The sequence below is a fragment of the Rhizobium sp. AC44/96 genome (assembly GCF_001692185.1).
Taxonomy (GTDB): Bacteria; Pseudomonadota; Alphaproteobacteria; order Rhizobiales; family Rhizobiaceae; genus Rhizobium.
In genome coordinates, this window is the sequence record NZ_LXKO01000039.1 from 110,802 (window position 1) to 166,952 (window position 56,151).

Annotated in this window: 53 protein-coding genes, 2 tRNA genes and 1 pseudogene (1 of these 56 cut by a window edge); 36 read left to right on the forward strand and 20 right to left on the reverse strand. The window is 59.8% G+C overall.

All coding sequences use genetic code 11. The features are described from left to right. The 3 genes in view from sseA to A6U87_RS25980 are tightly spaced (at most 17 nt apart) and all read right to left on the reverse strand, a layout consistent with a single transcriptional unit that may run on beyond the window. Positions 1-48: the 5' portion of a 3-mercaptopyruvate sulfurtransferase gene (gene sseA, locus A6U87_RS25970; protein ID WP_065694207.1), read on the reverse strand. It extends 822 nt beyond the left edge of the window; only the first 48 of its 870 coding nucleotides appear in the window; it begins with the start codon at positions 46-48; the stop codon falls past the left edge of the window. A 17-nt stretch (positions 49-65) separates the two neighbouring features. Beyond that, a complete protein-coding gene (locus tag A6U87_RS25975; RefSeq protein WP_065694208.1) occupies positions 66-803 on the reverse strand; it encodes an alanyl-tRNA editing protein in 738 nt (245 codons plus the stop codon). 6 nt (positions 804-809) lie between these two features. Then, on the reverse strand, positions 810-1,850 hold the full coding sequence (locus tag A6U87_RS25980) for a cysteine synthase A (protein WP_065694209.1): 1,041 nt from the start codon (positions 1,848-1,850) through the stop codon (positions 810-812). A 232-nt stretch (positions 1,851-2,082) separates the two neighbouring features. Here A6U87_RS25980 and A6U87_RS25985 point away from each other — a divergent pair, with 232 nt between their 5' ends. Together A6U87_RS25985 and A6U87_RS25990 are read left to right on the forward strand one after the other, a co-directional pair. After that, positions 2,083-2,721: a ChrR family anti-sigma-E factor gene (locus A6U87_RS25985; protein ID WP_065694210.1), complete on the forward strand. Its 639-nt coding sequence runs from the start codon at positions 2,083-2,085 to the stop codon at positions 2,719-2,721. A gap of 99 nt (positions 2,722-2,820) precedes the next feature. Next, complete coding sequence (locus tag A6U87_RS25990; RefSeq protein ID WP_065694211.1) at positions 2,821-3,654, forward strand: SDR family NAD(P)-dependent oxidoreductase; 834 nt, start codon at positions 2,821-2,823, stop codon at positions 3,652-3,654. Positions 3,655-3,813: 159 nt separating this feature from the next. Here the strand turns inward: A6U87_RS25990 and A6U87_RS25995 are convergent, their stop codons facing one another. The 4 genes from A6U87_RS25995 to A6U87_RS26010 all read right to left on the reverse strand — a co-directional run bounded on the left by A6U87_RS25995 (position 3,814) and on the right by A6U87_RS26010 (position 8,784). Beyond that, complete coding sequence (locus A6U87_RS25995) at positions 3,814-5,073, reverse strand: cyclopropane-fatty-acyl-phospholipid synthase family protein (RefSeq protein ID WP_065694212.1); 1,260 nt, start codon at positions 5,071-5,073, stop codon at positions 3,814-3,816. 92 nt (positions 5,074-5,165) lie between these two features. After that, positions 5,166-6,008, reverse strand: a complete 843-nt coding sequence (locus A6U87_RS26000; RefSeq protein ID WP_065694213.1) for a DUF1365 domain-containing protein — start codon at positions 6,006-6,008, stop codon at positions 5,166-5,168. Then, a complete protein-coding gene (locus tag A6U87_RS26005; protein WP_065694214.1) occupies positions 6,005-7,342 on the reverse strand; it encodes an NAD(P)/FAD-dependent oxidoreductase in 1,338 nt (445 codons plus the stop codon). Before A6U87_RS26005 ends, A6U87_RS26000 begins: the two co-directional genes overlap by 4 nt. Next, positions 7,339-8,784 (reverse strand): deoxyribodipyrimidine photo-lyase, encoded by a 1,446-nt coding sequence (locus A6U87_RS26010; protein WP_065694370.1) that lies wholly within the window; start codon positions 8,782-8,784, stop codon positions 7,339-7,341. Before A6U87_RS26010 ends, A6U87_RS26005 begins: the two co-directional genes overlap by 4 nt. Positions 8,785-9,061: 277 nt before the next feature. Between A6U87_RS26010 and A6U87_RS30545 the strand changes: the two genes are divergently transcribed. Then, complete coding sequence (locus A6U87_RS30545) at positions 9,062-9,262, forward strand: hypothetical protein (protein ID WP_083199680.1); 201 nt, start codon at positions 9,062-9,064, stop codon at positions 9,260-9,262. Positions 9,263-9,271: 9 nt separating this feature from the next. Next, positions 9,272-9,829: an alpha/beta hydrolase gene (locus A6U87_RS26020; RefSeq protein ID WP_065694216.1), complete on the forward strand. Its 558-nt coding sequence runs from the start codon at positions 9,272-9,274 to the stop codon at positions 9,827-9,829. A 43-nt stretch (positions 9,830-9,872) separates the two neighbouring features. Here the strand turns inward: A6U87_RS26020 and A6U87_RS26025 are convergent, their stop codons facing one another. After that, positions 9,873-10,070, reverse strand: a complete 198-nt coding sequence (locus tag A6U87_RS26025; protein ID WP_065694217.1) for a hypothetical protein — start codon at positions 10,068-10,070, stop codon at positions 9,873-9,875. A 206-nt stretch (positions 10,071-10,276) separates the two neighbouring features. Between A6U87_RS26025 and A6U87_RS26030 the strand changes: the two genes are divergently transcribed. The 3 genes from A6U87_RS26030 to A6U87_RS26040 all read left to right on the forward strand — a co-directional run bounded on the left by A6U87_RS26030 (position 10,277) and on the right by A6U87_RS26040 (position 14,236). Further along, positions 10,277-10,750, forward strand: a complete 474-nt coding sequence (locus A6U87_RS26030; RefSeq protein ID WP_083199681.1) for an NUDIX hydrolase — start codon at positions 10,277-10,279, stop codon at positions 10,748-10,750. Between the two features lie 188 nt (positions 10,751-10,938). Beyond that, the gene (locus tag A6U87_RS26035) at positions 10,939-12,162 is read left to right on the forward strand and encodes an MFS transporter (protein ID WP_065694218.1); all 1,224 of its coding nucleotides are present in this window, start codon (positions 10,939-10,941) and stop codon (positions 12,160-12,162) included. Between the two features lie 124 nt (positions 12,163-12,286). Continuing rightward, complete coding sequence (locus A6U87_RS26040) at positions 12,287-14,236, forward strand: PAS domain-containing sensor histidine kinase (RefSeq protein ID WP_065694219.1); 1,950 nt, start codon at positions 12,287-12,289, stop codon at positions 14,234-14,236. A 92-nt stretch (positions 14,237-14,328) separates the two neighbouring features. On the opposite strand, the gene A6U87_RS26045 is transcribed toward A6U87_RS26040, so the two are convergent. Next, positions 14,329-14,403 (reverse strand) — tRNA-Asn (locus A6U87_RS26045). A gap of 117 nt (positions 14,404-14,520) precedes the next feature. Between A6U87_RS26045 and A6U87_RS26050 the strand changes: the two genes are divergently transcribed. Further along, positions 14,521-14,817 carry a hypothetical protein gene (locus A6U87_RS26050; protein ID WP_065694372.1) on the forward strand — a complete coding sequence of 99 codons (297 nt, stop codon included), beginning with the start codon at positions 14,521-14,523 and terminating at the stop codon, positions 14,815-14,817. On the opposite strand, the gene A6U87_RS26055 is transcribed toward A6U87_RS26050, so the two are convergent. Together A6U87_RS26055 and A6U87_RS26060 are read right to left on the reverse strand one after the other, a co-directional pair. Beyond that, positions 14,818-15,822: an inorganic phosphate transporter gene (locus A6U87_RS26055; RefSeq protein ID WP_065694220.1), complete on the reverse strand. Its 1,005-nt coding sequence runs from the start codon at positions 15,820-15,822 to the stop codon at positions 14,818-14,820. Next, a complete protein-coding gene (locus A6U87_RS26060; protein ID WP_065694221.1) occupies positions 15,822-16,463 on the reverse strand; it encodes a DUF47 family protein in 642 nt (213 codons plus the stop codon). Before A6U87_RS26060 ends, A6U87_RS26055 begins: the two co-directional genes overlap by 1 nt. A 218-nt stretch (positions 16,464-16,681) precedes the next feature. On the opposite strand from A6U87_RS26060, the gene A6U87_RS26065 reads away from it, so the two are divergent. Continuing rightward, positions 16,682-17,137, forward strand: coding sequence for a BA14K family protein (locus A6U87_RS26065; protein ID WP_065694222.1), 456 nt, complete (start codon positions 16,682-16,684; stop codon positions 17,135-17,137). Positions 17,138-17,189: 52 nt separating this feature from the next. Here A6U87_RS26065 and A6U87_RS26070 read toward each other — a convergent pair whose 3' ends face one another. The 4 genes from A6U87_RS26070 to A6U87_RS26085 all read right to left on the reverse strand — a co-directional run bounded on the left by A6U87_RS26070 (position 17,190) and on the right by A6U87_RS26085 (position 19,207). After that, the gene (locus tag A6U87_RS26070) at positions 17,190-17,915 is read right to left on the reverse strand and encodes an MgtC/SapB family protein (protein ID WP_244499571.1); all 726 of its coding nucleotides are present in this window, start codon (positions 17,913-17,915) and stop codon (positions 17,190-17,192) included. 327 nt (positions 17,916-18,242) lie between these two features. Next, positions 18,243-18,452, reverse strand: a complete 210-nt coding sequence (locus tag A6U87_RS29465) for a hypothetical protein (protein ID WP_083199682.1) — start codon at positions 18,450-18,452, stop codon at positions 18,243-18,245. A gap of 240 nt (positions 18,453-18,692) precedes the next feature. Next, complete coding sequence (locus A6U87_RS26080) at positions 18,693-18,980, reverse strand: hypothetical protein (RefSeq protein WP_065694224.1); 288 nt, start codon at positions 18,978-18,980, stop codon at positions 18,693-18,695. Positions 18,981-19,133: 153 nt separating this feature from the next. Beyond that, positions 19,134-19,207 (reverse strand) — tRNA-Cys (locus A6U87_RS26085). Positions 19,208-19,969: 762 nt separating this feature from the next. Here A6U87_RS26085 and A6U87_RS26090 point away from each other — a divergent pair. The 6 genes from A6U87_RS26090 to exoR all read left to right on the forward strand — a co-directional run bounded on the left by A6U87_RS26090 (position 19,970) and on the right by exoR (position 27,843). Next, entirely contained in the window at positions 19,970-20,635 is a 666-nt protein-coding gene (locus A6U87_RS26090; RefSeq protein ID WP_065694225.1) for a protein-L-isoaspartate O-methyltransferase, read from the forward strand. A gap of 219 nt (positions 20,636-20,854) precedes the next feature. After that, entirely contained in the window at positions 20,855-21,697 is an 843-nt protein-coding gene (locus A6U87_RS26095; RefSeq protein ID WP_065694226.1) for a DUF2497 domain-containing protein, read from the forward strand. Positions 21,698-21,816: 119 nt separating this feature from the next. Continuing rightward, on the forward strand, positions 21,817-24,660 hold the full coding sequence (locus A6U87_RS26100; RefSeq protein ID WP_065694227.1) for a valine--tRNA ligase: 2,844 nt from the start codon (positions 21,817-21,819) through the stop codon (positions 24,658-24,660). Positions 24,661-25,063: 403 nt separating this feature from the next. After that, positions 25,064-26,338 carry an OmpP1/FadL family transporter gene (locus tag A6U87_RS26105; protein WP_065694228.1) on the forward strand — a complete coding sequence of 425 codons (1,275 nt, stop codon included), beginning with the start codon at positions 25,064-25,066 and terminating at the stop codon, positions 26,336-26,338. Between the two features lie 9 nt (positions 26,339-26,347). Beyond that, complete coding sequence (locus A6U87_RS30000; RefSeq protein ID WP_158007301.1) at positions 26,348-27,049, forward strand: hypothetical protein; 702 nt, start codon at positions 26,348-26,350, stop codon at positions 27,047-27,049. Further along, positions 27,043-27,843, forward strand: a complete 801-nt coding sequence (gene exoR / locus A6U87_RS26110; protein WP_065694229.1) for an exopolysaccharide production regulator ExoR — start codon at positions 27,043-27,045, stop codon at positions 27,841-27,843. The genes A6U87_RS30000 and exoR overlap by 7 nt, the downstream gene beginning before the upstream one ends. Positions 27,844-27,877: 34 nt before the next feature. Here the strand turns inward: exoR and xth are convergent, their stop codons facing one another. Together xth and erpA are read right to left on the reverse strand one after the other, a co-directional pair. After that, entirely contained in the window at positions 27,878-28,669 is a 792-nt protein-coding gene (xth, locus tag A6U87_RS26115) for an exodeoxyribonuclease III (RefSeq protein WP_065694230.1), read from the reverse strand. Positions 28,670-28,785: 116 nt separating this feature from the next. Beyond that, on the reverse strand, positions 28,786-29,118 hold the full coding sequence (gene erpA, locus A6U87_RS26120; protein ID WP_065694231.1) for an iron-sulfur cluster insertion protein ErpA: 333 nt from the start codon (positions 29,116-29,118) through the stop codon (positions 28,786-28,788). A gap of 218 nt (positions 29,119-29,336) precedes the next feature. Here erpA and A6U87_RS26125 point away from each other — a divergent pair, with 218 nt between their 5' ends. The 13 genes from A6U87_RS26125 (at position 29,337) to A6U87_RS26185 (ending at position 44,583) form a co-directional block, all read left to right on the forward strand. Next, complete coding sequence (locus tag A6U87_RS26125; RefSeq protein WP_065694232.1) at positions 29,337-30,554, forward strand: deoxyguanosinetriphosphate triphosphohydrolase; 1,218 nt, start codon at positions 29,337-29,339, stop codon at positions 30,552-30,554. Positions 30,555-30,619: 65 nt separating this feature from the next. Then, entirely contained in the window at positions 30,620-32,377 is a 1,758-nt protein-coding gene (argS, locus tag A6U87_RS26130; protein ID WP_065694233.1) for an arginine--tRNA ligase, read from the forward strand. A 59-nt stretch (positions 32,378-32,436) separates the two neighbouring features. Further along, a complete protein-coding gene (locus A6U87_RS26135; protein ID WP_065694234.1) occupies positions 32,437-35,406 on the forward strand; it encodes an SPOR domain-containing protein in 2,970 nt (989 codons plus the stop codon). Between the two features lie 107 nt (positions 35,407-35,513). After that, entirely contained in the window at positions 35,514-36,527 is a 1,014-nt protein-coding gene (nagZ, locus tag A6U87_RS26140; RefSeq protein ID WP_065694374.1) for a beta-N-acetylhexosaminidase, read from the forward strand. A gap of 21 nt (positions 36,528-36,548) precedes the next feature. Further along, entirely contained in the window at positions 36,549-37,409 is an 861-nt protein-coding gene (locus A6U87_RS26145) for a ScpA family protein (protein WP_141684051.1), read from the forward strand. Then, positions 37,406-38,122 carry an SMC-Scp complex subunit ScpB gene (gene scpB / locus A6U87_RS26150; RefSeq protein WP_065694236.1) on the forward strand — a complete coding sequence of 239 codons (717 nt, stop codon included), beginning with the start codon at positions 37,406-37,408 and terminating at the stop codon, positions 38,120-38,122. Before A6U87_RS26145 ends, scpB begins: the two co-directional genes overlap by 4 nt. 184 nt (positions 38,123-38,306) lie before the next feature. Continuing rightward, positions 38,307-38,501: a twin-arginine translocase TatA/TatE family subunit gene (locus tag A6U87_RS26155; protein WP_065694237.1), complete on the forward strand. Its 195-nt coding sequence runs from the start codon at positions 38,307-38,309 to the stop codon at positions 38,499-38,501. Between the two features lie 49 nt (positions 38,502-38,550). After that, the gene (tatB, locus tag A6U87_RS26160) at positions 38,551-39,243 is read left to right on the forward strand and encodes a Sec-independent protein translocase protein TatB (protein ID WP_065694238.1); all 693 of its coding nucleotides are present in this window, start codon (positions 38,551-38,553) and stop codon (positions 39,241-39,243) included. Next, the gene (tatC, locus tag A6U87_RS26165; protein ID WP_065694239.1) at positions 39,240-40,067 is read left to right on the forward strand and encodes a twin-arginine translocase subunit TatC; all 828 of its coding nucleotides are present in this window, start codon (positions 39,240-39,242) and stop codon (positions 40,065-40,067) included. The genes tatB and tatC overlap by 4 nt, the downstream gene beginning before the upstream one ends. Positions 40,068-40,166: 99 nt before the next feature. Beyond that, entirely contained in the window at positions 40,167-41,450 is a 1,284-nt protein-coding gene (gene serS / locus A6U87_RS26170; RefSeq protein WP_065694240.1) for a serine--tRNA ligase, read from the forward strand. A gap of 4 nt (positions 41,451-41,454) precedes the next feature. Then, positions 41,455-42,222 (forward strand): 5'/3'-nucleotidase SurE, encoded by a 768-nt coding sequence (gene surE / locus A6U87_RS26175; protein WP_065694241.1) that lies wholly within the window; start codon positions 41,455-41,457, stop codon positions 42,220-42,222. Positions 42,223-42,228: 6 nt separating this feature from the next. Next, positions 42,229-42,882, forward strand: a complete 654-nt coding sequence (locus A6U87_RS26180) for a protein-L-isoaspartate(D-aspartate) O-methyltransferase (protein WP_065694242.1) — start codon at positions 42,229-42,231, stop codon at positions 42,880-42,882. A gap of 132 nt (positions 42,883-43,014) precedes the next feature. Then, on the forward strand, positions 43,015-44,583 hold the full coding sequence (locus tag A6U87_RS26185) for a LysM peptidoglycan-binding domain-containing M23 family metallopeptidase (protein ID WP_083199683.1): 1,569 nt from the start codon (positions 43,015-43,017) through the stop codon (positions 44,581-44,583). Positions 44,584-44,654: 71 nt separating this feature from the next. Here A6U87_RS26185 and A6U87_RS26190 read toward each other — a convergent pair whose 3' ends face one another. Beyond that, the gene (locus A6U87_RS26190; RefSeq protein ID WP_065694244.1) at positions 44,655-45,530 is read right to left on the reverse strand and encodes an ATP-binding protein; all 876 of its coding nucleotides are present in this window, start codon (positions 45,528-45,530) and stop codon (positions 44,655-44,657) included. Positions 45,531-45,739: 209 nt separating this feature from the next. Between A6U87_RS26190 and yajC the strand changes: the two genes are divergently transcribed. The 6 genes from yajC (at position 45,740) to A6U87_RS26220 (ending at position 51,296) form a co-directional block, all read left to right on the forward strand. Continuing rightward, positions 45,740-46,087, forward strand: coding sequence for a preprotein translocase subunit YajC (gene yajC / locus A6U87_RS26195; RefSeq protein ID WP_065694245.1), 348 nt, complete (start codon positions 45,740-45,742; stop codon positions 46,085-46,087). Positions 46,088-46,140: 53 nt separating this feature from the next. Then, a complete protein-coding gene (gene secDF, locus A6U87_RS26200) occupies positions 46,141-48,702 on the forward strand; it encodes a protein translocase subunit SecDF (protein ID WP_065694246.1) in 2,562 nt (853 codons plus the stop codon). Positions 48,703-48,706: 4 nt separating this feature from the next. Continuing rightward, entirely contained in the window at positions 48,707-49,093 is a 387-nt protein-coding gene (locus A6U87_RS26205; RefSeq protein ID WP_065694247.1) for an Mth938-like domain-containing protein, read from the forward strand. Positions 49,094-49,095: 2 nt separating this feature from the next. After that, positions 49,096-49,947, forward strand: a complete 852-nt coding sequence (locus tag A6U87_RS26210; protein ID WP_065694248.1) for a phytoene/squalene synthase family protein — start codon at positions 49,096-49,098, stop codon at positions 49,945-49,947. A gap of 70 nt (positions 49,948-50,017) precedes the next feature. Further along, a complete protein-coding gene (locus tag A6U87_RS26215) occupies positions 50,018-50,485 on the forward strand; it encodes a hypothetical protein (RefSeq protein ID WP_065694249.1) in 468 nt (155 codons plus the stop codon). Between the two features lie 148 nt (positions 50,486-50,633). After that, positions 50,634-51,296, forward strand: a complete 663-nt coding sequence (locus A6U87_RS26220) for a peroxiredoxin (RefSeq protein ID WP_065694250.1) — start codon at positions 50,634-50,636, stop codon at positions 51,294-51,296. Between the two features lie 46 nt (positions 51,297-51,342). Here A6U87_RS26220 and trmFO read toward each other — a convergent pair whose 3' ends face one another. Further along, complete coding sequence (gene trmFO, locus A6U87_RS26225) at positions 51,343-52,776, reverse strand: methylenetetrahydrofolate--tRNA-(uracil(54)-C(5))-methyltransferase (FADH(2)-oxidizing) TrmFO (protein WP_065694251.1); 1,434 nt, start codon at positions 52,774-52,776, stop codon at positions 51,343-51,345. 235 nt (positions 52,777-53,011) lie between these two features. On the opposite strand from trmFO, the gene A6U87_RS26235 reads away from it, so the two are divergent. Beyond that, the gene (locus A6U87_RS26235; protein WP_065694253.1) at positions 53,012-53,218 is read left to right on the forward strand and encodes a hypothetical protein; all 207 of its coding nucleotides are present in this window, start codon (positions 53,012-53,014) and stop codon (positions 53,216-53,218) included. 266 nt (positions 53,219-53,484) lie between these two features. Here A6U87_RS26235 and A6U87_RS26240 read toward each other — a convergent pair. After that, positions 53,485-53,742 (reverse strand): annotated as a pseudogene (locus A6U87_RS26240) (DUF2934 domain-containing protein); the annotation flags it as partial. An 824-nt stretch (positions 53,743-54,566) separates the two neighbouring features. Here A6U87_RS26240 and A6U87_RS26250 point away from each other — a divergent pair. Next, entirely contained in the window at positions 54,567-56,150 is a 1,584-nt protein-coding gene (locus A6U87_RS26250) for a GMC oxidoreductase (protein ID WP_065694256.1), read from the forward strand. Position 56,151: the final 1 nt, after the last annotated feature.

The window sequence follows — 56,151 nt, forward strand, 5'->3', positions numbered from 1 at the left end:
CTGCAGCCAGTCGGCGGACACGACAAAACGGCTCTTCTCTTCGCTCATTCCACTCTCCCTTATAATCAGGCTTCGTCACCGGGGGCGCCGAAGCGGATGCGAAAGCGCCGGTTCTCCTTGCCTTTTTTCTCGATCTTGGCGATGTGAATCTGGCCGACTTCCTGCGTTTCCGACACATGTGTGCCGCCGCACGGCTGGCTGTCAATCGCCGAGTTTTCGCCGATGCAGACGAGACTGACCCGCCCGAGGCCCATCGGCGGGCGCACGTTCTTGGACTTCACGATGCCGGGGTTGGCCGCCAACTCCTCATCGGTGATCCACTGCAGATAGACAGGATGGTTCTGGCCGACGAGTTCCATCAGCTTGGCGGTCACCTCGTCCTTGTCGATGGTGTCGGTCATGTCGAAATCGACGCGGCTTTCCTCTTCGCCAACAGCCGCACCGGTGATCGGGTAGGAGCAGACGACCGAAAGCAGATGGCAGGCCGTATGCATCCGCATCAGCTTGTAGCGCCGCGGCCAGTCGACATGCAGGACCAGGGCCTCGCCGACGCTCGGTCGCGCTTCTCCTTCGAGCGGGACATGGACGATGATATCCTTGCTCGCTCCGTGACGCGTCTGGCCAAGGGTGATCTTGCTGCCGTCTGTGCGTTCGAGAAAGCCGGTGTCCCCCGGCTGCCCGCCTGATGTGGCATAAAAGCAGGTCTGATCCAGCTCAATGCCCCCGTCTTCGTGAATGGCGGTTACGACCGCCTCGCATGTCGAAAGATAGAAGTCGTCACGATAGAGGGCATTGACGGGCATGGGGTCTCACGCTGCTGGTTCGTAGGGGATCTTCAGATCCGCCGACGCCGTCAGCCATGCCGGAACAGGCAAGCCCTTCGACGTCAGGAAATCAGGATTGAAAAGCTTGGATTGGTAGCGGTTGCCGTAGTCGCAAAGGATCGTCACGACGGTGTGGCCGGGGCCGAGGTCCTTGGCAAGGCGAACGGCGCCAGCGATGTTGATTGCCGTCGAGCCGCCAAGGCAAAGTCCCTCATGCTCGACGAGGTCGAACACGAAGGGCAGGGCTTCTGCGTCCGAGATGCTGTAGGCAAAGTCAGGCGTAAAGCCTTCGAGGTTGGCCGTGATGCGGCCTTGACCGATGCCTTCCGTGATCGAGGAGCCCGCGGACTTCAATTCGCCATTCTTGTAGAACTCGTAGAGGGCAGCGCCATCAGGGTCGGCGATGCCGATCTTGACGTCCTTGCTGAAACCTCGGAGACCAGCTGCGACGCCGGCAAGCGTGCCACCGGAGCCGACAGAGCAGATAAAGCCGTCGACCTTGCCGTTCGTGTCGTTCCAGATCTCTTTCGCCGTTGTTTCGATGTGAGCCTGGCGATTGGCGACGTTGTCGAACTGGTTCGCCCAGATCGCGCCGTTCGGCTCGCTCTTGGCGAGTTGTTCCGCAAGACGCCCGGAAACCTTCACGTAGTTGTTGGGGTTTTTGTAGGGAACGGCCGGCACTTCGACGAGTTCGGCGCCGAGCAGTTTCAGCGCATCCTTCTTTTCCTGGCTCTGGGTTTCGGGAATGACGATGACCGTGCGATAGCCGAGCGCCTTGGCGACAAGCGTCAGGCCAATTCCTGTATTGCCCGCCGTTCCCTCGACGATGACGCCGCCGGGTCTCAGCAGTCCCTTTTTCTCGGCATCGCGGATGATGTAGAGCGCCGCGCGATCCTTGACCGACTGGCCCGGATTGAGGAATTCGGCCTTCCCGAGAATGGTGCAGCCTGTTGCATCCGATGCGCCCTTGAGCTTGATCAGGGGGGTATTGCCGATTGCTTCGAGCACGGAGGGATGGAAGGTCATGGAATCTGCCTCTTTGGGACTCTTAGTTTAAGAACGGTCTTTTCCCTTCACAAGGCTAGGTTGGCAAGAAATGCTATTCCACGCCTGCGGCAAGCGCGATAAAATTACTCCTTATGACCCGCTGGCGTGGTGGATCCCGGATCGAGCGGTCCGGTTGTGATCCGCAGATTGACTTTCGGCGTATGGATGACGACAAAGCAGTCACTGAAAAGCGGAAACGACCGAAACGGTCATGGTTCACGAGCATATAGACACGATCGATGCACTGATGGCGCACTATGTGGCCGGTTCTCTTCCTGAACCTGCGCGCGTGCTGGTGGAATCACATCTGGAAATGAAGCCTGACAATCGCGGCCTGGTGACGGGTCTCGAGCTTCTTGCGGGCGAGGCGCTGGAGGATATTTCCGCGTCCCCGATCGGTGACAGGGATGCGCAGCTATCCTCGATCTTTGCCTCCGCCGCTCCGCGCGGCAGCCGTGGCGACAGAGCCGACAAGAGTTTTTTCCCCACATCGTTGCGCAACCTCGTCGGCTTCGACGTCGATAAGGTTCCGTGGAAGCGGAAGCTTCCCGGTTTCAGGGAGTATTCGGTCGATATCGACGGATGCGAGGTGAGCCTGATGTGGATCCGTGCCGGTCGCGCGCTGCCGGCCCACACGCACAAGGGAATGGAGCTCATCCTCATATTGGATGGCGCGTTCACCGACAGCCGGGGACGGTTCGGTCCCGGTGACATCTCGGTTGCCGACGAGACGGTCGATCATCGGCCGATTGCCGAAACGGATCGCCCCTGCATTGCTTTTTCCGTTTTGGATGCGCCGGTGAAGTTGACCGGATCGTTCCGTCAGCTGATCGGCGACCTCATCGGCTGAAAGCAGCCACAATGCCATGATAAAGGCATGAATCCGGGGGCACCACGGAACTCCCGGACCTGCTTCTGCGTTTCGCAATGCAGCCCGGAGGAGATTGCCATGCAAGATTTCGTCGCCCGCCCCGAACACGGAATTGTCTGGATTTCCGGTGCGAGTTCCGGGATTGGACGGGCGTTGGCGTTGAAGCTTGCGGGCGAGGGGTACAAGGTCGCTGTAACCGCTCGCGATCATGAAAAGCTGGTCGAGCTCCAGACGGAAGCAGGTCCGCTATCCGGCAGCATTGTCGTTCTCGATGGTGATGTCACCAATGCCGAAGACATGGAGCATGTGCTCGCTTCCATCGAATATGAGCATGGCGCGATGGCGCTGGCGATCTTCAACGCGGGCGTCTACCTGCCCGTCAGGGCCGAGGAACTGCGCCGGGATGATTTCGAGCGCAGCTTTGCCGTCAACCTGAATGGAGTGGTGAACTGCCTCGTGCCGGCGGTACGACACATGAAGGCGAAGGGACAGGGGCAGATCGCCATCGTCTCGTCGGTCACAGGCTATGGCGGCCTTCCGACAAGTGCTGCCTATGGCGCAACGAAAGCCGCCTTGATCAACATGGCCGAAAGCCTGAAGTTCGATCTCGATAAAATGGGAATCCGGATTCAGCTCATCAATCCGGGCTTCGTCGACACGCCGGCGACCAGGAAGAACGAATTTCCCATGCCCTCGCTGGTATCGGCCGACGAGGCTGCACATCAGATCTCGGCAGGCCTGAAGTCGCAGGCGTTCGAGATCACCTTCCCGAAGCGCTTCACCCTGATGATGAAGCTGTTAAGGCTCTTGCCCTACGGCCTCTATTTTCGGCTGGTCAATCGCTTCACCGGCTGGGATGAACGGTCACCCACCAAGCGTCACAGGCCGGTGATGACGCATCCCGCCGAATAGCCATCCAGCCCAACCGGCCGCCAGACGGCCAAGACAGACCGCTTCCGCAGCGAGGCGATCATCGAATTTCCGTGCGATTTGATTTCGGAGTGAAGCATAAACGAGGCGGATGGGGGCCAGACAGGAGGTCATCTGCCGACGGCCCACCATCCGCTCTCGTCAGCTCCGCGAAAAGACGACCTGACGGACGTCTATGTTTCGGGCGCGGAAGCCTGCTTCGCAATAAAACAAATAAAATTCCCAGAGCCGTTTGAAACGCTCATCGAAACCCAACGGACGAACGCGCTCCCAAACCGACCAGAAGCGCTCCCGCCATTCGGCAAGAGTTCGAGCGTAGTCTAACCCGAAACCAAAGTCCCTTACCAGTGACAAATTCACTTTCCGACCAAGTTCTGCAAGGTGATCGCGGGTCGGAAGCATGCCCCCGGGGAAGACATATTTCTGGATGAAATCCGGATTGCTGCGGTACTGCTCAAACGATTCCTGGCGGATCGTGATGATCTGCAGGCCGGCCTTGCCACCGGGTCTCAGGCATTGCTGCAACTTCGAGAAATAGGCCGGCCAGTATTTCTCTCCGACGGCCTCGAACATCTCGATGGAGACGATGCGGTCGTAAAGGCCGGTCTCATCCCGATAGTCCTGAAAGCGAAACTCCACCCTGTCGCTGAGCCCGGCCTTGCGGATCCGGTCTTCGGCAAAGGCAAGCTGCTCACGGCTGATGGTGAGCCCCGTCACCCGGCAGTTCAGTTCCGTTGCTGCGAACTCCGCGAAGCCGCCCCAGCCGCAGCCGATCTCCAGGACGTGGTCGCCTGGCCGAATGCCGGTTGCTTCCGCCAATGCCCTATATTTTGCATGCTGGGCGGATTGCAGATCGTTCGCGCCGGTCGAGTAGAGCGCGGACGAATAGGTCATCGTCGGATCAAGCCACTGCTTGTAGAAATCGTTGCCCAGATCGTAGTGAGCCGAAATGTTTCGCTTCGAACCGGCCTTGGTGTTCGCGTTCATCCAATGACGTACCCGCTCTGCGAACCGGACGATGCCACCCTTGCCGTTCGCGTAGTTTTGAGCGGTGTCCTCGTTAATCAGGAAAAGCTCAAGGAAAGCCGAGATATCGGGGCTGTCCCAGTCGCCGTCCATATAGGTTTCCGCGATGCCGATCGTGCCGCTTGCCAGCGCACGATAGGCAAGCTTCCAGTTCGCGAGACGGATGGCCGCGTCCGGTCCCGCTGCGCTCCCCTTGATGAGCACGGTGCGACCGTCCGGAAAGGTAATTGTCAGCGAGCCGTGCTTCAGCTGCAAGAGTGCACGCAACGCAAGCTTGCCCCTTAGCGGTACGCCTCTCGAAGCTCTTGCGATGTTTGCGGGCGACAGCAATATCGCGTCCCGCGCGAAAGAATCCCGATCCTGTGCATCCGTCATAATTTTCTCCTCCGGCATTATTCTTTTTGCCGGCTAAGGACGACGATCCGTTGGAATACCCCGCCCCCCGGCGATATATCAGAACGCTAATGTCATTCTGCTGCCTTCGCAACCTCATAAAAAGGCGTGATGCTGACCGGCGGTGGCGGTGGGGGACGTGAAATGTAGCGCGCTCCCCTCAACCAGAGCTTCAACGCTTCCCAATGAATGCCACCGAGGATCTTGAATGTCTGGAAGGGAATGCGCACCACAAGCCTTCCCAGCGTATGTGTCGTGAGCGGAAACTGGCGGCCCGAGAATGTCGCCGCAAGCAAGGGTCCGTCCGAGTCCGTTTCCAGAATACGCCAGCGGATCTCCTTGCCAGGCGGCAACATGCGGAAATGATACCGCATATCCATGCCGATGAAGGGTGAGACGTGGAAAAGCTTGTCACAGCTCTGGCGTACGCCTGCTTCGGACAGCTGTGTCTCACCGACAGGGCACAGATAGGTGTGACGCTCGCCGAAGGTATTGCGCACCTCGTAGATCATGGCCGTTAGTACGTCGCGATCGTCGTAAGCGTAGTAGACCGACAATGGGTTGAAGACGTGCCCGACAATGCGGGGGTAGCAGACCAGGAATATACGCTTGGCGCGCAAGCCGACCCTTGCAAGAAGTTCGTCCGCGTAGGCCCCTATCGGCTGCTCGCCGGAATGGTCGCTTTCATGAAACGAAACGAGATTTCGACCATTGACGGAGAAGAGGCGCGATACGCGATCTGCCTCTACGAGGCGGTCTAGGTCGATGCAGAGGGAAAAGACCCTGTAGCGGAATCGGTGACCAAAGGGCTTCATCCGCTGGTGCATGACATCGCCGACATAAAGGCATGCAGGGGCAGCCGGCGGTGGACCGTTACCCTCCATGCATACCCCAAGGCTTGCCGTTCTAGCAGTCATACGACGTCGTCCAGTTGCGTCTGGAGCGAATGTTGATCGCTCGCTTTCCACGGCGCCGTTGCCCCCAGTGCGGCGGCTGCCGCCAGCCCGGAGACAAGGCCGTCTTCGTGAAATCCGTGGCCGGTCCAGGCGCCGGCAAAATAGCTGTGGTTCTTTCCCTGGATGCCGGCAAGGGCTTTTTGCGCGGCAATGCTGTCCGCCGAGAATTGCGGATGCTCATAGCTGAACTCCGCGAACACCTTTCGGGAATCCGGCTCACGCTCGGGATTGAGCGTTACGAACAACGGGTACCTCGGGTCGATTCCCTGTAGCCTGTTCATCCAGTAGGTGACGGCAACGCCTGCTTCCCCGCTCGCCTTGCTTGAGCGCAGATAATTCCAGGACGCCCACACTTTCTGGCGTTGAGGCATCAGGCCGATATCCCGATGCAGCACCACCCTGTTCGGTTGATAGGGGATCGCAGCCAGCAATTTTCTTTCCTGGTCGTTGGCGTCGATCAGCATCCGGCTCGTTTGATCGCTGTGGGTGGCGAAGATGACCTTGTCGAACCTCTCCTCCGCGCCGCTTTCGTCGATGACAGTCACGCCCGCCTGATCGCGCATGACGCCATGGACGCCCACGCCGAGCCGCAGTTTGTCACCGAGCGGTGTCAGTAATTTTTCCAGATAGTTGCGGCTGCCACCGGTAACGGTACGCCATTGGTGCTGCTTGCTGTAGATGAGCCTGTGATTGTCGAAGAAGTTGACGAATTGCTCCGCGGGAAACTGCAGCATCTTTTCCGCAGGGCTCGACCAGATGGCGGCCGCCATCGGGACGAGATAGTTGTTCGTGAAACCCGGCGAAAAACCGCGCCAGTCGAGATAGTCGCCGAGAGACCGGGCAGCAAGGTGCCCGTCGGCGCGATCCCGAAGGCACATCCGGTTGAACCGGAGAATTTCGCGGATCATCAAGAGGAAGGTCGGCCGCAACAGATTGCGTTTCTGCGCGAAGATCGATGAGAGGCCGCCGCCGCTCCACTCGAGCTTGCCGTGATCGAGCGAGAGCGAAAAGCTCATGTCGCTGGCATGGGTGTGCACGCCAAGCCAGGCAAACAGCGCTGTCAGGTTCGGATAGTTGGGTTCGTTGTAGACGATAAACCCCGTATCGACCGGGATGCGCACGCCATCATAGTCCACGTCGACCGTGGCCGTGTGACCACCTGCGCGCGGGCTCTTCTCATAGAGCGTGACTTCGTGCAGCGGATTGAGAGCCCAGGCAGCGGACGCGCCTGAGATGCCGGAGCCGATCACGGCGATCCTCAGGCGTCGCTCAGGTTGCTGAAAATGTGCGTTCATGCGGCAGCCTTAGTGGCGTTGTACGCCTTCAGCGCTCCTTCTCGGGCGGTGGCGTGGTCAACCATGGGTTCCGGATATGTCTCGCCGAGTCTAACGCCAGCCTTCTCCAGCACGCTTGCCGGCGCTTCGAATGGCCGGTGAATGTATTTGCTCTCGAGTTTTGCCAGTTCCGGCACGAATTCGCGCACGTAGGCGCCGTCGGGATCGAATTTTTCGCCCTGGAGAACGGGATTGAAGATCCGGAAGAATGGCGCGGCATCTGCCCCTGAACCCGCTACCCACTGCCAGCTCGCCGCATTGCTTGCAGGATCGGCATCGATCAAGGTATCGCGAAACCACCCTTCGCCGCGGCGCCAGTCTATCAGCAGATCCTTGACGAGAAAGGACGCCACGATCATGCGCACCCGATTGTGCATGAAGCCATGCCGCCAAAGCTGGCGCATGCCGGCGTCGACGATCGGGTAACCGGTCTGACCACGCGTCCAGAGCCTGAATTGCTTCGCATCGTTCTGCCAGCTGAATCCATCGAAGCGATCATTCCAGTTGCAGTAGGGAAGCTTCGGGAAGTGATAGAGCAGGTGGTAGGAAAACTCTCTCCAAACCAGTTCCTTGCGGAAATGGATGATGTCGTCCGGCGATAGCGGCAGACCGCGCGTCGCCTCCCATATACGAGCAGGCGAGATGAGCCCCAGCGCAAGGTATGGGGAGAGCATCGATGTTGCCTGCTTTGCAGGAAAGTCCCGTTGCTCCTTGTAGCCTTGCATGGCGCCGTCCAGGAAATCGTCCAGTTTCGCCCGCGCCGCTTCCTCGCCGGGCTCCCAGACCTCGGCGAATTCGCCCGCCCAATCCGGTTTCACCGGAAGAAGCTTCCACGACGACAGGTGTTCCGATCGGGGCTGATGCGCGGCAAACCTGATCGAAGAGGGCGCATCGAGCGGACGATGAGGTTCGGGAGCACTCTCGAAGGCGCGCCAGAACGGCGTGTAGACCCGATAAGGCTGTCCAGCCTTGGTTAGCAGTTTCAATGGTTCATGCAGAAGCTGGCCACCGAAATCTCTGGCATCAACCTGGCGTCTTTCCAATTCGCGCAGGATGCGAAAGTCGATCGCCATGCCCGCCGGCTCGTAGCGGCGGTTCCACACGACCATCTGGGCTCCTGTGGATTCGATGAGATTGCTCAAGACCTCAAACGCATTCCCCGAGGTCAACATAAGCCTGCCGCCGAGGGCGGTGAGCGATGCGTCGAGCCGCTCCAGCGAATGATGAAGCCACCAGGCTTGCGCGGCGCCGAGCGGGCCCGTCCCCGCGGTTTCCGGCTCCCTGATGTAGAGCCCGATGACCGGTCGCCCCGATTGGCATGCTGCGTTGAGCGCATGATTGTCGTCGAGGCGCAAATCCTTGCGGAACCAAACTATTACCGGTTTTTCCGTGTCGTCTGCCAATGATGCCATTCCCGTTTTTTCAGTTTCATCCTGTTACGGATCGACGAAGGATCTGGATCAAAGGTTTCAGTTGGATGCGGAGAGAATTCCGCCGTCTATCTGGCTGTTGTTAGCGGGGCACAAGCGATGTCGGCAACCGGGAAATGCGCGGTCTGTCGTTCGACATGGATTTTCTAACCTTCGGCCCGGGCGTGGAGCGTTGTTTCTTTAGTCCATCAAAAACATAGACAATAATCGTGCCAGTATCGAAGCCGGTGCGGACCGACAGGAGAAAAGCATGAGCATTGTTCGACAGTTTGACCGCCTTTGCGCCATACGCGACCAATTGGAAGCGAGGCTTGACCTCCATGAAGCCCGCTTTTGTCTCGGCGGCGAGGATATTGATGACGGTACCGAACGGGATCTGCGGGAACGTATTCTTGAGGTGAGGGAGGAAATCTCCGCCCTCGAACATCGTCCGCGTTATTTCGACCTTTAGGCACGCAAGATGACCGCGACTCTCGTTGTCCCTGGACTGGACGGATCGGACGCAGGCCATTGGCAGCGCTTCTGGGTCGAAGATGATCCAGACAGCTTTATCGTTGAGCAGGACAACTGGCGCGCCCCCGTTGTCGACCAGTGGGTAGACCGGCTCGAGGCGGCTCTTGTCGAGCAGGGAGAGGCCTTCATTGTCGCTCACAGCCTCGGCTGCATCCTGACTGCGAAGCTTGCCGACAGGCCATCCTCCTATCGTATCAAGGGCGCGCTGCTCGTCGCCCCCTGCGATCTCCCTGCGACGGAAAAGCGGCATCCCGGCGTAATACGCTTCGGCACGATGCCCACGCGCGCGCTGCCGTTTCCCAGCATCACCGTTGGCAGCCTGAACGACCATTACATGGAACTCGATCGGCTGACGCTCTATGCCCGCCTGTGGAAGACCGAGCTGAAAAACATTGGGCTCGCCGGCCATATCAACATTGCCAGCGGTTTTGGCCGATGGGCTGGTGGCTACGCTTTGTTGGGCAATCTGAAGGAACGTGCAAAGGCGCCCCGCCGACGTGCCTGAGCGGCACGTGCTCGACCGTTGCCGGTAGGCACGCGCAATTTGCTTAATGTGTCGAGAGGGACGTTGTCGGCAAGAATTGCATGGCGTCGTCGCCCGCATTCTCATCCATCTGCCTTGCGCGACGTTCGCGGGCTGCGGTCTTCAGCAACCGCGCAAACGAAGTGAGGCTGGTACCGTCGGCGTGGAGCACCTGCCTGATGAGCGGGTCCCGCAAGATCTCGGATATCGTCATGTCCTGCATGGTGTCTACTCCCTTGATGGGGAGAACCTACCTGACGGTTGCAACGGGCAGATGTCGCGAGCGTGGCGGAAAAGTGGCGAACCTTCTTCCGGCAACGGCGCCGCCTGTCATCCACCTGTCACAGACAGACGCGAACATCGCAATGCGATGCGGCGCTCGGCAAGAATGGCCATTGATCGCCTTGCGGCACGCAAGCAGGAGCAACCATGGCAGATGAGCAGCCCCTGGTCGAAGTGCCTACCGATGCCGGTAGCGCGTCACCTCGTGCCCAGGAGGCCGCCCAAAGGGAAATCGCCCAGGCCGGTGCGATCTGTTTCAGGAAGAAGGCGAAACAGCCGCTTGAGGTCCTGCTGATCGGCAGTCGTCGCAACGGACGATGGGGCATACCGAAGGGGCACATCGAACCCGGCGAAACCACCCGCGAGACAGCCACCCGCGAAGCTTTCGAGGAAGCCGGTATCCGGGGGAAGGTGGCGAAGAAGATCGTTGGATCCTTCACCTATACGAAGGACAGCAGCGTCCTGACCTATCGCGTCGAGGTTCACATGTTGGCTGTAGCCGAGGTCTTGCGGGATTTCCCGGAGAAGGGCATACGCCGCACGCAATGGGTTTCGATAGATGTTGCAGCCCGTGAAGTCGCCCAGCCAGGCCTTCGGCAAATCCTGCGGGACCTCTCCTGATATCCGAGCGATCCTCAAATTTTATGATGCGCCCCCGCGAAGCCATGCTTTTGTGCGGGCAAACACAATCACGCGAGGCCGGCGGCGAAACCCGTTGTTACCGTTGACAAGCGGTCTATTGAGGTAGAAAGGGCGCGTCAGACAATACTCATTAGGGCGCTATTGATCTCGCGCCGGGCAGTCGCTCAATGGATACACTTCAAGCCCGGCAGGACAGCGTTCTGCGTCACCCCGGCTATCTGAATTTCGCAGCCTCCCGCGTCTTTTCTTCCCTGTCATTCCAATGCGTCGCCATCGCGATGGGCTGGATGATCTACGATCAGACTCATAGTGCCTTCGCGTTGGCCCTTGTCGGCCTCTGCCAGTTTCTGCCCATGGTCTTGCTGACCTTTGTCGTCGGCCACGTCGCCGACCGGTTCGACCGGCGGCGCATAGGCCTAGCGTGTCAGCTGATCCAGGCGGTCGTCTCGGCGTTTTTGGCGGTTGGTTGCTGGCAGAACTGGCTGGCGCCAGCGGGAATACTCTCGGCTGTCACGATCCTCGGAGCGACAGTCGCCTTCGAGCGACCAACCATGGCGGCGCTGCTTCCAAGCATCATGCCGTCGTCGATGCTGCAGCGGGCGATCGCAACCTCGACCTCGATGATGCAGACGGCGTTGATTGTCGGCCCATCGCTGGGCGGACTGCTCTACGGTATCGACCCTGTTGCGCCCTTCGTGGTCGCAAGCGTGCTCTTTGCGATCGCGAGCATCAACGTCATCTCCATCAGAATGGAATGGACACCGGCCAAGCGCGAACCGGTGACCCTTACATCGATCTTCGCCGGTGTATCCTTCATCAAGAGCCGACCGGTCATGCTAGGGACCATCTCGCTCGATCTCTTTGCCGTTCTCCTCGGCGGGGCGACCGCGCTGCTGCCGATGTTTGCCCGTGACATTCTCCATGCTGGACCGTGGGGGCTTGGGCTGCTGCGTGCCGCGCCTGCGATTGGGGCGCTGGCCATGTCCATCGTTCTGGCGCGGCGTCCGCTGACCAGCAAGGTCGGCGCCAAGATGCTCTCGGCCGTCGCGGTGTTTGGCGTTGCGACGGTGGTTTTCGCGCTGTCGACGAACATCGCGCTGTCGATCGCCGCCTTGCTGGTGGTCGGTGCGTCCGACACGGTCAGCGTTGTCGTGCGCAGCTCCCTTGTGCAGCTGCTGACCCCGGACGAGATGCGCGGCCGTGTCAATGCCGTCAATTCGCTCTTCATCGGGACGTCCAACCAGCTTGGTGAATTCGAATCCGGCATGCTCGCGGGCATCATGGGTCCGGTTGCAGCCGGTGTGATCGGCGGCGTCGGCACAATCGTTGTGGTGCTCTTGTGGGCGAGACTGTTCCCCGATCTTCGTAAGGTCAAGACATTGCAAGGCTAATCCGAAGCCTCGCTAGCCAAGCAGAAGGTGGCTTTCTGCCTGCCTTGCAGCACATTTGTTTTCGGGTGCGCGGAACTTTTCTTCAAGCGCCGAGTTATCACCGGCTAAACACCTTGAGGGAAACATGTCAGCGACGGCCTCGACTGCGACGATCGCGTCCGCCTACGATGAGCGATATCGCCATAGCGTAGACGGACTGGCGGACTATACGATCTATTTCCTGGATGCCGCAGGCAACGTCAGCAGCTGGAATGCGGGCGCTGAACGGGCGAACGGATATTCCAAGAGCGAAATCATCGGCCGCAGTTTCCTGTGCTTTTACTCACCAGAAGACCGTGCTGCGGGGCTCCCTGAGCGGGCGCTGGCTACCGCCCGGCTCGATGGTCGCTCGCAAAGCGAAGGCTGGCGTCTGAGGCAGGACGGCACGCGCTATTGGGCGAGTGCGATTATTGACGCTGTCTATGCCGCGTCGGGCGATATCCTCGGTTTCGCGGTCCTCACCCAGGATCTCTCGGAACGCAAGACGGCTCAATCGGAGCTTCAGCAGAGCGAGAAGCAATTTCAGCTGCTGGTCCAAGGCGTCACCGACTACGCAATCTATATGCTCGATCCCGGTGGCCATGTTTCGAGCTGGAACTCGGGAGCCGAACGCATCAAGGGTTACACCGACTGCGAGATCGTCGGAAAACACTTTTCGACCTTCTACACGGAAGAGGATCGGGCCGCTAACATGCCTGGCAAGGCCCTGCAGACAGCGTCCGACGTCGGCCGGTTTGAGAAGGAAGGGTGGCGGGTCCGCAAGGATGGCTCGCGGTTCTGGGCCAGTGTCGTCATCGACGCCATTCGCGACGGCGACGGGCGCCTTCTGGGCTACGCCAAGATAACGCGCGACATCACGGAAAAGCTGAATGCGCAGAATGCGCTGGAGCGCGCGCGCGAGGAACTTTTTCACGCCCAGAAGATGGAAGCGGTGGGTCAGCTCACCGGCGGTATCGCGCACGACTTCAACAACTTGCTGACCGCAGTGCTGGGGAGCCTGGAGATCGCCCGCAAGCGTGCCGCCGACGGCCAGGACATCACGCCGCTGCTCGACAATGCGATCCAGGGCGCGCAGCGCGGCGCCAGCCTCACGCAGCGGATGCTGGCCTTCTCACGGCGGCAGGAGCTCAAGCTGGTCGCCGTAGACGTCATCGATCTCATTCAGGGCATGATGGACATGCTGCAGCGCTCGATCGGCCCCACGATCTCGATCGAGAGCCGATTCGCCGCCGCGCTGCCGCTGGTGACGTCCGATCCCAACCAGCTTGAGAGCGCCATCCTGAATCTTGTCGTCAACGCGCGCGACGCGATGCCGGATGGAGGTGCCCTTGTACTGTCCGCGCGTCCGGTCAAGGTGGGCGCCAATGATGCTTCCCAGTTGACTCCCGGCGGTTATGTCTGCCTGTCGATAGAGGACTCTGGGCAGGGAATGGACGCGGAGACGCTTCAGAACTCCACCACGCCGTTCTTTACGACGAAGGGCGTCGGCAAGGGGACGGGGCTCGGCCTCTCCATGGTGCAGGGCCTGATGGGGCAATCCGGCGGCAAACTCGTCCTGCGGTCTGCTGTGGGCCGGGGGACGGTGGCTGAGCTGTGGCTTCCAGTGGCCGAGGACGGCCAGGAGAAGGAGCCAGCACCAAGTGACGCCCCCACGGCGAGCGTAGACCAGGCCCTGACGGTGCTTGCGGTCGACGACGATGCTCTGGTGCTGATGAACACCGTACTCATGCTGGAGGACCTAGGATACACCGTGGTCGAGGTCCACTCGGCGCGCAAGGCGCTCGACGTTTTCCAGAGCAGCGGTCCGTTCGATCTCATCATCACCGACCACGCGATGCCCGGCATGACCGGATCGCAGCTGGCAGCCGAAATCAGGAAGCTGCAGCCAGATATGAAAATGGTGCTCGCCACCGGTTATGCGGAATTGCCCCCCGGCGGAGACGAGAAGCTGCTGCGATTGGCAAAGCCATTCACCCAGGCACAGCTCGCTTCGGTGATCGCAAAAGCGATGGCTGAGCCGATTCCGCTGAACTGAGGATGGGCGTGCCGCCGATGGCGCGCCTTCGTATCCATTTGATTTCAGGAAATAAAAAAGGTCTGCATTTTTCAATGCAGACCTTTTGAAACTGGCTCCCCGGGCCGGATTCGAACCGGCGACCTGTCGATTAACAGTCGAATGCTCTACCGCTGAGCTACCAGGGATCACCGCTCGCCGCGGTGTGAGTGGGCTAATACAAATGCTTGGCCGATTTGCCAAGCAGTTTTTTCAAAAAAATGACATTCGCTTGTATTCAGTTTGGTTATCCCCATCTCCTGTGGATGACTGACCAGCGCACAAACCCCGAAAAACAAGGCGCCAAGCGCTTTGGCATTGATCATTCCACCGGCCACATCGTTATGGGTCCAACACGCATCCCGCTGCCGCGATCGCGCGCTGCCCGCATGTCGATCGGCGGTTTGCTCGTTATTGGGGGATGTCTGGGGTTTTTGCCGGTTCTCGGCTTCTGGATGATTCCACTTGGATTCGTCGTCTTGTCGCACGACCTGCACGCCGCCCGTCGGATGAGGCGGCGCTTCTCCGTGTGGTGGGAAAAGAGGCGGAAGTCCCGCCTCTGATCAGCCAAAGAGGCCTGCAGCCCAATAGAAAGCCGCAGCAATGAGCGCTGCAGCAGGAAGGGTCACGACCCACGCGACCACGATGTTGCCCGCCAGGCCCCAGCGTACGGCCGACACGCGCCGTGCAGCACCCACGCCGATGATCGCACCGGTGATAGTATGGGTGGTCGAGACGGGGATACCCAGCCATGTGGCACCAAACAGCGTCAGCGCGCCGCCCGTTTCAGCGCAAAAGCCCTGCATCGGATTGAGCCGGGTGATCTTGGAACCCATCGTATGGACGATTCGCCACCCTCCGAAGAGCGTGCCGAGTGCCATTGCCGACTGGCAGGAGAGCACGACCCAGAGAGGCACATGGAAGCTGCCGCCAAGATATCCTTGCGAATAGAGCAGGATGGCGATGATACCCATCGTCTTCTGCGCATCGTTGCCGCCGTGTCCGAGCGAATAGAGCGACGCGGACACGAACTGAAGGATGCGGAAGGTTCGGTCGACGGCGAATGGCGTCTGTCGAACAAAGATCCAGGAAACCACAAGCACCAGGAAGAGCGCCAGCAGGAAACCGATCATCGGCGACATGACGATCGCGCCCGCGGTTTTCAGCAGCCCGCTCCACACGATGGAGCTGAAGCCGACCTTGGCAAGTCCTGCACCGACAAGGCCGCCGACCAACGCATGCGAGGAACTGGACGGGATGCCGAAGACCCAGGTGACGATGTTCCACACGATGGCACCCATCAGCGCGGCAAAGATCACGAGCGGTGAGACGATGGCCGGGTCGATGATGCCGGTGCCGAGCGTCTCGGCAACATGCAGCCCGAAGAACAGGAATGCGATGAAATTGAAGAAGGCTGCCCACAGGACCGCGTATTGCGGGCGAAGCACCCGCGTCGAAACGATCGTGGCGATCGAGTTTGCCGCGTCGTGAAGACCGTTCAGGAAATCGAAGAACAACGCAACCGCGATCAGGCCGGCGAGCAGCGGGAAGGCGAGGGTGGCATCCATCAGACGTTCTCGATCACGATGCCGCTGATTTCGTTGGCAACGTCTTCGAACCGGTCGACGACCTTCTCCAGTTCGCCGTAAATCTCGCTGCCGATGATGTAGGCCATGGGATTGGAGCTGCCATGGCGGAGGAAAAGCTCCTTCAGCCCGCGGTCGTGCAGCTCATCTGAGTGACCCTCGACCCGCGTGACCTCTTCGGCGATCGCCGTCAGGCGCGGCGCATTGGCGTTGATCCGGTCGAGAAGCGGGATCGCTTCGGCAACCAGGTGCGCGGCCTTGACGATGGCGCTTCCCATTTCCTGCATGCGTGGGTCGAACTCTTTCTGCTCGAACAGGCGGATCGTCTTGACGGTCTTGTGCATCATGTCGATGGCGTCGTCCATCGACTGGATCAGATCCTTGATGTCGACGCGGTCGAATGGCGTGATGAAGCTGCGGCGGACTGCCTGCAGGACTTCGCGGGTAATGTCGTCTGCCTCGTTCTCGAGCGCGACGATGCGTTCGCAGTGGCGCTCCGTGTCCTTGCCCGACAGCAATTCGTTCAATGCTTCGGCTGCGCCAACAATCGTGCGCGAGTGTTGGGCGAAGAGGTCGAAAAACCGGTCCTCTCGCGGCAGAAGTTTACGAAACCAGCTGAGCATACTATCCATCCGTGTGCTAATTTTTAGAGGCCCGTCATAAAATAGCGTGACATGCAATAAAAGTGTCACAATTGGACCAGAGCGATTCTTTTTCTGTTTGTTGCCTGCGGTTGCTTTCAAGCCACAAGCGGGATGAATGGAACCTGCAAAGCCGCAACGCGTTGAAATGATAGGCGCAACAGCGCTATCGTTTCGCATCGCGTTGAAAGGCTACGAAAATGAAACGGCTTGCGACAATCGTTTTGGCTCTGGCGACGGCCTTTTCAGGCGTCTCGCCGGCATTCGCTGAGAACTCCCGGGACGAGCAGTCGGTGCAGAGCCGCGGCACGTTTGGCGATTCAGGCGTCGACAATCATCGTTCGAATGGCTGCAACATTTATCGGTGCGGTGGACGATATCGGCACGGCTACAACAATCGGTACTATAACAACCGATACCATGGCGACCGCTACTACGGGCGGCACTACAACCATGACTACAACAATACCGGCGCGATCATCGGCGGCCTCGCTGCTGGCGCGCTCCTCGGCGGCCTGATCGCTTCGCAGCCCTACGCTCGTTCAAGCGGAGACCCTCACGTCGATTGGTGCTACAGCCGCTATCGCTCGTATCGGGCCTACGACAATACCTACCAGCCGTATTACGGCCCGCGTCGCCAGTGTGTGGCGCCGTGATGGGTCGAGGAATGGCCGCGCAGGCAACCTGATTGAGCCTGCCTGGCCGGCCTCACACGTCGTGCTCGTACAGCACGAAACGAAGGACATCGAAGTTTTCTCGTAAGTTTCCGGCTACCGCCTCCGTCGTCACCGGTCTGTGACTTCGCCACCGCAAATCGAACGCGAAGATCCTTCGATCATCGGTTCCTCGTCTGGTCGCCATAAACCGAACCTCGCAATTGTAAGGAGCGAGCACTTTCGCAAGGCTATCCGCAGCAAGATCTGTCGTTGTCAGAATTTCGACTTTCGCCCGATGCCGCCTCGGCAACCAATCATCCAGTGCTTTCAATGGTGATAGGAAGACAAACGCGACCGCCGTGCCGACGATGCCGATGCCGATCTGCCCTCCACCGAAGCAAAGGCCAATCGCCGTCATGGCCCAGATGGTCGCCGCGGTGGTGACGCCGGTGACCAGATTGCCGCGGTGAAGAACCGCACCACCGCCGATGAAACCAACACCGGTCAGAACGCCCAGAGCGAAACGCAAGACGTCCATGCGCGCGAAGCCGGAATGTTCCGTTCCCTCGACGATCAGCAAGGCATTGGCCTGGAGCATGGCCAAACACGCGGCCAGTCCAACGAGGACAGTCGTTCGGAAGCCGGCCGCATGGCCGCCCTGTTCTCGATTGATTCCGATGAGGGATGCCGCAATCACGGTCAGCAGGATCCGCAGGAGGATATCGGCCCACGCCAGTTGCTCCGACATCCTGTTCAGCATTGCGTCTGCGAGCCACATCTAAACGGGCCTTTGTTGCGCTGGTATCCTAGAACGCCCCGCCGAACCTGTGTTCTGGGTGCAGGCCCGGCAGGGACGCCGGCACTTTGGAGCACGGCGAACGAAGGATGTGCGTGCGTTCGTCCGCCGCTATCCCAGGAGTTGACCGCAGGTGGCTGACCCAGCGATCATAACCTCAACTGTTGGGGAGGGTGCTTGTTCCACCAGATTCCAAAAAGCCGGCGGGAAGGCGGCGACCGTTGGACCGACGCGGAAATCGCTACCCTGCATATCACTACCCCGAGCGTTTTCTGTCGAACAAAGGCCTCGCTTCAGAGTGCCGAACCCTCATTCAAGGCAATCAGCGAGGTTTTGCTCCATCTCGCTCGCGATCGACGTGTCGCGTCGCCGGGACTGCACGAGATCGATCGCAACCGTCAGCGCGCGGCGACCTTGGCTGCTGTCGATATCGAACCCATGTTTCGCACACCATTCGCGGACAGCGTCAATCACGAGTTCGATTTCTTGGTCGGATAGGGAAATAAGGGATTGCAACATTTGGCTGCTCCTCCGTTCGACGGTAAGAGCACTTAGCAACTCCCAAGTGGCCTCTACCATTCGCACTGGGGCCGATATCGGTAGTGTACTCTCAATCCTGGGGAAGACAGGATTCATTTCTGGCCCGTTGGCTTAAGCTTGGGCTGTTCGGCCGCCAGCTGCGATCGGCGCTGGCGGCAAGGGCAGGCTGGGCAGATGCCACAGCCTCGGCGCCTCCCATTGGGGGAGGCTTGCTTCAGGTCACTTGTTCTGAAGCAGCCAAATCTTTCCGGCCATCGATATGCCGTAGACATCGGTCAGGCCGTCGTCGCTCACATGCCGGCGTTCCAGTAGGCCTGGTTCTACAAGTTCGACCAGGGTTTTCGCGGTGACGGTCTTGATCTTTTGCGGGCGCTCTTTCCAGCGATCGGACTTGGCGTAGGTCACCGTCGCGTTCTCGTGTGTCCACTTGCTTGCAGGCTGAGGATACAAATCTCCATCCCGAGCGAGTTTCAGTCCAGCAATCTGGGATGGGGTCAGTTCAATCATGTCCGAAATCCTCTTGCGTCCTGCGTTCCGTGTTTGACGGCGTCGCCGCATGCCTTTGAAAATCAAAGCGCGTGCAGGAAAGATGCGATACGCAATTGCCTGGCAGTCAAAGTGATCCGCAGGCAAATCATTGATTCAATTGGTGAAAGTTGTTGGAGGCCTCGCCCGGAATTGAACCGGGGTACAAGGATTTGCAGTCCTCTGCGTCACCACTCCGCCACGAGGCCTCACGACACTTGGTTTGTTCAAGCGTTGGCGGGCATTTAGAATGAATAGAAATCGAGTGCAAGAGGCTTGTTGAAAATCCGCCAAGGATTTTGGATTGGAGGCAGGCTCCACAAAGCAAAATGCCCGGGAAGGGGCCGCTCGTTAGCCTTTAGTTGGCTGTTCGCACCAGTCCCATTGGCGAAATGCCGTTCATCACGACATTCGGCGCTCCAATGCTCACCAAGGGAATCAGGAGCACGATCACCAGCAACGCGAAAATGAAAAACCCGCCCAACACATTAGCTCTGTTCAATTATGACCACCGATCACTTTATTAATGAGCCTGAATCATCGCCTTAAATGCTGACAAGCGCCTGAATGGACGCCTCTGGATTGCCCGAAGGAAAATATGCGCGCATGGCGACCGCTCGCCTAGCGGCGTCGGTCGCTTGTGGAAGGGTATCGAGCTGTCACTCCGGCTGTTCAGCCGTGCTCGCGACCCCAAAGCCCGCCGAAAACAATGGCGATGAGCGTTGCCAAGATGAAGAAATCGAACAATGAGAAATATTCAACGACGGTTGACATGGTATTCTCCTCCTAGTTCCTCCGGTTGTAATAATACCACATCGCGCGCCTTTGTTCCATCTGTTACGCCTCCGCCGTTGCGCGGAAGAGACCTATCACCCGAATTCTTGCCGCAGCCGGTCAGGAAGCCTTGAAAGCCGGTTCCCCTGAGATTAAGAGACGAGCAGACAAAACCGCTTTTCACTGGGCGAGAGGGCATGATGAATTTCGAAACGGCACGCGCAAACATGGTCGACAACCAGATCCGTACGACGGACGTCACCTCGCATTCCGTGCTGACGGCTTTTCTCGCGGTGCCGCGCGAAGCATTCGTACCGGAAAAGTCGAAGGCACTTGCCTATCTCGACAACGATGTTGAAATCTGTCCGGCAGCAGGCGGCCAGCCTGCTCGCTTTCTGATGCAGCCATCGCCGCTTGCCAAGCTCCTGCAGCTTGCCGCAATCGGCAAGGACGATGTCGTTCTCGATGTCGGTTGTGGCACGGGCTATGTTTCGGCTCTTCTGGCTCTGCTCGCTGGATCGGTCGTTGCCGTTGAAGAGGATGAGGCGCTTGCCGAAGCCGCCAAGGCAAACCTTGCCTCCTATGCGAACGTATCCGTGGTTGCGGGCCCCCTCGCCAAGGGCAACACCTCTGGCGCCCCCTATGATCTGATCTTCGTCAACGGTTCGGTCGAAGAGGTTCCGGCCACGTTGCTCTCGCAGCTTCGCGACGGCGGTCGTCTCGTGACCGTTCAGGGATACGGCGGTTCGGCACGCGCCAAGGTTTTCACCAGCGAACGCGGCGCGGTGTCCGAGAACGTCTTTTTCAATGCTTCCGTGAAGCCGCTCCCCGGTTTCGCCAAGGCTCGCGAATTCGTATTCTGAGCTTGATTGAAGCAGGCAATTTAACGCGGGCACCTTGGGTGCCCGTTTTTATTTCTGCCGCCGGTGCGCATTGATCTGTAACGGCGGAGAAAACTGTGCATTGCGACATTCATTTGATTCGCGATGATTTTTTTCCCCATTCGGCTATCCTACAGTCTGGGTGATTCGGATGCCCACTCCACGCAATCCGGTCGTTGTTTCTGAATAACGGGGATAGATATGGCTCAGCCAAGCGTAGCGCGTGAACCGTCCATGGAAGAGATTCTGGCGTCGATCCGCCAGATCATCGAGAGCAATGAGCCGGGTGCCGGTCGGGCACTTTCGGCTTCGCTGCCGCCGGTTTACGGCAACGATGACGAGCGCGACTCTGACATCCATCTGACGGTCGACCAGGCATACGCGGGCGTCGAGTTCCCCGAAACCGTGCCGCAGCCTGACCCGCGCTTCGTCGCTGCGAATTCCGCGGGATCGGCGCCGGTTCCTGACGCACCGGCACGCGCAATGTCGCTTGCCGATGTTGCCGCACGTGTCCGCGCTGCTTCCGAGCGAAACGCCGCGCAGCTTCGCGAAGTGCCGCCGGCATTCCGCCAGCCTGAAGTGCGGGCCGAGGCGCCTGTGCATATGTTCGAGCCGCCCCAGGCTGCCGTCGAAACGAACCGTCCTGTTGAGGCTGTTATCGAACCGGCGCCATTGCCGCAGATCGTGGAGGCGCCTGCTGAAGTGCCGGCCCCGGTCGTTTCCCCGCAGCCGGCATTCGCCGAAGCTGTCGAGCCGACGCCGGCCGTTTCTATTGCAGCTCCGATGTCGGAACGCCTGCTTCCCAGCATCGTCGAAGAGACGCAGCAGTCGCTGCTTTCACAGGATGCCGGTTTGCAGATCGCCCGTTCGTTTGAAGAGCTTGCAGCCGCTATCGATGGCGCAGAGCGCCGTTCGCTTGATGAGATCGCCGAGGACATGCTGCGTCCCATGCTGCGCGACTGGCTGGACGACAATCTGCCGACCTTGGTCGAACGCCTCGTGCGCGAAGAAATCGAGCGGGTGGCGCGCGGTCCCCGCCGCTGAGCGGACCAGTCTTTCTCTGAAGAGCCGCTCCGGTAACCGGGGCGGCTTTTTTATTGACTTGCCCGCAACCATCCTATTTACAACCCGCATCATAGAACCTCTCCAGATCTGGTCCCCAAATGCTCGATAAGACCTACGATTCCGCCGCCGTTGAACCCAAAATCGCTGCGAAATGGGATGAAGCGGACGCTTTCCGCGCGGGCGCGAATGCCAAGCCGGGCGCTGATACCTTCACGATCGTCATCCCCCCGCCGAACGTTACCGGTTCGCTGCACATGGGCCATGCGCTGAACAATACGCTGCAGGACATCATGGTCCGTTTCGAGCGCATGCGCGGCAAGGACGTGCTGTGGCAGCCTGGCATGGACCACGCCGGCATCGCCACGCAGATGGTCGTCGAGCGCAAGCTGATGGAGCAGCAGCTTCCCAGCCGCCGCGAAATGGGCCGCGAAGCTTTCATCGAAAAGGTTTGGGAGTGGAAGAACGAGTCGGGCGGTCTGATCTTCAATCAGTTGAAGCGCCTTGGCGCCTCGTGTGACTGGTCCCGCGAACGCTTCACCATGGACGAGGGCCTCTCAGAGGCTGTTTTGGAAGTCTTCGTCACGCTCTACAAGCAGGGTCTGATCTACAAGGACAAGCGTCTCGTCAACTGGGATCCGAAGCTGCTGACGGCCATCTCCGATCTCGAGGTCGAGCAGGTCGAGGTGAAGGGAAACCTCTGGCACCTGCGCTATCCGCTTGAACCCGGCGTCACCTACGAGCATCCGGTCGCCTTCAACGAAGACGGTCAGCCGACCGAATGGGAAACCCGCGACTATCTGGTTGTCGCCACAACGCGTCCTGAAACGATGCTCGGCGACACCGGTGTTGCCGTCAATCCCGAGGATGAGCGCTACAAGGGCATCATCGGCAAGCACGTCATCCTGCCGATCGTTGGCCGCAGGATACCGATCGTCGCCGACGCTTATGCAGATCCGACGACCGGCACGGGCGCGGTCAAGCTCACGCCCGCCCACGACTTCAATGACTTCGACGTCGGCAAGCGTGCGGGGCTGCGCGCCATCAATATCCTGAACATCGATGGCACCATCACGATCAAGGAAAACGAGGACTTCCTGGAAGGCCTCGACAATCCGGCGGCGCTGCACGGTGCGTGGGATCGACTGGAAGGTCAGGATCGCTTTACGGCGCGCAAGTTCATCGTCGAGATCTTCGAGGAAGCGGGCCTGCTGGACAAGATCGAGCCGCACAAGCACATGGTCCCTCATGGCGACCGTGGCGGCGTGCCGATCGAGCCGCGGCTGACCGAGCAGTGGTATGTCGACGCCCAAACGCTGGCGGAGCCTGCGATCGCCTCCGTCCGCGATGGCCGCACCAACTTCGTGCCGAAGAACTGGGACAAGACCTACTACGAGTGGATGGAAAACATTCAGCCGTGGTGCATCTCCCGCCAGCTCTGGTGGGGACATCAGATCCCGGCGTGGTATGGTCCCGACGGACAGGTCTTCGTCGAGAAGACCGAAGAAGAAGCCTTGCAGGCCGCGATCCAGCACTATCTCTCGCACGAAGGTCCGATGAAGGCCTACGTCGAGGACCTGCTTGAAAACTTCAAGCCCGGCGAAATCCTGACGCGCGACGAAGATGTGCTCGACACTTGGTTCTCGTCGGCGCTTTGGCCATTCTCGACGCTCGGCTGGCCCGAGCAGACGCCGGAACTGGCGCGTTACTACCCGACCAACGTCCTTGTCACCGGCTTCGACATCATCTTCTTCTGGGTCGCCCGCATGATGATGATGGGCCTTCACTTCATGAAGGATGAGGACGGCGTTCCGGTCGAGCCTTTCAACACCGTCTACGTTCACGCGCTGGTTCGCGACAAGAACGGTCAGAAGATGTCGAAGTCGAAGGGCAACGTCATCGATCCGCTGGAACTGATCGACGAGTACGGCGCCGACGCGCTGCGCTTCACGCTGGCGATCATGGCCGCCCAGGGGCGCGACGTGAAGCTCGATCCGGCCCGCATCGCCGGATACCGCAACTTCGGCACCAAACTCTGGAACGCCACCCGCTTTGCCGAGATGAACGGCGCCAAGAGCGATCCGCACTTCGTTCCCGAGGCGGCGGAGCTGACGATCAACCGCTGGATACTAACGGAACTGGCCCGCACAGAGCGCGATGTGACAGAAGCGCTGGAGGCCTACCGCTTCAATGATGCGGCTGGCGCGCTCTATCGCTTCGTCTGGAACCAGGTTTGTGACTGGTACCTTGAACTGCTGAAGCCGGTTTTCAGCGGCACGGACGAAGGCGCCAAGAAAGAAGCACAGGCGTGCAGCGCTTACATTCTCGAAGAGATCTACAAGCTGCTGCATCCCTTCATGCCGTTCATGACCGAGGAGCTTTGGGCCCACACGGCGGGCGAGGGTGTCGAGCGTGACAACTTGATCTGCCACACCGAGTGGCCGGCGCCGTCCTACGCGGATGATGCGGCAGCCGACGAGATCAACTGGTTGATCGACTTGGTATCCGGCCTTCGCTCTGTTCGCGCGGAAATGAACGTGCCGCCTTCGGCGATTGCGCCACTGGTGGTTGTCAACGCCAACAGTCTGACCCGCGAACGCCTGGCTCGACACGACGCTGCGATCAAGCGGCTGGCCCGCGTGGATGGCATCTCGCTCACCCACGAAGCACCAAAGGGTGCTGCACAGATCATCGTTGGCGAAGCGACGGTCTGCCTGCCGCTCGGCACGCTGATCGATCTCGGCGCCGAGAAGGCGCGGTTGGAAAAGGCAATCGCCAAGGCCGACGGAGAGATGGCACGCATCAACGGCAAGCTCTCGAATGAGAAGTTTGTGGCCAATGCCAATCCCGAAGTCGTTGCCGCCGAGCGCGATCGTCTGGAAGAGTTGCAGGGGCAGGTGGCGAGCCTGCGGACTGCACTCTCACGTGTAGCTGAAGCATCGTAAAGTCAACGCACGGTAGTATGAAATTCTAAGGCGCCCGATACAGAATCGGGCGCCTTTTTGTTTCGCTGGACTGGTTCTGCATGTCACCTGGTGGGGATCAGTGGCTTAAGGCGCCATTTTTGCTCGATTTTGTGCGTTTTCCACGGTCCGTCGGCGAAAAATCTGAGTGTTGTTTGCAGGTTACAGATATGCCCCAGCGTGGAACGTTTGTCCGCCGATTGTGTGCAATTTTGAACATTGGTAGATTTTTTTTCTAAATGATCAAATAATTGACGTGCCCGTCAATTGATTACGTAAATGATCCATTAGCTCACTTTCCAATCGCGTCCGATCACGAAGTTGCCATCTTCGGCAATCGCTTGCACAGTCTGCCATCAAAAATTGCCTCAGTGGGGGAGACACATTGGCATCGCGTATGGCATCAGCAAGCATTCTGTCGCTTGCTCTATTTTCAACTCTGGTTCAGCCGTCCTTCGCTGGGGGCCTGGATCGTGGTGGCTACAACATCGATCAGTTGTTCGATGCGTCGCAGTTCTCGATTCAGTCGGGCGTGATCTATGTCATGCCGCAGCGCAAGCTGAAGGACGCGAAGGATACCAACCCGGCGGACGGATCAGGCAGCAACGGTTTCGGTGCCGGATCGACCACTGCTGATGACACCGAGAATTTCGCCATTCCGTACGGCGGAATCAAGGGCGGTTATGGCGACGTCGATTGCTTGCTCGACTATTCCGAGCCTTTTGGAGCACACACCAATCCGGGTGCAAATTGGGTCGGCGCCCAAAACAACATCGAAACAGAAATCAAGACACGCAACTACGCTGCGACCTGTTCGTATAAATTTGATGTCGGTCCGGGCCAGCTTCGGGTCATCGGCGGCACCTTCTATCAGGAAGTTGAAGGTTTCAAGGAGCGCTACGTCGTCAATCCCGCTTTGCTGGGTGGTACCGGCACAGGTATCGGTCGACTGGATCTGGAGGATCAGGGCTGGGGCTGGCGCGCAGGCGTAGCCTACGAAATTCCGGAATATGCGCTTCGCGCCAGCTTGGTCTATAACAGCCGCGTCAAATACGACAACCTGACCGGCACGGTTGATCTGACACAGGTCACCGGAGCGGTAGCACCATACAACACGGCGCCTTATGGCACGGTAACGAATGTGTTTGGGGCCGCCGAGGCGCCGGATTCGCTCGAGCTGAAGCTGCAAAGCGGTATCGCGCCTGACTGGCTAGCCTTTGGCTCGGTCAAGTGGACAAACTGGAGCGTGCTTCAGTCGATCGCGTTGTGCCCGACCTCGACCAGAAGCATCAAGTGCACGCCCGGAGGCGCAACCGAGCTCACCTCGCTCGACCTCCTCTATCGCGATGGATGGACGGTCACGGGTGGTGTTGGTCATAAATTCAATGACCAGTGGAGCGGTGCGGTAAGTCTGACCTGGGATCGCGGCACCAGCCATGGCTACGGTGCGCAAACCGACAGCTGGACCCTCGGCGTCGGAGCTGCCTACAGCCCGACGGAGAACATCGAGTGGCGGGTCGCCGGCGCACTTGGCATCCTCACCAGCGGCTCCTCGGGCGCCATCACCCAGAACGGGATCACCTATGGTGATGACGTGTCTTACTCCTTCGGCAATGATTTGATTGCTGCTGTCTCGACCAGCATCAAGGTCAAGTTCTGAACCTCGAAGATGACCTCAAGATCAGCCCGGCAAATCGCCGGGCTTTTTCTTTGTGTATGGACTGTTAAGCATGGTGTTTCCGCGTCTCATTTTGTGACGATTCAGCAACAGTTTTTTACCACCATTCGCGTAAGATGCGCTTCGGGGCAAATTGTCCATTTCCCGCCACAAACGAGGCGCAGCGGTAAGCTCGGGCGAGGGAATGACAGGCATAAGGTGCGCGTAAAGAGTAAGATGGGTCGGTTTTCATTCAGTGCAGGCAAGGCAGGCGGGAAGTACGGTAAAGTTGATGCCGCTGCTGTCGCATTGCTTTTGCTGCAGGACGATCCAGCCAAAAAGCTTCGCTCGTGCGCACCGCGTTCCAGTCTTTCCTCCTATCCATTTTCCGGGATGTTGCCGGCGCCGGAATCGGCTTCCGGTAACAACGACTCAGGTTTTGTCACAATTGGTGACTACCTATGTTTTGAAGGCGGCAGGTCGCACAGCGACGCCACGGAAATGAGCTTGTTGGCATCGCAGGAATGCCGCGCCGGGGAACGGGCGGATGAGGGCGATGCGCAGAAAATTGCAGCTCCAGAAATGGAGCGGGGCTGGATGCGACGCGGGCAAAGGGGTCTTCGAACCCGCCGCGGGATCGCTCGCCGGGAGGAATACGTCCGTGGCTCGACGAGCTTGCGGAATGGAAGCGAAAGAAACCGAGTGACATGCTGACGTTTGAGTTCAGATCTCTCAGAGTGGTGCTTGCGGGGCTTTCCGTCGCCTGTTTCGCGGCGGTGGCCTGTCCAGCGAGTGCATTCGACATCAAGTCGGGTGTCACAAAGGAATCCGGTCCCTTCGATCTCTTCAAGTTCGGCTTCAAGGCCTATAAGAATGGTCAGAAGGAAGAGGCGGTCGAAGCTTACAAATACGCCGCCGAAAAAGGACATACCGGCTCGCGCTGGGCGCTCGCCAACATGTATGCCGATGGCGACGGTGTCGCGCAGAACGATTTCGAGGCATTCAAGATCTACAGCGAAATCGCGCAGCAGGGCGTCGAACCCGGTTCCGAGGACACAGGCTTCTTCGTCAACGCCTTGCTCTCGCTCGCTGGCTACTACAAGCACGGTATTCCGGGAAGCCCCGTCAAGACGGATCTGAGCCAGGCGCGTCAGCTCTATTTCCAGGTCGCCTCGACGTTCGGCGTGCCTGAGGCGCAGTTCCAGCTCGCGCAGATGATGCTTGCGGGTGAGGGCGGCAGCACCAGCACCCAGCAGGCCAAGAAATGGCTCAACCAGGCGCGCAAGAGCGGCCATCCCGGTGCCATGTCGGTCTTCGGCAACATTCTCTTCCAGGAAGGCCAGACCGCCAATGGCCTCGCTTTGATGACCGCGGCGCTCGATCGCTGCAAGCCGAAGGATTGCGGCTGGATGGAGTCGCTGCAGGAGCAGGCCTTCTCGGTAGCAAGCGAAAACGATCGCCGTTCGGCCATCTCGTTGTCGCACAAGATCGCGACAACGACAGAATAGCTTAGCTCGCGTTCAGCGCTGCTGACAAACCCGCTTAATCTGCGAAATCGAAATAGGCGACGACCGGCACGTGGTCCGAGGGCTTTTCCCAGGCGCGTACGTGCTTCTCGATAGCTGTCGACGTCATCCGGTCCGCCGCTTCGGGCGACAGCATCAGATGGTCGATGCGGATGCCGTTGTTCTTCTGCCAGGCGCCAGCCTGATAATCCCAGAAGGTATAGGCGGGAACAGCGTCGGTGGTCGCGCGCACGGCGTCGACCAGGCCAAGGCCTTGGAACTTGCGGAACGCTTCGCGGGTCTGGGGCAAGAACAGGGCGTCATTCTCCCACACCTTCGGATCGAAGCAGTCGTGCGGCTCGGGAATGACGTTGTAGTCGCCGGCGAAAATCAGGATCTCTTCATAGGCGAGGCGTTCGCTGGCGAATTTGTGCAACCGCTCCATCCACGCCAGCTTGTAGGTGTATTTCTCGGTCTCTACAGGATTGCCGTTCGGCAGATACAGGCAGCAGACGCGTGCCACGCGGTTGCCGGGCAGCGAGAACACGGCCTCGATGAAGCGCGACTGCTCATCCAGGGGATCGCCGGGAAGACCCCGACTCACTTCGTCGGGCTTCGATTTGGAAAGAATGGCAACGCCGTTGAAGCCTTTCTGGCCGTGCGTCTCGACGTGGTAGCCCAGGGCCTCGATCTCCAGTCTCGGAAATCCTTCGTCGATCGTCTTTATCTCCTGCAGGCAAACGATATCGGGATTAGAATCCCGCAGCCACTGCGTGAGATTGTCGATGCGCGCCTTGACGCCGTTGATGTTCCAGGTCGCGATCTTCATGGGGTGTCCTGTTCAGCGTTGAGGCTTTCTTCTATCGCGCTCCTTGGACAAACCACAACATGATAAACCGGCCGGAAGGCGTTCTTCGGCCGGTTCGATGTGGATAGAGCAATGGATCAGATGGAGAAGCTGGTCCCGCAGCCGCAGCTGGCGACAGCATTCGGGTTCTTGATCTGGAAGGATTGGCCAAGCAGGTTGTCGACGAAATCGATCTCCGATCCCGCCATATAGACGAGCGAGAGGCTGTCGATCAGCACCTTGGCGTTGTTTCTTTCGACGATGATATCGTCGTCCTGGACGTTGTCGGCCAGATCGAACTTGTAGGAAAAGCCCGAACAACCGCCGCCTTCGACAGAAACACGCAATGCGCTCTTGCCGGGCTCCGTGCCGACGATCGCTGCGATTCGTTTTGCCGCCGCTTCGGAAAGCGTTACACTTGCATCAGTCATATCTGCTCCTGCCGGGGTCAAGATCCGGAGAGAATAGCGTTTCAGCCAACGTTCAAATGGCTGTTTTCAAAGGCACTTGCGCTTTATATCACGAAAGTGCCGCTTCCGGCAAAGCGGCGAAGAAAGGGCCTCTTTGCCGTTTATGCTCTCTATAGGTATGAAGGGCGCAAAGCGGCGTCAATGGGCGGGTGCCGCAAGATGACGAGTGACGGTGAAGAATGACGATCGACAGGGGTGCTTTAGGTTTCGGCGGTAGTGACAGGGCAGTCTTTGCGGCCGACCCGTGGAAAACGCGCGGGCGGCTTTATCCGGAAAGCTCGAGCCCCACCCGATCCGACTTCCAGCGCGACCGCGACCGCATCGTCCACACGACGGCCTTTCGCCGCTTGAAGCACAAGACACAGGTCTTCATCGCCCAGGATGGCGATCACTACAGGACCCGTCTTACGCACACGATCGAAGTGGCGCAGATCGCGCGCGCATTGGCGAGGGCGCTGAAGCTGGACGAGGATCTGGCCGAGGGCGTGGCGCTCGTTCACGACTTCGGGCACACGCCATTTGGCCACACAGGCGAGGATGCCTTGCACGAGGTGTTGTTGCCGTACGGAGGCTTCGACCACAACGCCCAGTCGCTGCGCATCGTCACCAAGCTCGAGCGCCGCTATGCCGATTTCGACGGCATCAATCTGACCTGGGAAAGCCTCGAAGGGCTCGTCAAGCACAATGGTCCGTTGTTGACCAAGGATGGTGTGGGAACGCGCGGGCCAGTGCCGCAGCCCATCCTGGATTATTGCGAAATCCACGATCTCGAACTCGCTACCTTTGCCAGCCTCGAGGCGCAGGCCGCGGCGATTGCCGACGATATTGCCTATAACACCCACGACATCGACGATGGTCTGCGCTCCGGCTATCTGACGTTCGAGATGCTGGAAGAGATTCCCTTCCTCGCAGGCCTCATGGCCGAGGTGAGGGACCGCTATCCCAATCTGGAGCCCAATCGATTCACGCACGAGATCATGCGCCGCCAGATCACCCGCATGGTCGAGGATGTGATCTCGGTCGCCCAGCAGCGCCTTGTCGAAGTGAACCCGCAGAGCGCCGACGATGTCCGCCAGGCAAGCCAGGTGATCGCGACATTCTCGGTCGGGATGGCTGAAACGGACAAACAGATCAAGGCGATGCTGTTCAAGCGCATCTACCGGCACCCGGAGATCATGCGCATTCGCGCCGGTGCGGCGCAGATCGTGACCGACCTCTTCGGTGCCTACATGGCCAATCCCAAGGAGATGCAGAGCCACTACTGGGTCGATCACATCGCCGGTCTTGCGGAAGCGCCGAAGGCGCGCCATGTCGGCGACTATCTGGCGGGGATGACAGATACTTATGCCATCAGTGCCCACAGGCGATTGTTTGACCATACTCCGGATTTGCGATAGGCAGCGGTCGCCCGGCAAAAGTCGGGCAAATGCCTTGTGGCTCAGCCTATGCATGGAAGAGTGCGATGAACCTTTTTACCGATTTCGAAGCCAGGATTAAAACCGCCCTTGAACAGATCGATCTGGTCAAGGAAAAGCGATCCGAGCTGGATTTCGGCCGTATCACCGTCGAGCCGCCTCGCGACGCGAGCCACGGCGACGTCGCAACCAATGCCGCGATGGTCCTGGCAAAGCCGCTGGGCAGCAATCCGCGCGCTCTGGCGGAAATCATCACCGCCAAGTTGAAGGAAGACGCCGACGTCGCCGACGTTTCGGTTGCAGGCCCTGGTTTCATCAACATCAAGCTTGCCGTCGGCTACTGGCAGCGGCTGCTGGCGTCGATGATCGAGGCAGGTACCGATTATGGCCGTTCGACGCTCGGCGCCGGGAGGAGCGTCAACGTCGAATACGTCTCCGCCAACCCGACAGGGCCGATGCATGTGGGCCATTGCCGTGGCGCCGTTGTCGGCGACGCGCTGGCAAATCTGCTCTCCTTCGCCGGCTTTGACGTCGTGAAGGAGTATTACATCAACGACGCGGGCTCGCAGATCGACGTGCTGGCGCGGTCGGTCTTCCTGCGGTATCGCGAAGCACTTGGCGAGAAGATCGGCGAGATCCCGTCTGGCCTCTATCCGGGCGACTATCTGGTGCCGGTCGGCGAGTCACTGGCGCGTGACTACGGCGTAAAGCTGCACAACATGCCCGAAGATCAATGGATGCCGATCGTCAAGGATCGCACGATCGACGCGATGATGGTGATGATCCGTGAAGATCTGGCGGCGCTCAATGTCCACCATGACGTCTTCTTCTCCGAACGCACGCTGCACGCCCACGGCGCAGCCGCGATTCGTACCGCGATCAACGACCTGACGTTCAAGGGGCATGTCTACAAGGGCACGCTGCCGCCGCCGAAGGGCCAGCTGCCGGAGGATTGGGAAGATCGCGAGCAGACACTGTTCCGTTCGACGGAGGTGGGGGATGACATGGATCGCCCGCTCATCAAGTCGGACGGTTCCTATACGTACTTCGCGGCGGACGTTGCTTATTTCAAGAACAAGTTCGACCGTGGCTTCAACGAGATGATCTACGTTCTCGGCGCCGACCATGGCGGCTACGTCAAGCGCCTGGAAGCGGTTGCTCGGGGCGTCTCGGAAGGCAAGGCTAAGCTCACGGTGTTGCTGTGCCAGCTGGTCAAGCTGTTCCGCGATGGAGAGCCTGTAAAGATGTCGAAGCGCTCTGGCGACTTCGTGACACTGCGCGACGTGGTGGAAGAAGTCGGTCGCGATTCGGTGCGCTTCATGATGCTGTACCGGAAGAGTTCCGAGCCGTTAGACTTCGATTTCGCCAAAGTAACGGAGCAGTCGAAAGATAATCCGGTCTTTTACGTACAGTATGCGCATGCTCGCTGCATGTCGGTCTTCCGGCAGGCGAAGGAGGCATTTCCTGATCTCGACACGTCTCCGGAAGTGCTGGCAAAAGCCGTGTCCGGTATCTCTGATCCCGCGGAATTGCAGCTGGTTGCGAAGATTGCGGAGTTCCCGAGATTGGTCGAGTCCGCGGCCCAGTCGCAGGAGCCGCATCGCGTCGTATTCTACCTCTATGATCTCGCCAGTTCTTTCCATGCGCATTGGAACAAAGGCAAGGATCAGGTAGACTTACGATTTATTAACGATAAGAGCCGAGAATCGAGTATAGCCAGACTTGGACTGGTGTACGCCGTTGCGTCGGTTTTGAAGTCGGGACTTGCAATCGCAGGGACCGCTGCGCCGGAAGAGATGCGGTAGCGTCACCATTTACCCACAATGCGCTGGCACGAAACCTTTGCATTTGCGAGTGGATGAGTATGGCAGATAAACAGCGGGCGTATGACACGCGTAAGAATACGGACCTCTTTGCCGACGACGATCCCTTGGCAGAACTTGCCCGTATCGTCGGCTTCGAGCCTCGAGTGGCGGCCAATACTGTCGCCGACGAGCCTAGGTTGGAGCCTGCCTTCAACCTAGAGGACGAATTGCTGCGCGAATTCGAGCGTTATGACGCTCCCCATGCGCCCGCGGTAATCGATGCCCCTGCTGAGGTCGAATTCGCAGAGGTTGTGTCCCATGTTGAGCCAGCGTTCGAAGTCCCGGTTGCGTCCGAGGAAGTGGAACACGCGGTTTATGCGCAGCCTGAGGCGCGCTCCGTTCTTTCGTCCGCCGATTGGACGTCGGGCGTGCCGCGGGCCGAACCCATTTCCGGTGGTGCTCGGGATCTGATCGAAGAGCTGGAACTGTCGATTGGCGCTGCGCCTTCGCCGGTTCAGCCCGCCAAGGCTCCGCAGTGGTCAGCTGCCAGCATTCGCTTGCCGCTTGCCAACTTCCATCCGGCACGCCGCGAAGAGCAGGCCGCTCCGGTCGCCGTGCCTGTAGCTCCGCCGGCGCCTGTTGCGGCTGCTGAGCCGGTCGCTGTTTCTCCGGCCGCCGAATTCGAAATCCCGGCCGCTGCAGGCTTTCCTGCCGAGATCGATCGCCACGAAGCCTTTGAGGCTCACGAAGTCATTGAGGCTGTTGTCGAAGCACCGGTTGAAGAACCGGTCGTGGATCATGCCGCTTTCGATCTGGCTGCCGCCGCTCGTGACGGCGAAGTTCAGGCGGACGCCGCTCTGACGGAAGCGGAACCGGTCGAAGTCGATGACATCGTCTTCGATATCGATGATCTCCTTGCGGATGTATCTCACTATCCGGTTCCCGAGCGCCAGGTTGCGGCTGAGCAGCAGCAAGCCGTTGCTCCCGCCTTTGTGCCGCCGCCGGCCGCCATCACGCTGCCGACGCCGCCTGCTCGGATGCCTGAGCTAGAAGTCGTTGCTGCCAAGGCTGAACCAGAAGCGGAAGATCCTTTTGCCGGTCATGACTTCGAGCTCGACCTCGAAGGTATCGAACTCGAACTGGCCGACCTCGATTTCGTCGAGCCTGTTGTCGCACGCGAAGTCGAGCAGCCTAAGCCGCAACCCGTTGCGCCGATAGCTGCATTCGAGCCGCGACCGGCACCGATTCCGACGCCTGCTGTCGCGATGCCGGCGCCCGCCTATCAGGCGCCAGCGGCCTATCAGGCACCCGCGCCAGCCTATCAGGCGCCTGCGCCCGCTTATCGCGCACCTGCGCCCGCTCCGGTCACGCCGGTTGCCCCCGCCTTCTCTTCCGACGCGGCCGATGAACTGCCGTTCGATCCTTCGATGATCGCCGATGCCGAGTATCATCCGGAAACCGTCGAAGAGATGCACGTTCCGGCACTGCCGCCTGTCGAAAAACATGAGCCGGTGGCCACTACTTCCGATTTCGATTTTGACGTCGATGCCGAAATCGCCAACCTGCTCGCTCCTGCAAAGCACGCCGAAATGCCGGTGAAAGCGGCTGCGCCAGAATGGCGTCCCCGCGCCAATGTTTCGGTTGCGCCAGCGGCCGTACCGGTCGCCGGTCAGCCGGCTCAAATGCAGGGCTTCGACGAATTCGAACGGGCGCTGGAAGAAGACTTCCGCCGCAGCGTCAACGAGCCGGTGCAGCAGCGTCGCGAGAATATCTCCGAGGTTCAGATCCAGTCGGCAAGTGACGCCGAGGATATGACCCGTGCACGCTCCATGAAGCGCATGCTGGCGGCCGCTGCCGTGATCGTCGTCTTTGGTGGTGCTGCCTATGCCGGCTATTCGTTCCTGGCACGCGATGGCGGCCTCGGCATTTCTTCCGGCGAACCGCGCGTTATTGCGGCGGACAAGGAACCGGTAAAGGTCGTGCCCGAGAACCCGGGCGGCAAGACCGTTCCGAACCAGGACAAGGCCGTCTACGACAGCGTTGGCGGTGCGGCGGCGGAAGCGCCGAAGCAGAAGGCTCTCGTCTCCAGCGATGAACAGCCGGTCGATGTTGTCCAGCGTACGCTGACACCAGAAACGTTGCCTGAAGACAATGACAGCGACACGGCTCTGCCGCCGATGGCAACGCCAGTCGGCGAAACGCAGGATCCACGCTTGCTGCCGACGCATGACGCGACGGATACCGCGGCTGTCGACGACTCAGATGCCGACAAGGCGCCTGCGGTTTCCGCACGCAAGGTCCGCACCATGATCGTCAAGCCTGACGGTACGCTTGTTGCTCGCGACGAGCCGGCTCCTGCGCCGACGGAACCGACTCTGCCGAAGCCGACCACGGTGCAGACGCAGAAGATTCCGGCAGGCAATTCCGCCAGCGGTACGGCTGCAGACTTCCCTGCATCGAGCCAGCTCGCATCGGCTGACATTCGCTCGACGCCGGTAGAGAAGACCACGCCGTCCGCGGCGCAGGTCCCTTCCGAAAACGTATTGGCAAAGGCTGCGGCTGCTACGCCGGAGAACGTTGACCCGCCCGTCCGCGCTGTCACGAGCAAGCCGGCTACCGACACCGCACCGGTTCCCGCAGCACGTCCCGTCGCTGCGGCAGCGGCACCGGCAGTTCCTGTTGCCGCTGCTCCTGTAGCCGAGGCCGCTCCTGCTGTTGAGAAGCCAAAGGATGTCGCCGCTGTTTCTCCGGCGGCAACCCAGCCGAAGACGGCTGCAACAGCGTCGGGCGCCTACGGTGTGCAGATCGCATCGCTTCCTTCCGAGGAAGAGGCAAAGAAGTCCTATGCCAGCCTGTCGAAGAAGTTCGCGAGCGTGCTTAGCGGTCGCAGCTACGAAATCCGCAAGGCTGAGATTGCAGGCAAGGGCACATTCTATCGCGTTCGCATCCCGGCAAGTTCGAAGGACGAAGCCGCAGCGATCTGCGAAAAGTATCGTGCCGCAGGCGGCTCCTGCCTGATCTCGAAGTAACGTTCGAAGAGACCCAGTAAAAAGCGGCGGGCAATTGTCCGCCGCTTTTTTTGTGAATGACGGTTGACGCTGCTCGCAATTCTTGCGGGCAGCTTTATGATTCGGGTATGACCGAATCAAAAGCAATGATCCTGGGCTGCAGCGGCCTTTCCCTCACTCAAGATGAGAAGGCCTTCTACGAGGCCGAGCGCCCCTGGGGCTTCATCCTCTTCGGACGGAATATCTCCGAACCGAACCAGATCAGCGACCTTGTCGCCGAAATGCGGGATAGCGTCGGCTGGCACGCGCCGGTCATGATCGATCAGGAAGGTGGCCGCGTGCAGCGCATCCGTCCGCCGATCCTGCAGCATTATCCTTCCGGGCAGCAGCTCGGCGATCTCTATCGCAAGGACAAGGAAAAGGGGAAGCGCGCCGCCTGGTTGATGTCGCGCCTGCATGCCTTTGATCTTTCGAAATTCGGCATCAATGTCGATTGCTTGCCTGTCCTCGACGTTCCCGTCGAAGGCAGCAGCAACGTCATCGGCAACCGTGCCTATGGTGGCGATCCGACAACCGTGACCGAGATGGGTATGGCGGCAGCCAACGGCATGAAGGCCGGCGGGTTGTTGCCGGTGATGAAGCATATGCCGGGCCATGGTCGCGGTTTTGCAGATTCCCACCACGAATTGCCGGTCGTCGACGTTTCGCGTGACGAACTCGAAGTACACGACTTTCCGCCCTTCATCGCCATGAAGGACGAGCTGATGGCGATGACCTGCCACGTCGTCTTCGCCGCAATCGACCGCGACAATCCGGCGACGACCTCTAAGAAAGTCATCAACGGCGTCATTCGCGAGCGCATCGGTTTCAACGGGCTGTTGCTTTCCGATGATACGTCGATGAACGCGCTTGCCGGCACGATCGGCGAGCGAGCGGCGAATATCATTGCAGGCGGATGCGATATCGTGCTGCATTGCAACGGTCACATGGACGAGATGCAGCAGGTGGTCGCAAACGTGCCGCCGCTGCAGGGCAAGCCGCTGGCGCGTGCTCGGGCCGTGGAGAAAGGGTTCCCGACAGCGGATGCTGCCGAGGAAGCTGCTGTCCGGGCTGAATTCGATGCCATGTTTGCGACAGTCTGATCGCGAAAGGAGCAGGGCGGGGTGAACGCGACAAAGGGGCCTGAACGGCCGAGCGCAGCGGCAACGCCGATGGACAAGCTGTGGCAGGACAACGGCGCCGAGCGTGCGTCTAACGATCCCGCGCTGCTGATCGACGTCGCCGGCTTCGAAGGTCCGCTCGACCTCCTGCTTTATCTGGCCCGCAACCAGAAAGTCGATCTGTCGCGCATCTCGGTTCTGGCGCTCGCCGAACAGTACCTGCAGTTCATCGAAAGCGCGCGGCGCATCCGCATCGAACTGGCTGCGGATTACCTGGTCATGGCGGCGTGGCTGGCCTACCTGAAGTCCCGCTTGCTGATCCCGCAGCAGGTGAAGGACGAGGGGCCCTCCGGCGAGGAGATGGCCGCAGCGCTCGCCTTTCGCCTCAAGCGTTTGGAAGCGATGCGAGAGGCCGCAAGCGGTCTCATCAACCGCAATCGCCTTGGCCGTGACTTCTTCGCGCGCGGGGCGCCGGAGCATATTCCGGATCGCCAGCAGTCCGCTTACGACGCGAGCCTCTATGACCTTCTGACGGCCTATGCGTCGTTGCGCCAGCGACAGGCAGTGACACAGGTTACGATCGCACGCCGCAACGTCTGGTCGCTAACCGACGCCCGTGAGTTGCTCACCCGCCTGATTGGCGAGGTCGTCGACTGGACCGCACTGGAACAGCACCTGCTGCGATACATGGTATCGCCGGAAGACAGGGTGACAGCGATCGCCAGCGCCTTCGCGGCCTCGCTCGAACTCGTGCGCGAAGGCAAGCTCGAAATCCGCCAGGAGGGCGCTTTCGAGCCGATCTACATGCGACGTGGACCAAAACATGCGACACTGCAGGTCGTTGAACAGGAGCGACCGGCTTGACCGATCTGGAAGATCAGGAAATCGAGAGTGAAGACAGCCGTGGCTCAGAAAGCGATAACCGCGCCCATGCCGAAGCTGAGCGCATAGTCGAGGCGTTGGTTTTTGCCTCCGCGCAGCCTGTCTCGGAGGGCTTCATCGCCGACCGCCTGCCGCGCGCCCTGAATGTTCGCAGCATCATGCTGAAGCTGAAGGAGCAATACGCGCACCGCGGCGTCAATCTTGTGCAGGTGGACGATGCCTGGGCCTTTCGAACGGCGGCGGACCTGTCCTTCGTCATTCGTCGCGACGACAACGAGGTCAAGAAGCTTTCGCGTGCAGCGCTGGAAGTGCTTGCGATCATTGGATATCACCAGCCGGTGACGCGCGCCGAAATCGAAGATATCAGAGGCGTTCAGACGTCGCGAGGCACGCTTGACGTTCTGATGGAGGCGGGCTGGGTTCGCTTCCGTGGTCGGCGACGTACGCCGGGCAGGCCGGTCACGCTCGGCACGACGCGGGAGTTTCTCGATCACTTCGGTCTTGAGGAACTGCGCGATCTTCCCGGTCTCGAAGAGTTGAAGGGGGCCGGGCTGCTTTCAGGCCGCATCCCCGCGAACTTTAATATACCGTCTCCTTCCATGAGTGATGAACTGACTGAAGATGAAGATCCGATTACGCAGCTGGATCTTGAGGAGCTCGGCCTCCTGGCACCCGGGGGCTCATCTGAGGAATAGTTCGGTCCGTCTTTGTTTTGCCACGCATGGCGAAAACAATGCTTATCAAAACTTTTCGAATGACAGATGGCTTGTCACCAAGGGCGATCCCGTGACATTAAGCGTCATCCTAGGGGAATTTTGATGTTGGTTTTGGTGTTGGAAATTCTTACATCAACAGACATCGCAACAGGGAGTTAGAGTAATGGGTTCTTTTAGCATGTGGCACTGGCTGATCGTTCTGGTCATCGTGCTGTTGTTGTTCGGTCGTGGCAAGATTCCCGAACTGATGGGCGATGTTGCCAAGGGCATCAAGAGCTTCAAGAAGGGCATGAACGACGACGAGACGCCGGAAACGACTGGCAAGACAGTCGATCACAAGGCCGACGAAACGAAGTAATCACGTCCGGGCAAACGCCGCCCCCGCGTTTCCCGCCCAGGAGCCTTGAATGTTCGATATTGGCTGGACCGAGCTGCTTGTCATCGCGGTCGTACTGATTGTGGTGGTTGGTCCCAAGGATCTGCCGCCGATGCTTCGTGCGTTCGGTAAAATGACGCAGAAAGCCCGAAAGGTCGCCGGTGAGTTTCGCGCCCAGTTCGACGAAGCGCTGCGCGAAGCCGATCTCGATGACGTGCGAAAGACGCTGAGCGACGCTCAGAAGCTCAACCCCGTCAACAGCCTGCGCGAAGCCATGAACCCGCTTCGGCAGATGGGCAACGAGATCAAGGCCGACCTGCAGAAGGCAACGACGGTCGACAACAAGACCGAAGTGCCTCCGAGCGTGATGGCCACTCCGGAGCCGGCGATGAGTCTGCCGGAAACGCCGCCAGTCATGCCAGCACCGACGCCGCAGCCCGCTGCCTCGGCCGAGATGCCCAGCGTTGCTGAAGCAGCAAAGCCGAAGGCTGTTCGCAAGCCGCGCGCCAAGGTCGCGGACAAGGCGGATGCCGTTGCTGCCATCGCGGTCGCACCCGTCGCAGTCGCGCCTGCTGAAAAGCCCAAGCGGGCACCGGCGAAGGCTGCTGCGGCCAAACCTGCCGCGGCAAAGACTGCTACCGCGAAGAAGCCTGCGGTGGTCGCCGCTGATACCACAGCCGCTCCGAAGAAGACGGCAACAAGGAAAAAGAAGGGTGATGCATGAGCGGTGATATCGAAGACAAGCCGCAGCCGTTGATCGAACACCTGATGGAGCTGCGGACGCGGCTGATCTGGTCGATCGGCGCGTTCTTCGTTGCGTTCATCATCTGCTTCATCTTTGCCAAGCACCTCTTCAATGCTCTGGTCTTTCCCTACAAGTGGGCTGTGATCTGGGCGCATCTCGATGTGTCCAAAGCCCAGCTGATCTATACGGCGCCGCAGGAGTTCTTCTTCACCCAGGTGAAGGTAGCCATGTTCGGCGGCCTCGTGATCGCATTCCCGATCATCGCCGCGCAGATCTACAAGTTCGTGGCGCCTGGCCTCTACAAGAACGAACGCGCGGCGTTTCTGCCGTTTCTGATCGCGTCGCCGCTGCTGTTCCTGATGGGCGCGTCGCTCGTCTACTTCTTCTTCACGCCGATGGTCATGTGGTTCTTCCTGACCATGCAGCAGGCGCCTGGGGAAGGTGATGTTGCAATTTCGCTGCTGCCGAAGGTCTCCGAGTATCTCAGCCTCATCATGACGCTGGTCTTCTCGTTCGGCCTGGTGTTCCAGCTGCCGGTCATCACGACGCTGCTGGCTCGCGTCGGGCTGCTGACCTCGGAATGGCTTCGCGAGAAGCGTAAGTTCGCGATCGTGCTCGCCTTCGTCGTGGCCGCGGTGCTGACGCCGCCGGATCCGATGTCCCAGATCGGCCTTGCACTGCCGACCATCATTCTCTACGAGATTTCCATCTACGCGGCGCGACTCGTGGAACGCCAGCGTGCCCGCGAGGCGGTCGAAGAGTCTGACGGATCTGCGGACGTTGCCAAGACGGACAACGTCTGAGCGATCACCGAACACTCTCAATGAGCGCTTCCGAACATCCGGTCGAAGCCCGGTCAGGCTTTGGCCGGGTTATCCCTTTTGCAACGACCTGGAACGACGATGCTCGATATCAAATGGATCCGTGAGAATCCCGAAGCGCTCGACGCAGCACTGGCCAAGCGTGGGGCAGAGCCACTTGCGCAGAGCCTGATCGCACTTGACGAGAAGCGCCGCTCCGCGGTCCAGAAGGTGCAGGACATGCAGTCCCGCCGCAATGCCGCCTCCAAGGAGATCGGCGCGGCCATGGCGCAGAAGAACAACGAGCTCGCGGAAAAGCTGAAGGCTGAAGTCGCCGACCTCAAGGTCCTGCTTCCGGCGGCCGAAGAGGATGACCGCCGCTTCTCCGACGAGTTGAACGACGCCCTGTCGCGCATTCCGAACGTCCCGCATGACGATGTACCAGTCGGCAAGGACGAGCACGACAACGTGGTTGCCCGCGTTACCGGCGAGAAGCCGCGTTGGAACCATACACCGAAGGAACACTTCGAGATCGGCGAAGCGCTCGGTTACATGGATTTCGAAACGGCGACAAAGCTCTCCGGCTCGCGGTTCACGGTGCTGACCGGCCCGCTGGCACGGTTGGAGCGGGCGCTTGGCCAGTTCATGATCGACCTGCACACCAGCGAGCATGGCTACACGGAAGTGAGCTCGCCGCTGATGGTGCGCGATGAGGCGGTCTTCGGCGTGGGGCAGCTGCCGAAATTCGCCGAGGACATGTTTCGCACGACGGATGGCCGCTGGTTGATCCCCACCGCCGAAGTCACGCTCACCAATCTTGTGCGCGAGCAGATCCTCGATCAGGAAAAATTGCCGCTGCGCTTCACCGCTCTCACCCCGTCCTTCCGCTCGGAAGCGGGTTCGGCAGGGCGCGATACGCGCGGGATGCTGCGTCAGCATCAGTTCTGGAAGTGCGAGCTCGTTTCGATCACCGACGCGGAGAGCTCGATTGCCGAACATGAGCGTATGACGGCCTGCGCCGAAGAGGTGCTGAAGCGCCTCGGCCTGCATTTCCGGACGCTGACACTCTGCACCGGCGACATGGGCTTCGGATCGCGCAAGACCTACGATCTAGAGGTCTGGCTGCCGGGACAGAACACCTATCGCGAAATCTCCTCCTGCTCGGTCTGTGGTGATTTCCAGGCACGCCGAATGAATGCTCGCTACCGTGGCAAGGAAGACAAGGCGACGAAGTTTGTCCACACGCTGAACGGTTCCGGCACTGCCGTTGGGCGCTGCCTGATCGCCGTGCTCGAAAACTACCTGAACGAGGACGGTTCGGTGACTGTTCCTGACGTTCTGGTGCCCTACATGGGTGGCCTTACGAAGATCGAACGGGCGGCCTGAGTTCATGCGCATTCTGCTCACCAACGACGACGGCATTCACGCAGAAGGCCTTGCGGCGCTGGAGCGGATTGCGCGAACACTCTCCGACGACGTCTGGATCGTTGCGCCCGAAACGGATCAGAGCGGGCTTGCGCATTCGCTGAGCCTCTCTGAGCCTTTGCGCTTGCGCAAGATCTCGGACAAGCATTTCGCACTGCGCGGCACGCCGACCGATTGTGTCATCATGGGCATCAAGCAGGTCATGGATATCAAGCCGGACCTCGTGCTCTCCGGCGTCAACTCCGGCTCGAACGTTGCCGACGACGTGACTTATTCGGGCACCATCGCGGGTGCGATCGAGGGCACGATGCAGGGCGTCCGTTCCTTCGCGCTCAGCCAGGCCTATATGCACGCCGATGGGGTACGCACGGTTCCGTGGGACGTCTGTGAAGCGCATGCGCCCGCCTTGCTCGATCGGCTGATATCGCTCGAGCTCCCAGAGGGAACGTTCCTCAATCTTAATTTTCCGAATTGCCAGCCTGAACAGGTCGAGGGTGTCGAGGTGACCGCACAGGGCAAGCTCGCCTTCAACCTGCAGGTGGACGCCCGCGCCGATGGCCGCGGTTTTCCCTACTACTGGCTGAAGTTCGGTGAGCGTGCCGGCGCCTTTGAAGAGGGAACGGATATTCACGCTCTCAAGCATCGCAAGATTTCGGTAACGCCTTTGAAACTGGATCTGACTGATTATTCCGTACAGGACCGCGTGGCGCGGGCGCTTTCGGGTACGGAGTAAATCGCTTTGACGGCACGTCTGGTGGAGAAGGAAGGCTTTGCGGCGCTCGTTTTGAGGCTGCGGGCAGAAGGCGTGTCCGATATCGACCTGCTGACCGCTGTCGAGCAAACGCCGCGTTCGTTGTTCGTGCCGCCGCAGTTCGCCGAGCAGGCCTATTCCAGCCGCACCATCCCCATCGAGTGCGGCTCCTTCCTCGAAGGAGTCGACCTCGCTGTCCGAACCCTGCATTCCCTGAGGGTCAAGCCCGGCCAGCGCGTTCTCGAGGTCGGCACCGGCAGCGGCTTCATGACAGCCGTGATCGCGCGGTTGGCAGAGCGGGTGTTGACCATAGACCGCTACAAGACATTGACGGCCAATGCGCAAAAGCGGATTGAATCGCTTGGAATCCGCAATGTCATCGTCCGACAGGCCGACGGAAGCGCAGGCCTGCCGGGCGAGGGGACTTTCGACCGCATTCTCGTTACGGCAGCCTTCAATTCGATGCCGCGCTTCTATGCCGACCAACTGGTCTCGGGTGGTTCGATGATCGCGCCGCTGATGATTTCCGAGACCGAATGTCGCCTTGTGCGGTTGACGAAGACCGGCAGCCGTTTCGAGCGCGAAGAGCTTTTCAACTCTCCCTATCTGCCCATCGTGCCGCGCATCGCATCCCAGCTCTGAGCTGGCGGCGCGTCCTATGGTTAGCAATTTCTCAAAAAAATCGCACTGATTCCGGCGCTTTAACCGGGTGGTAATACTAACGCGCTTTAATCATACCCACAAATGGTTGCGTTATTCAGTGTGGGTCGAGTCATGCGTTTCAGTCTTTCGCCTAAGTTCGGGAAGTCTGCCGGTAATGTTCTGATGGCGGCTTTTCTGGCGAGTGCCGCAACGGGATGTAGTTCCGATGTGACACGTTTCGGCGGTCTGTTCTCTTCGTCCGGTCAGGACCAGATGACGACCAATTCCATACCGCGCAGAAACATGAGCGGCCTCCAAGGCGATCCGGTTCCTCGTGCCGACCTCCAGGGTGGCGCGATGCAACCCGACTATTCCACTCAAAACCAGGCGATGAACCAGCCATACCCGGCCGCGCAGCCCGCTTACGGTTCGAGCGCTCGCATGGCGTCCGCTCCGGTCTCCGTGCAGCGGTCCGAATTGTCTGCGCCGGGTGCCGCCGCTCCTGCCCACGAGAAGCAGGTTGCTCTCGCTCAGCCTTTCCCCGCAGCAGTCGCTCCGAAGAAGTCGGCGCCGGTAATCGTTCCGCCGAAGGCTGATACGGATTCTATCGTCACCGGCACCACGCCGAAGGTTTCCGGTTGGTCGGCGACTAATGCACCATCCGTCACTCTTCGGCCCGGCGAAAACGTCGCGACGCTGGCAAGGCGCTATGGTGTGCCGGAGAAGGAAATCCTGCGTGCCAACGGCCTGAAGACTGCATCTGCCGCCAAACCCGGCCAGATCATTCTGATCCCGACCTACAATGGCGGCGCCGCAAAGGCCTCCGCTCAAGCAGCGGATCTCTCCAAGGGTGGTCAGGCACCGCAGCCCGGCAAGTCGCAGGAACAGAACGTCGCGGTCATGCCGGGCGCCAATTCCGCTCGTGACAAGTCGGTAGCGAGCGCCGATCCGACCGGCAAAATGACTGCTGGCAAGGGACCGAAGGGCGCTGGTGGAACCTATGTGGTCAAGCCTGGTGACTCGCTCGCCAAGATCGCCAAGGCGACGGGCAACAGCATCGATGAACTCAAGGCCGCCAACAATCTCGGCGCCGGTTCGATCCGCATCGGCCAGGAACTCAGCATTCCGAATGGAGCGGGTTCTCCCGACGCGATGAAGACCGCATCGATCCCGGCCAAGGCTGAGCCGAAGCCGGTTGCACAGCCGGTGTCGGCAACGACCACCGCCGCAGCCCAGCCTGCAACCTACAAGGCTCCGGTTGCGACGGAGACCGTCGATGACGCCGCGAAGAAGGAAGTGGCATCCGCAGCGCCCGAGGCAACAGGCATCGGCAAGTATCGCTGGCCGGTTCGTGGTGCCGTCATCGCCGCCTACGGCGCCAACGTCAACGGCAGCCGCAACGACGGTATCGATATCTCGGTGCCGCAGGGAACGCCGATCAAGGCCGCTGAAAATGGTGTCGTGATCTACGCAGGCAATGGCCTGAAGGAACTCGGCAACACCGTTCTGGTTCGCCACGACGACGGTACCGTCACGGTTTACGGCAACGCCGACACCCTGAGCGTGACCCGCGGCCAGAAGATCCAGCGCGGCCAGACTGTCGCGGTCTCGGGAATGAGCGGAAATGTCAAGCAGCCGCAGGTTCACTTCGAAGTCCGTAAGGACGCAACGCCGGTGAACCCGATCACTTTCCTCGAATAGGTAGTTCGTATCGAGGACCAAGCAAAAGCCCGGCCGAAAGCCGGGCTTTTGTCGTTTTGGCGGTAATGTCGCTATCCCGCGCGATCGAGCGCGATGCGCATCCGACCGGCGAGGTCCTGCACGTACTGCCATGCGACACGGCCCGAGCGCGCACCCCGCGTCGTCGCCCATTCGAGCGCCTCGGCGTGCATCTTTTCCCGATCGAGCGTGAGCTTGAAGTGATCAGCATAGCCGTCGATCATCGTCAGGTAGTCTTCCTGGCTGCACTTGTGGAAGCCAAGCCAGAGACCGAAACGGTCAGAAAGCGAGACCTTCTCTTCGACGGCCTCGGACGGATTGATGGCCGTCGACTGCTCGTTCTCCATCATGTTGCGTGGCAGGAGGTGGCGGCGGTTCGACGTCGCGTAAAAGAGCACGTTTTCCGGCCGACCCTCAATGCCACCGTCAAGCGCTGCCTTCAGCGACTTGTAGGCGGTGTCGTCGTGATCGAATGAAAGATCGTCGCAGAAGACGATGACGCGATGCGGGGTGTTCTTGAGCAGGTCGAGGAGCGTCGGCAGGCTGGCGATATCCTCGCGGTGAACCTCCACGAGCTTCAGCGATACACCGCTCTCCCGCCGGACATCCTCATGCACGGCCTTAACCAGCGACGATTTGCCCATGCCACGCGCGCCCCAGAGAAGGACATTGTTGGCCGGGAAGCCGTCGGCGAAGCGAACGGTGTTCTCGTGGAGGATGTCACGGACGCGATCGACGCCCCGGATGAGCTTGAGGGCGACGCGATTGGGGCGCGCGACCGGCTGCAGATGCGAGCGGGCCGGCGACCAGACGAAGCAGTCCGCCGCATCCCAGTCGTTGACGGCGGGGGCCGGACCCGCCAGCCGTTCGACCGCATCGGCAAGACGGCGGAGTTCGGTGAGAATGACAGTGTTGACGTCTTCGGCCATAGCTTGTCCTCCTTGGGGCCTTGCGGCTGTGAGCCGTTCGCTTTTCGCAGCGGGGTAGCATGGCCTTTTGCGAGCGGAAAGGTTATTAGGCAACGGAATCGGTACGGTTTTCGGCTGTTTCTGTTGCATTCGCAAAGGCCGTAATTATAGTCCGGCCACCCGGCAAAATGGCGAAGTTCCGCCTCCGGAAAAGTTTTGAGGAGTTTAGCATGTTCGTCACCCCGGCATTCGCCCAGGCTGCAACCGACACCGCGGCATCGCCGTTCGGTTCGGGTTTTGAAATGATCATCCTGTTCGTGCCGCTGATGGTTGTCTGGTATTTCCTGCTGATCCGTCCGCAGCGGGCACAGGCAAAGAAGCGCGAAGAGACACTGAAGGCAATCCGTCGCGGCGACCAGGTCGTCACCGGCGGCGGCCTCGTCGGTAAGGTCACCAAGGTTGTCGATGACAAGGAAGTCGAAGTTGAAATCGCTGACGGCGTCCGCGTTCGCATCGTTCGCAGCGGCATCTCTGAAGTTCGCGTCAAGGGCGAACCCGTAAAGGCCGACGCCGCGTAACGAAGACAACCCCCGCGAACCGGGTTGGCCGGGTCGGATATCGTCGAGAGAAAATGCTTCATTTTTCCCGCTGGAAGACCATTCTGATCTGGTTCGTGGTGCTGGTGGCCGTGTTGATCGCGGCCCCCAATCTTTTGTCGGACAGGCAGCTTGACCGCCTGCCGTCCTGGGTACCTCACGATCGCGTCGCACTCGGCGGCGATCTGCAGGGCGGGACGCATGTTCTCTTCGCAATCGAGAAGGCCGACATCGTTCGCGAACGCCTCGAGAGCACAGTCGCGGATGTGCGCGGGAAGCTGCGCCAGGCCAATATCCGCTACACCGGCCTGACCGGCAACGATCAGACGGTGACGGTGAAGATCACCGATCCGGCGCAAATTCAGGCCGCCGTTGATACGCTGAAGAGCCTGGTGGTGAGCACCAAGGCTGGCCTCTTCGGAGGCTCCACGCAAAATCTCGACTTGCAGCAGGCCGAAGGCGGCCAGTTGACGCTGCAGATCTCCGACGCTGCAATCTTGAGCGGGATGGCCGCGGCTCAAGCGCAGTCGCTGGACGTCGTCCGTCGACGCATTGCCGATATGGGCAGCGAGAATTTCACCGTTCTGCCGGAGGGCTCCGATCGTATCGATGTGGAAGCGCTCGGTGCTGTCGATCCGGAGCGGCTGAAGAATATTCTCAACGAACCAGCCAAGCTCTCTGTCCGGATGATCGACGAGAGCATGACAGGACAGGAAGCGCTGGCTGGACGCTGGCCAGCGACGTCGGAAATACTCTACTCGCTGGATGATCCTCCAGTTCCCTACCTCGTCGACAGAGCGGACTTTATCACCAGCAAGAACATCGTCGACGTTCAATCGAAGGTAGACGCTCAGACGCAGGCCGTTTCAATCACCTACACGCTGGATGCCGAAGGAACCGAGCGGCTCGCGCAGAAAACCCGACAGAACATCGGCCGGCACCTTGCGATCATTTTCGATGACCAGGTGATGGCTGCTCCCCTGATCAATGCTCCGATCCTCGATGGCGCAGGGGCGATCCCCGTCAGCTTTACGGAAGAGGGTGGACGTGACCTCGCGCTGATGCTGCGCGCGGGTGCCCTGCCTGCAACGCTGACAACCGTCGAGGAACGCACTGTCAGCCCCGCGCTCGGTTCGGAATCGGCACGCGCCGGCCTCGTTGCTGGCATCGTCGCCGCAATCCTCGTCATCGGCCTGATGTTCGGCTTCTATCGCGGGTTGGGCCTCATCGCCGCGCTCTCGCTTCTGCTCAATCTGATCGTCATCCTCGCGGTACTCAGCCTTATCGGCGCAACACTGACCCTGCCGGGCATTGCGGGGATCGTGCTGATCATGGGCATGGCGGTGGATGCGAACGTGCTCATCTACGAGCGCATTCGCGAAGAAGCCAAGTCTGGTCGCCCGTTCTTCCAAGCCATTGAGCATGGATATTCCAAGGCGATCATGACGATCCTCGATGCTAACGTCACGATCTTCATCGCGGCCGTCATCCTGTATTTCCTCGGCAATCACGCAGTCCGCGGCTTTGCCATTACGCTCGCGGCCGGAATTTTGACAACCGTATTCACGGCCGTAACCCTGACGCGGTGGATCGTCGTCACCTGGCTTCATAGACGTCACCCAAAGCATCTGCCCAAGGATGTGCGAACGGGTATCTTCGACCGCGCCAATATCCGTTTCATGGGCATTCGCCGCTACACGTTTAGCGCCTCGGCAGCGTTGTCGATCGCCGCGATGATCGGATTTGCGACCGTCGGCATGCATCTCGGCATCGATTTTGCCGGAGGCTCGATCGTCGAGGTCAAGGCAAAGCAGGGTGCAGCCGATCCTGACGACATCCGCGACCGCCTTGGGGATCTGAACCTCGGTGACATTTCTGTCCGTCGGCTCGGCGATCCCGCGAGCGCGTTGATCCAGCTTGAGTCCCAGGGCGGCGGCGAGAATGCCGAGCAATCGGCGATCACGCTTGTGCGCGATGAACTCGGCGACGATTACGATTTCCGTCGGGTCGAGGTGGTCGGTCCGGCAATTTCGGGAGAGCTGACGAAGGCGGCCACGCTTGGCGTTCTGGCATCACTTGCGGTCATTCTGATTTACATATGGATGCGGTTCGAATGGCAGTTTGCTGTCGGGGCGATTATCGCGACATTGCACGACATCATCCTTGTGCTCGGCCTGTTCGTGTTGACCGGCATGGATTTCAATCTGACCAGCGTCGCCGCATTGCTGACCATCATCGGCTATTCGTTGAACGACACCGTCGTCGTCTACGATCGCCTGCGCGAGAATCTTCAGCGTTACCGCAAGATGCCGTTGCCGATCCTGATCGATGCAACGATCAATCAGACGCTGTCGCGCACCGTCTTGACGGCCGCGACGACGATGCTTGCGCTACTGGCGCTTTCGCTTTTCGGCGGAGAAGTGATCCGCTCCTTTGCCTTCGTCATGCTCATCGGCGTTGCCATGGGCACTTTTTCCTCCATTTACATCGCAGCGCCGGTACTGATTGTTTTCAAACTTCGTCCGGACGCGTTCGACAACGACCAAGACAGGAATGCAGCGGAGCCGGGCACGAAGACCGGCAATCCGGCAATATGAGACCATGGCAAGAGGCATAGAAATACGCGAGGCGCATTTCCCCGGGCGCGCGCCGATCGATACATATGGCAATGGGGGCTTCCGCTTTGCGGACATGTCGCACCGCGGCTCGATCCTCTGCCTGCCCTCGGGAATCTACGGCTGGGACATGGACGCGACGAAACCGCTTTCCGTCGAGAGTTTCGAGCGCGTGCTTGCCGAGGCAGCCGAGATCGAATTTCTGCTGCTCGGCACAGGAACAGACATGCGCCCGATCCCGGCCGACCTGAAGGTTGCGCTCAAGGCCGCAGGCATCTCGTCCGACTCGATGAACACGGGGGCTGCTGTGCGCACCTTCAACATCATGCTCATGGAATCGCGCGCAGTGGCTGCCGCGTTGATCGCAGTCTGAACATGGCCGACCAATCAATGACGAACCAGGATATCTGCCTGGCGATGCTGCGCGACAACGATCGCGACCGTTATCTGGCCTGCCTGCTGTCACCAGAAGACAAGCGCGGCGCGCTGGCCGCGCTCTACGCCTTCAACGCGGAACTCGCGCGCATCCGCGACCTCGTGCACGAGCCGCTTCCCGGCGAAGTCCGCATGCAATACTGGCGCGATCTGCTGGCGGGCAGCGCCCACGGTTCGACCGAGGCCAATCCGGTGGCATCGGCACTGTTGACGGCGATCGACACACATCGGCTGCCGCGCCAGACACTTACCGACATGATCGACGCACGCATCTTCGATCTTTACGATGACCCGATGGAAACGCGGACCTCGCTCGAAGGTTATGCCGGTGAAACGGCATCTGCGCTGATCCAGTTGGCAAGCCTGGTGCTGGCGCCGGAAGACGCTGCGAAGTCCGCCGAAGCCGCCGGACACGCTGGCGTTGCCCAGGCCATCGCCGGGCTTTTGCTGCTGATGCCGCTGCATCGCCACCGGGGCCAGCTTTACATCCCGCTGGAAATTCTTGCCGCGACCGGCCTTGATCGTGATGCGTTCCTTGCGGGGCAAGACAAGCAGCGCATTTCGGCTGCGATCCAAGCCTTTGCCGGTCTCGGCAGGGATCATCTCGCCAAGGCACGTGATGTCGCGATAGCACCTGCCGTCTTCCCGGCATTTCTGCCGGCGGCGCTGGCCAGCAACGTTCTCGCCAGTGCCCAGAAGGCCGGCGTAGGGTTGTTCGAGCGGTCGCTTCAGCAGTCCCAATGGCGCCGCCAGATCAGCATGACACTCGCTCTTGTGCGCAAGAAAGTCTGATGGGTTCAAACTCGCGCAAGGCTCGTGCATTATGGATAGTGCTGCTGCCATGTTTTGAACGGAGAACGGCGTGAGCATAATCGTCTGGTGCGTCATATTCGCCATCGTCATCGCCATTGCTGTCGTCTCCACGCGCATGGCGTCGCGGAACCAGGAAGATGGCCTGCACGATACCGGGCTCGCGATCATCGAGTTCAATCGCGCCTTTCCGAACGAGGCGATCCGCCAGCTGCAGGCGACTGCCGATGGGCAGGCCGTATTTGTCCGTCTTCACGACAACAAGGCGGGCTTCATGCGCAACATGCAGCGGCATTATTCCTGCCATGTCATCGAACCCGGAAGAGTGCGCGTGCTGAGCTCGGAAACGGGCAGAGGCTTGAGCATCCAGTTTCTGGATGCGCCCCATCACAACGCCACCTTCGAGTTTGCCTCTCCAAGAGAGGCGTCCGAAGTGTCGCTCTGGCTGCTTGGCAACTATGTCGCCGATCCCGACAAGGAGTTGCCGGCAACCAATCCATCGGCTGCCAATCGCCACTAGCCCACGCCGGCCGACGCCGGCCCATCGCGTGGTCAAGCGCTGCACTGCGTTGTTTTTTTTAGCATTGCCTCATGTTGGAAATGGGCGCAAGATTTTGCCTCATCCGGTGAATGTTTGAAACCGTTTCACAACGCGATGGAGGCGCATGATGGTGCTTGCAATCAATGATATCGCCCCGGATTTCGAAGCTCAGACAACGCAAGGAAAGATCAGTTTCCACAACTGGATCGGCAATTCCTGGGCTGTGCTGTTCTCCCATCCGAAGGATTTTACCCCCGTCTGCACGACCGAGCTCGGCTACATGGCGAAGATCAAGCCGGAATTCGACAGGCGCGGCGTGAAGATCATCGGCCTTTCCGTTGATCCGTTGGAACGACATGTTGGCTGGCTGAAGGACATCGAGGAGACGCAAGGCGTCAGACCGAACTACCCGATGATTGCTGATGTCGATTTCGCTGTCTCGAAGCGCTACAACATGCTGCCGGCGCTGGTGTCGGGTGATCCGACAACGCGTACCGCGGCCGACAATCAGACTGTCCGCAATGTTTTCGTGATCGGGCCCGACAAGAAGATCAAGCTGATCCTGGTCTACCCGATGACGACAGGCCGGAATTTCGATGAAGTGCTACGTGTCATCGATTCCCTGCAGCTGACGGCAAAGCACAAGGTTGCAACGCCTGTGAACTGGAAGGACGGCGACGACGTCTTTATCGCCGGGTCCGTCTCGGACGACGATGCGAAAAAGCAGTATCCGCAGGGCTGGACGTCACCGAAGCCCTATATCCGCATCGTGCCGCAGCCGCACGGTTAGCCTTCGCGAGATAGTGGCGGACAACAAGTGCCCGCCAACTCTCCTGTCAGGCCGTTTCCGCCAAGGGCGCGGCCTGACCGAGCCAGGTTGCGCAATCGGCGAGCGCCCGCTTGGCGATCAGCTGACGCTTCATGATCGTCTTGTCCTTGCCACGGAAGCGCTTCACGCCTTCCGGCTTGACGATCGAACCCGGTTGCAGTTCCGGGAAAAGACCGAAATTGATGTTCATCGGCTGGAACGAACGCTTTCCGGGCTCTTCGTCGGTGACGATATGGCCGCCGGTGATGTGGCCGAGGAGCGAACCAAGCGCAGTTGTCGCCGGTGGCAGCGAGACGGCTTCGCCTTTGCGCTCTGCCGCTGCGAAACGACCGGCCAGCAGCCCGACGCTCGCGCTTTCGACATAGCCTTCGCAGCCAGTGATCTGACCGGCAAAGCGCAGGCCAGGCCGCGACTTCAGGGTCAGCGACGAATCGAGCAGCGTCGGCGAATTGATGTAGGTATTGCGGTGCAGGCCACCAAGGCGCGCGAACTCGGCGTTCTCGAGGCCGGGAATCATCCGGAAGATCTCGGCCTGCGCACCGTATTTCAGCTTCGTCTGGAAGCCAACCATGTTGTAGAGCGTGCCGAGCGCATTGTCCTGTCGCAGCTGGACGACCGCATAGGCCTTCACTGTCGGGTTATGCGCATTGGTAAGGCCCATCGGTTTCATCGGGCCGTGGCGCAACGTCTCGCGGCCGCGCTCCGCCATGACTTCGATCGGCAGGCAGCCGTCGAAATATGGCGTGCCTTCCCATTCCTTGAAGCCCACGGTGTCGCCGGCGATCAGCGCATCCACGAAGGCATTGTACTGCTCTTCGTTCAAGGGGCAGTTGATGTAATCCTTGCCGGTGCCGCCCGGGCCGACCTTGTCGTAGCGCGACTGATACCAGCAGATATCCATGTCGATGCTCTCGCGGTACACGATCGGCGCGATGGCATCGAAGAAGGCAAGTGCGTCAGCGCCGGTCTCGGCCTGTATGGCCTGCGCAAGGGAAGGGGCCGTCAGTGGTCCCGTTGCGACGATCGCTAGGCCCCACTCCTTCGGCGGCAGACCGGTGATTTCCTCCCGAACGACGGTGATCAGCGGATTGTCGTGGATCGCCTTGGTCACAGCGTCGGAAAACCCGTCGCGATCGACGGCGAGCGCTCCGCCAGCCGGAACCTGATGGCGGTCGGCACACGCCATGATCAGCGATCCGGCCATCCGCATCTCGGCATGGATCACGCCAACCGCGTTGCTGGTCGCGTCATCGGAGCGGAACGAGTTCGAGCAGACAAGCTCTGCAAGGCCGTCCGACTTGTGGGCGTCGGTGCCGCGCACACCGCGCATTTCGTGCAGGACGACGGGGACGCCCGCGCTGGCGATCTGCCATGCGGCTTCCGAGCCGGCGAGCCCGCCGCCGATGACATGGATGGGGGAAGAAGTAGAGGTCGTGTTCATGGCGGCTGATTATCACGCCGGCCGGGGACATGGAACCGAAAGAATCAACGACCGGGCACATCTTCAGGCGTCCCGGCGGGTTCGCGGAATTCTCCCAAGGCGTCGACGACAAGGAAAAGGAACCAGCCTTCATCTGGCCGCGCGGCGAACGGCGCGTGATGCTCTCGACCGCCACAAACTCGGCGCGGCAAATTCCCTCAACAAGAATGGAAGCCTCTAGCGAGCGGAGGACATCATGAACCAGTACGTTACCGATATCGATGAAGCATTGCGGCCGCTCGATCTACGACGGACGGCCGTGCCCGAAGTGGGCGTTCAAGATCAGGCGATGGAGAAGCTTGCGTCGATACAGGCAAGTCTCTCAAATCTTGTGAAGGCGCGAGATCAGGAAGTGCAACTCGGCAACGGCAAGTCGATACTGGACGCTGTTAGCCAGAGCTGATCCAACGATAGGTCGGCGACCGTGGGCCCGCTTAATATAGACGATCAATCAGGAAGCGGATCGCGCAGGGGCATTGGGAGTGGTGTCCCGATTGGCCGGGGGGGTGTCCCGCGCGATCCTAGATGAGTCATACCAGAGGCGCGTGGAAAATAAAAGAACCAATAGGTACCCAAAATATTGATAGGCAGTCTTGCCTCAATCTTTAGACCCCGATCGCTAGCTTGATGCTTCTTGCGCAATGCGGCCTCCGTAATCACAGTGCATCGCTACGGCTGCTCGCGTGTACCCGGAGCCGCCTCACGCTGATCGGCATCCTTGAGATCCGCCGCGACAATAAAGCTGTCGGTATGCTGCCTGACGGCCTCACGAATGGCATCAAGTCGTGGGAGGTCGTCGCCTTCCAGCTGGTCAGCTGAGTGGCCGATCTCGTGTTCAGCCTGCAGCCAATGGTCTGTATGCCGGTCTTCCGGCCTGCCTTCGCGTTCCCAGATTGAATAGGCGCGTTCTCTGATAGCTTTTTCGCGGTCGTTCATTGGAGCCTCCGGCTTCGTTCCGCGGCTGAAAGATGAAAGCCCGGCGCTAGGGGAGCACCGGGCTTTGAAGTCGGCTGGCACTTAGGGCGGTTGCCAGCCATGCGCGCAACGTGTTTGGGGCGTGCGTTGCAGACATAAAACGCGGCTTTCAGAAAAAGGTTCCGTGCACCGGCAAGGAAGTCGTTTTTCTGTATGGGGCAGCAGATTGCTTCGGCTCACAAGGGGCTCGTCCAGAGGTTTGGGGCTCCGGCCAACGCGATCCGCCAAAAGAGCGCCAAGGCGCGTTCCATGGGGATATCGCACGTGAAAAAGCCCGCCCTGGGCCCGAGCCAGGACGGGCTCCTACCGATCCGACCCCATCGGACCACGGCTGCCTTCTTACCGCTATCTAGACGTTAGCGCTTTGGAATATACGTGCAATTCCAACCTTGGCCGATGGTTAGTCGGTAAGGTTACCTCGGCAGCGGTACTACAGGGAAAATCCGTATCCTGGAAAAGGAAAGCCCGGTGCGGAGGGACCGACACCGGGCTGACATTTCCAGCCAGCGGCCCTCGTGACCGCCTGCCGAAGCAACGCCACGGGAGCAACGCCGCTGCCTGATTAATGGCTGGCCTTACGGATTGTTCCAAGACGGCTTTGCGCGTTGCGTTGAGTGAGCAGTATCGACCCACAGTCGAATGTATATGACATGGATACATCCAAAAGCAGGCGGTCTTTCCCAATTAGTATAGGATCCAGGCAGCTATCATCGCCTCGTCGCATCGATATACTTCGTCGGCTTAGTGAGCGTTGTGTATGCGTGCGGGGGGGTACCATGTGCGACTTGAGTTCGGAGCGATGGGATGTGGCGATCGTTGGGGCGGGCATGGGCGGATCTGCTTTGGCCTATTCCCTTGCCCTTTCCGGATTTAGCGTTCTGATCGTTGAAAAGGGCGAGGCTGAAGTCGACAAAGACGCCTCGGACGCCGAGAGCTTCGATCCCGAGACGCGGATGCTCGCGGGCCTTTGGCCTCACCCCGTTGAAGCAACAGTCGATGCTTCCAACGTCAGATTCTTTCCCGCCTTGGGGTGCGGCCCGGGCGGCTCCACGATTCTATACGGTGGCACGCTCGAGCGCTTTCAGCGCGATGACTTCAGTAGAGCTGACGATCGCGGCAATCCAACACCTTCCTGGCCGATCTCTTACGACGACCTGACGCCATTTTACCGGCTTGCGGAAGAATGCCTCAAGGCACGCGGCGGTCGGGATCCCTTGCAGTCGGACGCCGAGGAACTTCAGAATACCGTTTCGCTGAATGCAACCGACCGTCATTTCTTCGCATCGCTGCGTTCCAACGGCATGAACCCATATGAGCTCCGTACCGCCGGCGACAGCGATTCCCGTGGCGGCAAGATGAATGCATACGATGCCTTTCTCGATCCTGCCATCAGATCAGGCGGGGTGCATCTGCTTGCAAGGTGTGTTGCCAAGCGCATCGGGGCCGGTCCGAATGAGGTGACGGGCCTTCTGTGTCAGCAGGATGGGCGGGAATTCGAGGTAAAGGCGACGATCTATGTCCTCGCAGCCGGCGCGCTGTCGACACCTGTTCTGATGCTCGGTTCCGCGAGCCCGCTTTGGCCAAATGGAATCGCCAATTCATCGGGTTTGGTGGGACGCAATTTGATGTTCCACATCTCCGACTTTATCGCCGTCTGGCCACGCCGTGGAGGCAGGGTTTCGTCGCCGGCGAAATCGATCGGCTTTCGTGACTTCTATTGGCACCAAGGCGAAAAGTTGGGCCAGATACAATCGACGGGGCTCACCGCTGGCCGTTCGAACATTCTGCAGTATCTGAAGGAGCGGTTTGATACGGGCCGCTTGCGATTGCCCCGATCGCTGAGGCCGCTCTTGCATATTCCTGCTTTCCTGGGCTCCTTGTTTTTTGGGCGCGCTACGATCTTCGCCTCGATCATGGAAGACCGCCCCTATTGGGAGAACCAAGTCTTGCCCGGCTCACCGGCGGCCGGCGAGATCCGCTTTCGCTACACGTCGCGTGATGAGTTGAAGGGCCGAATAGCGCGGTTTCGAAAACTCTATCGCCGGGCATTTTCCGGTCACCGAATGTTCTTGCTTAGCACTGGGCAAAACCTCAACTACGGTCATGCCTGCGGCACGTGCCGGTTTGGCGACAATCCTGAGTCATCGGTCTTGAATGCGAACAATCAGGCGCACGATCTTGCAAACCTGTTTGTCGTCGATGGTTCGTTCTTTCCCAGCAGCGGGGGAACCAATCCGAGCCTGACCATCGCCGCGAATGCGCTGCGCGTCGGTCAGCATATCGCGCAGCGTTTATCCAGAGTGGATCTCAACGAGGATTTAGATGTTGCTCGCTCGGCCATGCCTGCGACCGTACAATAGC

Excerpts from the sequence above, each read along its gene's own strand:
- argS (WP_065694233.1), top strand. The coding sequence starts at position 30,620 with ATGAACCTTTTTACCGATTTCGAAGCCAGGATTAAAACCGCCCTTGAA.
- A6U87_RS26235 (WP_065694253.1), top strand. The coding sequence starts at position 53,012 with ATGAACCAGTACGTTACCGATATCGATGAAGCATTGCGGCCGCTCGAT.
- tatB (WP_065694238.1), top strand. The coding sequence starts at position 38,551 with ATGTTCGATATTGGCTGGACCGAGCTGCTTGTCATCGCGGTCGTACTG.
- A6U87_RS26125 (WP_065694232.1), top strand. The coding sequence starts at position 29,337 with ATGACGATCGACAGGGGTGCTTTAGGTTTCGGCGGTAGTGACAGGGCA.
- A6U87_RS26190 (WP_065694244.1), bottom strand. The coding sequence starts at position 45,530 with ATGGCCGAAGACGTCAACACTGTCATTCTCACCGAACTCCGCCGTCTT.
- A6U87_RS26080 (WP_065694224.1), bottom strand. The coding sequence starts at position 18,980 with ATGATTGAACTGACCCCATCCCAGATTGCTGGACTGAAACTCGCTCGG.
- trmFO (WP_065694251.1), bottom strand. The coding sequence starts at position 52,776 with ATGAACACGACCTCTACTTCTTCCCCCATCCATGTCATCGGCGGCGGG.
- secDF (WP_065694246.1), top strand. The coding sequence starts at position 46,141 with ATGCTTCATTTTTCCCGCTGGAAGACCATTCTGATCTGGTTCGTGGTG.
- nagZ (WP_065694374.1), top strand. The coding sequence starts at position 35,514 with ATGACCGAATCAAAAGCAATGATCCTGGGCTGCAGCGGCCTTTCCCTC.
- A6U87_RS26205 (WP_065694247.1), top strand. The coding sequence starts at position 48,707 with ATGGCAAGAGGCATAGAAATACGCGAGGCGCATTTCCCCGGGCGCGCG.
- A6U87_RS26100 (WP_065694227.1), top strand. The coding sequence starts at position 21,817 with ATGCTCGATAAGACCTACGATTCCGCCGCCGTTGAACCCAAAATCGCT.
- A6U87_RS26135 (WP_065694234.1), top strand. The coding sequence starts at position 32,437 with ATGGCAGATAAACAGCGGGCGTATGACACGCGTAAGAATACGGACCTC.
- yajC (WP_065694245.1), top strand. The coding sequence starts at position 45,740 with ATGTTCGTCACCCCGGCATTCGCCCAGGCTGCAACCGACACCGCGGCA.
- A6U87_RS26185 (WP_083199683.1), top strand. The coding sequence starts at position 43,015 with ATGCGTTTCAGTCTTTCGCCTAAGTTCGGGAAGTCTGCCGGTAATGTT.
- A6U87_RS26050 (WP_065694372.1), top strand. The coding sequence starts at position 14,521 with ATGACTGACCAGCGCACAAACCCCGAAAAACAAGGCGCCAAGCGCTTT.
- A6U87_RS26065 (WP_065694222.1), top strand. The coding sequence starts at position 16,682 with ATGAAACGGCTTGCGACAATCGTTTTGGCTCTGGCGACGGCCTTTTCA.
- A6U87_RS25990 (WP_065694211.1), top strand. The coding sequence starts at position 2,821 with ATGCAAGATTTCGTCGCCCGCCCCGAACACGGAATTGTCTGGATTTCC.
- A6U87_RS26250 (WP_065694256.1), top strand. The coding sequence starts at position 54,567 with ATGTGCGACTTGAGTTCGGAGCGATGGGATGTGGCGATCGTTGGGGCG.
- A6U87_RS26040 (WP_065694219.1), top strand. The coding sequence starts at position 12,287 with ATGTCAGCGACGGCCTCGACTGCGACGATCGCGTCCGCCTACGATGAG.
- surE (WP_065694241.1), top strand. The coding sequence starts at position 41,455 with ATGCGCATTCTGCTCACCAACGACGACGGCATTCACGCAGAAGGCCTT.
- A6U87_RS26155 (WP_065694237.1), top strand. The coding sequence starts at position 38,307 with ATGGGTTCTTTTAGCATGTGGCACTGGCTGATCGTTCTGGTCATCGTG.
- A6U87_RS25980 (WP_065694209.1), bottom strand. The coding sequence starts at position 1,850 with ATGACCTTCCATCCCTCCGTGCTCGAAGCAATCGGCAATACCCCCCTG.
- A6U87_RS30545 (WP_083199680.1), top strand. The coding sequence starts at position 9,062 with ATGAGCATTGTTCGACAGTTTGACCGCCTTTGCGCCATACGCGACCAA.
- A6U87_RS26220 (WP_065694250.1), top strand. The coding sequence starts at position 50,634 with ATGGTGCTTGCAATCAATGATATCGCCCCGGATTTCGAAGCTCAGACA.
- A6U87_RS25985 (WP_065694210.1), top strand. The coding sequence starts at position 2,083 with ATGGTTCACGAGCATATAGACACGATCGATGCACTGATGGCGCACTAT.
- A6U87_RS26060 (WP_065694221.1), bottom strand. The coding sequence starts at position 16,463 with ATGCTCAGCTGGTTTCGTAAACTTCTGCCGCGAGAGGACCGGTTTTTC.
- A6U87_RS29465 (WP_083199682.1), bottom strand. The coding sequence starts at position 18,452 with ATGTTGCAATCCCTTATTTCCCTATCCGACCAAGAAATCGAACTCGTG.
- A6U87_RS26095 (WP_065694226.1), top strand. The coding sequence starts at position 20,855 with ATGGCTCAGCCAAGCGTAGCGCGTGAACCGTCCATGGAAGAGATTCTG.
- exoR (WP_065694229.1), top strand. The coding sequence starts at position 27,043 with ATGCTGACGTTTGAGTTCAGATCTCTCAGAGTGGTGCTTGCGGGGCTT.
- A6U87_RS26020 (WP_065694216.1), top strand. The coding sequence starts at position 9,272 with ATGACCGCGACTCTCGTTGTCCCTGGACTGGACGGATCGGACGCAGGC.
- serS (WP_065694240.1), top strand. The coding sequence starts at position 40,167 with ATGCTCGATATCAAATGGATCCGTGAGAATCCCGAAGCGCTCGACGCA.
- A6U87_RS30000 (WP_158007301.1), top strand. The coding sequence starts at position 26,348 with ATGACCTCAAGATCAGCCCGGCAAATCGCCGGGCTTTTTCTTTGTGTA.
- erpA (WP_065694231.1), bottom strand. The coding sequence starts at position 29,118 with ATGACTGATGCAAGTGTAACGCTTTCCGAAGCGGCGGCAAAACGAATC.
- A6U87_RS25975 (WP_065694208.1), bottom strand. The coding sequence starts at position 803 with ATGCCCGTCAATGCCCTCTATCGTGACGACTTCTATCTTTCGACATGC.
- A6U87_RS26210 (WP_065694248.1), top strand. The coding sequence starts at position 49,096 with ATGGCCGACCAATCAATGACGAACCAGGATATCTGCCTGGCGATGCTG.
- A6U87_RS26090 (WP_065694225.1), top strand. The coding sequence starts at position 19,970 with ATGATGAATTTCGAAACGGCACGCGCAAACATGGTCGACAACCAGATC.
- A6U87_RS26005 (WP_065694214.1), bottom strand. The coding sequence starts at position 7,342 with ATGAACGCACATTTTCAGCAACCTGAGCGACGCCTGAGGATCGCCGTG.
- A6U87_RS26055 (WP_065694220.1), bottom strand. The coding sequence starts at position 15,822 with ATGGATGCCACCCTCGCCTTCCCGCTGCTCGCCGGCCTGATCGCGGTT.
- A6U87_RS26030 (WP_083199681.1), top strand. The coding sequence starts at position 10,277 with ATGGCAGATGAGCAGCCCCTGGTCGAAGTGCCTACCGATGCCGGTAGC.
- A6U87_RS25995 (WP_065694212.1), bottom strand. The coding sequence starts at position 5,073 with ATGACGGATGCACAGGATCGGGATTCTTTCGCGCGGGACGCGATATTG.
- A6U87_RS26000 (WP_065694213.1), bottom strand. The coding sequence starts at position 6,008 with ATGACTGCTAGAACGGCAAGCCTTGGGGTATGCATGGAGGGTAACGGT.
- xth (WP_065694230.1), bottom strand. The coding sequence starts at position 28,669 with ATGAAGATCGCGACCTGGAACATCAACGGCGTCAAGGCGCGCATCGAC.
- A6U87_RS26035 (WP_065694218.1), top strand. The coding sequence starts at position 10,939 with ATGGATACACTTCAAGCCCGGCAGGACAGCGTTCTGCGTCACCCCGGC.
- tatC (WP_065694239.1), top strand. The coding sequence starts at position 39,240 with ATGAGCGGTGATATCGAAGACAAGCCGCAGCCGTTGATCGAACACCTG.
- A6U87_RS26070 (WP_244499571.1), bottom strand. The coding sequence starts at position 17,915 with ATGTGGCTCGCAGACGCAATGCTGAACAGGATGTCGGAGCAACTGGCG.
- A6U87_RS26025 (WP_065694217.1), bottom strand. The coding sequence starts at position 10,070 with ATGCAGGACATGACGATATCCGAGATCTTGCGGGACCCGCTCATCAGG.